Annotated in this window: 52 protein-coding genes and 3 pseudogenes; 27 read left to right on the top strand and 28 right to left on the bottom strand. The window is 63.4% G+C overall.

Annotation, left to right across the window (positions count from 1 at the left end; translation table 11 throughout):
- Positions 1 to 150 precede the first annotated feature (150 nt).
- The 6 genes from ACO59D_RS01745 to ACO59D_RS01770 all read left to right on the top strand — a co-directional run bounded on the left by ACO59D_RS01745 (position 151) and on the right by ACO59D_RS01770 (position 4,471).
- Complete coding sequence (locus ACO59D_RS01745) at positions 151 to 570, top strand: hypothetical protein (RefSeq protein WP_485125509.1); 420 nt, start codon at positions 151 to 153, stop codon at positions 568 to 570.
- Positions 560 to 817: a hypothetical protein gene (locus ACO59D_RS01750; protein ID WP_130811158.1), complete on the top strand. Its 258-nt coding sequence runs from the start codon at positions 560 to 562 to the stop codon at positions 815 to 817. Before ACO59D_RS01745 ends, ACO59D_RS01750 begins: the two co-directional genes overlap by 11 nt.
- 13 nt (positions 818 to 830) lie before the next feature.
- Entirely contained in the window at positions 831 to 1,790 is a 960-nt protein-coding gene (locus tag ACO59D_RS01755; protein ID WP_485125510.1) for a hypothetical protein, read from the top strand.
- Positions 1,727 to 2,689, top strand: coding sequence for a hypothetical protein (locus tag ACO59D_RS01760; protein WP_485125511.1), 963 nt, complete (start codon positions 1,727 to 1,729; stop codon positions 2,687 to 2,689). Before ACO59D_RS01755 ends, ACO59D_RS01760 begins: the two co-directional genes overlap by 64 nt.
- Positions 2,690 to 2,755: 66 nt before the next feature.
- Positions 2,756 to 3,571: a WG repeat-containing protein gene (locus ACO59D_RS01765; protein WP_485125512.1), complete on the top strand. Its 816-nt coding sequence runs from the start codon at positions 2,756 to 2,758 to the stop codon at positions 3,569 to 3,571.
- Positions 3,572 to 3,598: 27 nt separating this feature from the next.
- Positions 3,599 to 4,471, top strand: coding sequence for a WG repeat-containing protein (locus ACO59D_RS01770; RefSeq protein WP_485125513.1), 873 nt, complete (start codon positions 3,599 to 3,601; stop codon positions 4,469 to 4,471).
- Between the two features lie 54 nt (positions 4,472 to 4,525).
- Here ACO59D_RS01770 and ACO59D_RS01775 read toward each other — a convergent pair whose 3' ends face one another.
- Both ACO59D_RS01775 and ACO59D_RS01780 read right to left on the bottom strand, forming a co-directional pair.
- Positions 4,526 to 4,966 (bottom strand): transposase, encoded by a 441-nt coding sequence (locus ACO59D_RS01775; RefSeq protein ID WP_485125514.1) that lies wholly within the window; start codon positions 4,964 to 4,966, stop codon positions 4,526 to 4,528.
- Positions 4,900 to 5,262 (bottom strand): IS110 family transposase, encoded by a 363-nt coding sequence (locus tag ACO59D_RS01780; RefSeq protein ID WP_485125515.1) that lies wholly within the window; start codon positions 5,260 to 5,262, stop codon positions 4,900 to 4,902. Before ACO59D_RS01780 ends, ACO59D_RS01775 begins: the two co-directional genes overlap by 67 nt.
- Positions 5,263 to 5,322: 60 nt before the next feature.
- Between ACO59D_RS01780 and ACO59D_RS01785 the strand changes: the two genes are divergently transcribed.
- The 3 genes and pseudogenes from ACO59D_RS01785 to ACO59D_RS01795 all read left to right on the top strand — a co-directional run.
- Complete coding sequence (locus ACO59D_RS01785; RefSeq protein ID WP_485125516.1) at positions 5,323 to 6,195, top strand: WG repeat-containing protein; 873 nt, start codon at positions 5,323 to 5,325, stop codon at positions 6,193 to 6,195.
- A gap of 24 nt (positions 6,196 to 6,219) precedes the next feature.
- Entirely contained in the window at positions 6,220 to 7,092 is an 873-nt protein-coding gene (locus ACO59D_RS01790) for a WG repeat-containing protein (protein WP_485125517.1), read from the top strand.
- 24 nt (positions 7,093 to 7,116) lie between these two features.
- Positions 7,117 to 7,425: pseudogene (locus tag ACO59D_RS01795) on the top strand (WG repeat-containing protein); the annotation flags it as partial.
- A 488-nt stretch (positions 7,426 to 7,913) separates the two neighbouring features.
- Here ACO59D_RS01795 and ACO59D_RS01800 read toward each other — a convergent pair.
- A complete protein-coding gene (locus ACO59D_RS01800; RefSeq protein WP_485125562.1) occupies positions 7,914 to 9,200 on the bottom strand; it encodes a hypothetical protein in 1,287 nt (428 codons plus the stop codon).
- 972 nt (positions 9,201 to 10,172) lie between these two features.
- Here ACO59D_RS01800 and ACO59D_RS01805 point away from each other — a divergent pair.
- A complete protein-coding gene (locus ACO59D_RS01805; protein ID WP_485125518.1) occupies positions 10,173 to 10,364 on the top strand; it encodes a hypothetical protein in 192 nt (63 codons plus the stop codon).
- 347 nt (positions 10,365 to 10,711) lie between these two features.
- On the opposite strand, the gene ACO59D_RS01810 is transcribed toward ACO59D_RS01805, so the two are convergent.
- The 8 genes from ACO59D_RS01810 to ACO59D_RS01845 all read right to left on the bottom strand — a co-directional run bounded on the left by ACO59D_RS01810 (position 10,712) and on the right by ACO59D_RS01845 (position 17,684).
- Entirely contained in the window at positions 10,712 to 10,846 is a 135-nt protein-coding gene (locus tag ACO59D_RS01810) for a hypothetical protein (protein ID WP_485125519.1), read from the bottom strand.
- Between the two features lie 172 nt (positions 10,847 to 11,018).
- Entirely contained in the window at positions 11,019 to 11,813 is a 795-nt protein-coding gene (trpA, locus tag ACO59D_RS01815) for a tryptophan synthase subunit alpha (RefSeq protein ID WP_485125520.1), read from the bottom strand.
- A complete protein-coding gene (gene trpB / locus ACO59D_RS01820; RefSeq protein WP_485125521.1) occupies positions 11,806 to 13,005 on the bottom strand; it encodes a tryptophan synthase subunit beta in 1,200 nt (399 codons plus the stop codon). Before trpB ends, trpA begins: the two co-directional genes overlap by 8 nt.
- A gap of 31 nt (positions 13,006 to 13,036) precedes the next feature.
- Positions 13,037 to 13,645 carry a phosphoribosylanthranilate isomerase gene (locus ACO59D_RS01825; RefSeq protein WP_485125522.1) on the bottom strand — a complete coding sequence of 203 codons (609 nt, stop codon included), beginning with the start codon at positions 13,643 to 13,645 and terminating at the stop codon, positions 13,037 to 13,039.
- On the bottom strand, positions 13,642 to 14,496 hold the full coding sequence (gene trpC / locus ACO59D_RS01830; RefSeq protein ID WP_485125523.1) for an indole-3-glycerol phosphate synthase TrpC: 855 nt from the start codon (positions 14,494 to 14,496) through the stop codon (positions 13,642 to 13,644). The genes ACO59D_RS01825 and trpC overlap by 4 nt, the downstream gene beginning before the upstream one ends.
- Positions 14,496 to 15,545 (bottom strand): anthranilate phosphoribosyltransferase, encoded by a 1,050-nt coding sequence (gene trpD / locus ACO59D_RS01835; protein ID WP_485125524.1) that lies wholly within the window; start codon positions 15,543 to 15,545, stop codon positions 14,496 to 14,498. The genes trpC and trpD overlap by 1 nt, the downstream gene beginning before the upstream one ends.
- Complete coding sequence (locus ACO59D_RS01840; RefSeq protein ID WP_485125525.1) at positions 15,532 to 16,179, bottom strand: anthranilate synthase component II; 648 nt, start codon at positions 16,177 to 16,179, stop codon at positions 15,532 to 15,534. The genes trpD and ACO59D_RS01840 overlap by 14 nt, the downstream gene beginning before the upstream one ends.
- Positions 16,179 to 17,684: an anthranilate synthase component I family protein gene (locus ACO59D_RS01845; RefSeq protein ID WP_485125526.1), complete on the bottom strand. Its 1,506-nt coding sequence runs from the start codon at positions 17,682 to 17,684 to the stop codon at positions 16,179 to 16,181. The genes ACO59D_RS01840 and ACO59D_RS01845 overlap by 1 nt, the downstream gene beginning before the upstream one ends.
- Before the next feature lie 1,124 nt (positions 17,685 to 18,808).
- On the opposite strand from ACO59D_RS01845, the gene ACO59D_RS01850 reads away from it, so the two are divergent.
- From ACO59D_RS01850 to ACO59D_RS01860, 3 genes are all read left to right on the top strand, one after another.
- Complete coding sequence (locus ACO59D_RS01850) at positions 18,809 to 19,555, top strand: oxidoreductase (RefSeq protein WP_485125527.1); 747 nt, start codon at positions 18,809 to 18,811, stop codon at positions 19,553 to 19,555.
- Between the two features lie 95 nt (positions 19,556 to 19,650).
- Positions 19,651 to 19,917 (top strand): flavodoxin family protein, encoded by a 267-nt coding sequence (locus ACO59D_RS01855; RefSeq protein WP_130811172.1) that lies wholly within the window; start codon positions 19,651 to 19,653, stop codon positions 19,915 to 19,917.
- Positions 19,918 to 20,080: 163 nt separating this feature from the next.
- Positions 20,081 to 21,184, top strand: a complete 1,104-nt coding sequence (locus tag ACO59D_RS01860) for an AAA family ATPase (RefSeq protein ID WP_485125528.1) — start codon at positions 20,081 to 20,083, stop codon at positions 21,182 to 21,184.
- Positions 21,185 to 21,319: 135 nt separating this feature from the next.
- On the opposite strand, the gene ACO59D_RS01865 is transcribed toward ACO59D_RS01860, so the two are convergent.
- Positions 21,320 to 21,508, bottom strand: coding sequence for a hypothetical protein (locus ACO59D_RS01865; RefSeq protein ID WP_485125529.1), 189 nt, complete (start codon positions 21,506 to 21,508; stop codon positions 21,320 to 21,322).
- Positions 21,509 to 21,613: 105 nt separating this feature from the next.
- On the opposite strand from ACO59D_RS01865, the gene ACO59D_RS01870 reads away from it, so the two are divergent.
- The gene (locus tag ACO59D_RS01870) at positions 21,614 to 21,781 is read left to right on the top strand and encodes a DUF188 domain-containing protein (RefSeq protein WP_485125530.1); all 168 of its coding nucleotides are present in this window, start codon (positions 21,614 to 21,616) and stop codon (positions 21,779 to 21,781) included.
- A 347-nt stretch (positions 21,782 to 22,128) separates the two neighbouring features.
- On the opposite strand, the gene ACO59D_RS01875 is transcribed toward ACO59D_RS01870, so the two are convergent.
- On the bottom strand, positions 22,129 to 23,016 hold the full coding sequence (locus ACO59D_RS01875) for an acyl-CoA thioester hydrolase/BAAT C-terminal domain-containing protein (RefSeq protein ID WP_485125531.1): 888 nt from the start codon (positions 23,014 to 23,016) through the stop codon (positions 22,129 to 22,131).
- A 757-nt stretch (positions 23,017 to 23,773) separates the two neighbouring features.
- On the bottom strand, positions 23,774 to 23,944 hold the full coding sequence (locus ACO59D_RS01880) for a hypothetical protein (protein WP_485125532.1): 171 nt from the start codon (positions 23,942 to 23,944) through the stop codon (positions 23,774 to 23,776).
- Positions 23,945 to 24,093: 149 nt separating this feature from the next.
- On the opposite strand from ACO59D_RS01880, the pseudogene ACO59D_RS01885 reads away from it, so the two are divergent.
- The 5 genes and pseudogenes from ACO59D_RS01885 to ACO59D_RS01905 all read left to right on the top strand — a co-directional run.
- Positions 24,094 to 24,780 (top strand): annotated as a pseudogene (locus ACO59D_RS01885) (aldo/keto reductase); the annotation flags it as partial.
- A gap of 53 nt (positions 24,781 to 24,833) precedes the next feature.
- Positions 24,834 to 24,974: pseudogene (locus ACO59D_RS01890) on the top strand (aldo/keto reductase); the annotation flags it as partial.
- Complete coding sequence (locus ACO59D_RS01895; RefSeq protein ID WP_485125563.1) at positions 24,975 to 25,109, top strand: hypothetical protein; 135 nt, start codon at positions 24,975 to 24,977, stop codon at positions 25,107 to 25,109. It abuts the pseudogene before it with no gap.
- A 175-nt stretch (positions 25,110 to 25,284) separates the two neighbouring features.
- Complete coding sequence (locus ACO59D_RS01900) at positions 25,285 to 26,715, top strand: ATP-binding protein (protein ID WP_485125533.1); 1,431 nt, start codon at positions 25,285 to 25,287, stop codon at positions 26,713 to 26,715.
- A gap of 43 nt (positions 26,716 to 26,758) precedes the next feature.
- Positions 26,759 to 27,271, top strand: coding sequence for a YaiI/YqxD family protein (locus ACO59D_RS01905; protein ID WP_485125534.1), 513 nt, complete (start codon positions 26,759 to 26,761; stop codon positions 27,269 to 27,271).
- 12 nt (positions 27,272 to 27,283) lie between these two features.
- Here ACO59D_RS01905 and ACO59D_RS01910 read toward each other — a convergent pair whose 3' ends face one another.
- Positions 27,284 to 27,835, bottom strand: a complete 552-nt coding sequence (locus ACO59D_RS01910; protein WP_485125535.1) for a TetR/AcrR family transcriptional regulator — start codon at positions 27,833 to 27,835, stop codon at positions 27,284 to 27,286.
- A gap of 123 nt (positions 27,836 to 27,958) precedes the next feature.
- Between ACO59D_RS01910 and ACO59D_RS01915 the strand changes: the two genes are divergently transcribed.
- The 3 genes from ACO59D_RS01915 to ACO59D_RS01925 all read left to right on the top strand — a co-directional run bounded on the left by ACO59D_RS01915 (position 27,959) and on the right by ACO59D_RS01925 (position 29,817).
- Positions 27,959 to 28,711 (top strand): DAPG hydrolase family protein, encoded by a 753-nt coding sequence (locus ACO59D_RS01915; RefSeq protein ID WP_485125536.1) that lies wholly within the window; start codon positions 27,959 to 27,961, stop codon positions 28,709 to 28,711.
- 94 nt (positions 28,712 to 28,805) lie between these two features.
- Complete coding sequence (locus ACO59D_RS01920; protein ID WP_130811179.1) at positions 28,806 to 29,255, top strand: MarR family transcriptional regulator; 450 nt, start codon at positions 28,806 to 28,808, stop codon at positions 29,253 to 29,255.
- Between the two features lies 1 nt (position 29,256).
- On the top strand, positions 29,257 to 29,817 hold the full coding sequence (locus ACO59D_RS01925; RefSeq protein ID WP_485125537.1) for a cyclase family protein: 561 nt from the start codon (positions 29,257 to 29,259) through the stop codon (positions 29,815 to 29,817).
- A gap of 6 nt (positions 29,818 to 29,823) precedes the next feature.
- Here the strand turns inward: ACO59D_RS01925 and ACO59D_RS01930 are convergent, their stop codons facing one another.
- The 3 genes from ACO59D_RS01930 to ACO59D_RS01940 are packed head-to-tail and all read right to left on the bottom strand — an operon-like array spanning position 29,824 to position 31,591.
- Positions 29,824 to 30,030, bottom strand: coding sequence for a hypothetical protein (locus ACO59D_RS01930; RefSeq protein WP_485125538.1), 207 nt, complete (start codon positions 30,028 to 30,030; stop codon positions 29,824 to 29,826).
- A gap of 59 nt (positions 30,031 to 30,089) precedes the next feature.
- Entirely contained in the window at positions 30,090 to 30,770 is a 681-nt protein-coding gene (locus ACO59D_RS01935; RefSeq protein ID WP_485125539.1) for a DNA-3-methyladenine glycosylase family protein, read from the bottom strand.
- A complete protein-coding gene (locus tag ACO59D_RS01940) occupies positions 30,767 to 31,591 on the bottom strand; it encodes a methylated-DNA--[protein]-cysteine S-methyltransferase (RefSeq protein WP_485125540.1) in 825 nt (274 codons plus the stop codon). The genes ACO59D_RS01935 and ACO59D_RS01940 overlap by 4 nt, the downstream gene beginning before the upstream one ends.
- A gap of 1,456 nt (positions 31,592 to 33,047) precedes the next feature.
- On the opposite strand from ACO59D_RS01940, the gene ACO59D_RS01945 reads away from it, so the two are divergent.
- Both ACO59D_RS01945 and ACO59D_RS01950 read left to right on the top strand, forming a co-directional pair.
- Entirely contained in the window at positions 33,048 to 35,183 is a 2,136-nt protein-coding gene (locus ACO59D_RS01945) for a Cna B-type domain-containing protein (RefSeq protein ID WP_485125541.1), read from the top strand.
- A gap of 102 nt (positions 35,184 to 35,285) precedes the next feature.
- Entirely contained in the window at positions 35,286 to 36,281 is a 996-nt protein-coding gene (locus ACO59D_RS01950) for an SGNH/GDSL hydrolase family protein (protein ID WP_485125542.1), read from the top strand.
- Positions 36,282 to 36,311: 30 nt separating this feature from the next.
- Here ACO59D_RS01950 and map read toward each other — a convergent pair whose 3' ends face one another.
- Entirely contained in the window at positions 36,312 to 37,196 is an 885-nt protein-coding gene (map, locus tag ACO59D_RS01955; RefSeq protein ID WP_485125543.1) for a type I methionyl aminopeptidase, read from the bottom strand.
- A 261-nt stretch (positions 37,197 to 37,457) separates the two neighbouring features.
- Between map and ACO59D_RS01960 the strand changes: the two genes are divergently transcribed.
- Entirely contained in the window at positions 37,458 to 37,757 is a 300-nt protein-coding gene (locus tag ACO59D_RS01960) for a YhbY family RNA-binding protein (RefSeq protein ID WP_130811185.1), read from the top strand.
- 7 nt (positions 37,758 to 37,764) lie between these two features.
- On the opposite strand, the gene ACO59D_RS01965 is transcribed toward ACO59D_RS01960, so the two are convergent.
- Both ACO59D_RS01965 and ACO59D_RS01970 read right to left on the bottom strand, forming a co-directional pair.
- The gene (locus tag ACO59D_RS01965; protein ID WP_485125544.1) at positions 37,765 to 38,592 is read right to left on the bottom strand and encodes a fructosamine kinase family protein; all 828 of its coding nucleotides are present in this window, start codon (positions 38,590 to 38,592) and stop codon (positions 37,765 to 37,767) included.
- A 10-nt stretch (positions 38,593 to 38,602) separates the two neighbouring features.
- Positions 38,603 to 38,863 (bottom strand): RpiB/LacA/LacB family sugar-phosphate isomerase, encoded by a 261-nt coding sequence (locus tag ACO59D_RS01970; RefSeq protein ID WP_485125545.1) that lies wholly within the window; start codon positions 38,861 to 38,863, stop codon positions 38,603 to 38,605.
- Between the two features lie 788 nt (positions 38,864 to 39,651).
- Here ACO59D_RS01970 and ACO59D_RS01975 point away from each other — a divergent pair.
- On the top strand, positions 39,652 to 40,770 hold the full coding sequence (locus ACO59D_RS01975) for a glycosyltransferase (protein WP_485125546.1): 1,119 nt from the start codon (positions 39,652 to 39,654) through the stop codon (positions 40,768 to 40,770).
- A 123-nt stretch (positions 40,771 to 40,893) separates the two neighbouring features.
- Here ACO59D_RS01975 and ACO59D_RS01980 read toward each other — a convergent pair whose 3' ends face one another.
- The 6 genes from ACO59D_RS01980 to ACO59D_RS02005 all read right to left on the bottom strand — a co-directional run bounded on the left by ACO59D_RS01980 (position 40,894) and on the right by ACO59D_RS02005 (position 46,857).
- Complete coding sequence (locus ACO59D_RS01980; protein ID WP_485125547.1) at positions 40,894 to 41,490, bottom strand: hypothetical protein; 597 nt, start codon at positions 41,488 to 41,490, stop codon at positions 40,894 to 40,896.
- Positions 41,491 to 41,537: 47 nt separating this feature from the next.
- Positions 41,538 to 42,668, bottom strand: coding sequence for a DUF1648 domain-containing protein (locus tag ACO59D_RS01985; RefSeq protein ID WP_485125548.1), 1,131 nt, complete (start codon positions 42,666 to 42,668; stop codon positions 41,538 to 41,540).
- Positions 42,665 to 43,087, bottom strand: a complete 423-nt coding sequence (locus ACO59D_RS01990; RefSeq protein ID WP_485125549.1) for a GntR family transcriptional regulator — start codon at positions 43,085 to 43,087, stop codon at positions 42,665 to 42,667. Before ACO59D_RS01990 ends, ACO59D_RS01985 begins: the two co-directional genes overlap by 4 nt.
- Before the next feature lie 69 nt (positions 43,088 to 43,156).
- A complete protein-coding gene (locus tag ACO59D_RS01995) occupies positions 43,157 to 44,773 on the bottom strand; it encodes a hypothetical protein (protein ID WP_485125550.1) in 1,617 nt (538 codons plus the stop codon).
- A complete protein-coding gene (locus ACO59D_RS02000) occupies positions 44,766 to 45,521 on the bottom strand; it encodes an ABC transporter ATP-binding protein (RefSeq protein ID WP_130811191.1) in 756 nt (251 codons plus the stop codon). The genes ACO59D_RS01995 and ACO59D_RS02000 overlap by 8 nt, the downstream gene beginning before the upstream one ends.
- A gap of 79 nt (positions 45,522 to 45,600) precedes the next feature.
- Positions 45,601 to 46,857 carry an ATP-binding protein gene (locus ACO59D_RS02005; protein ID WP_485125551.1) on the bottom strand — a complete coding sequence of 419 codons (1,257 nt, stop codon included), beginning with the start codon at positions 46,855 to 46,857 and terminating at the stop codon, positions 45,601 to 45,603.
- Between the two features lie 454 nt (positions 46,858 to 47,311).
- Between ACO59D_RS02005 and ACO59D_RS02010 the strand changes: the two genes are divergently transcribed.
- Positions 47,312 to 47,743, top strand: coding sequence for an HIT family protein (locus tag ACO59D_RS02010; protein WP_485125552.1), 432 nt, complete (start codon positions 47,312 to 47,314; stop codon positions 47,741 to 47,743).
- Here the strand turns inward: ACO59D_RS02010 and ACO59D_RS02015 are convergent.
- A partial coding sequence (locus ACO59D_RS02015; RefSeq protein WP_485125553.1) for a hypothetical protein occupies positions 47,720 to 47,937 on the bottom strand: 218 nt, incomplete at its 5' end. The genes ACO59D_RS02010 and ACO59D_RS02015 overlap by 24 nt on opposite strands.

Consider the following 47,937-nt stretch of genomic DNA (forward strand, 5'->3'; position numbering starts at 1 on the left):
CGCGCTGGACCCCGTGCCGTCGGGCCGGTCTCGGCGATCGGCGACGCGAAGAGGACTATAGTGTACGTGACGCACGCGGGCGGCGCCGATCGGGCCTGCCCGCGAGACGGCGAGAGCATAGGGGCAACGTACCCGAGAAGGGGAGGTCTGGTGAACGTTGACGACTACAGGAGGGCTCGCCTCGCGCTCGAGGATCGTCTCGACCAGAACCGCAAGAGCCGCGAGCGTGCCGAGCAGGGAAACGAGGCCCTGGAGATGATCGGCCGCGACATGCGCGCGTGGTCAGACGAGTTCGCCTACCTGACGCGCGGGATTCCCGACATGGATGCCAATGTGGCTGAGCTGCAGGATGGCGTGAACCAGTCCATGCTCGACATAGCCTACGGCTGTGACGAGCGGCTGCAGGAGCTCGATGCCGAGAGGCGCTCCATCGAGAACGACATGGAGTCGGTCGATGACGAGTTTGCCCGCTGGGCACGCAACGATCGGGAGGCGAACGGCGCCCGCAGCGCCCCCGATGTAGGACGGTGGGGCAACCCGATGCAGGGAGGCAGCCGATATGGCAGGTGACGGCGAGAGGCTCTCGAACGAGGACCTTGCCAGGTCGTATACGGACAGCATCACCACAGACTTCGAGGCCGAAGAGGTCGGAGGCGTCGACGGCGACAACACGAGCGCCGCCGCAGGTGCCAAGAGCACGGCAGACGCCATACGCTCGCTCATGGCAAATGCGGCGACCGAGGTGAACCTGGACGCAGCGGCAATCAGCAGCGTCGCTGGCGACTTTGCCGCCTGGGACGAGCTCATGTCCCGCTGAGAAGGAGGGGCGCATGGGGGCAATCATCAGACCAGCCGAACTCATCTCGATGCTCGACAGGAAGTCGACCATGATGGACAGGGCCGGCGAAGAGTGCTCGGAGCGTCGACAGGCGGTGAGCGAGTTTTGCAACGACACCTACCTCACGGCCGAGGCGTGGGACGCAGCACGCAGTCGGCTCAGCAACTACAGCGTGCTCTACGCGGGCATCACAGAGGCCCTCGAGAGGGTCAAGTCGGCAGACGACACGGTCAGGGACGCGCTCTCGTCCAACTTTGGAGCCGTCGCCGAGGTCAACGAGGACGAGTACGTACGGAAGAGGGACGAAGCCCAGAACATGCTCGACAGGATCGCAGAGCTGGAGTGCACGCCCTACGGCAACGACCCTGGCTTCAGCGCCGGGCTCTCGCTCATGCGCTACTGGTGCGACCGGGCTCGCATCGCCGCCCAAGACATGCTCGACAGGATCGCGGACTACCTGGGCACCACCAACGGGATCTACGAGGGCGCCGGCTCCTGCTCCGACATGCTCGCCACGCTGGCCAGGGGCACAGCCTCCCTATCAGGATCCGAGTTCAGCAAGAGCGGCGTCGGTTGGCCCAGCGCGGCGGACGCGAGCTGGATCGGCGAGCTCAAGGACATGCTTGGGAGCAGCGTCAAGTCCCTCGAGGACCTGTACAGCAATGGCGAGCTCGATGACGGGACGCTCGAGGGAATCTTCGACAGGCCCGTCGAGCTGTGGACCGACGGGGAGGCGACCGCCGTCGCGGAGCTCTACCGGAGGGCGGGCAGCCAGGCCGTCGAAGGCGACTCCACGCTGCTCGAGCGGTTCCTCGACGACGGCTATTGGTCATGCGAGGGGATAGCCATATCGGCTATTCGAACTACCAGAGCCCCAGCGAGGTCTATATGGTCCGATACTCCATGCGGGACGGCCTCGCGGGGTTCCTCTCCGCCTATGCCGTCGCGATGACATCGGCGGCCTTTCAGGCCAACTCCCCGCTGGGCGACACGGAGAGGCTCCTCGCGAGCACCGCGGCGGGCCTCCTTGCCAGCGGAAGGACGTACACGCGTACCAAGGGCTTCGACTCGTACACCACTGCGGAAGCCGCCCTCAAGGAGCTGGGCCCGAACATCAAGGTGAGCCACAACAGGTCCGAGACCGTCCAAGACGGCAAGGGCGAGGAGCACGCATACACCTACACGGAGGTCACATACGGAGGGCAAGTGGACGTCTCGGCCGACGGAGGGGACGGCCACTACTCCTACGGCGGCTTCGTCGCAATGACCGCGACGACGGACGTCAACGCCGCGTTCTCCGAGATGCGCGACATCGTCGCGGGCAGGAACTACAAGAACGAGTACCAAGCCGCCGGGGAGGGCCTTATTGAAGCCGCCGGCGACGCGGTCACTGACAAGGTCCTCGACGGCATTCCCGTCCTCGGCACCGCGAGGAGCCTGGTCGCCGGCACCGTCGAAAGCTACAGAGAGCAAAGTGCCGCCAACCACTCGATAGGCACCGTCTTCGAGCTCGATCGGGCGGACACGGAAGCCCATTACAGCTTCTACGAGTACGGCACGCTCGTCTCGGACGCAAGCGGGGACGGCGCATACGTCGTGGCCCCCGGGTTTGCCAACGATGAGGATCGTCAGAAATTCACCAATGCCTACAGCCAGTATCGCTACGACAACACCAATGGCGGTGCCACCTATGACAGCTACCTCGACTGGGCAGAATCAGAGCCAGAGGGTGGGGCAAAGTCCACCTCCGGCAATGCTTGGTCATATGAGGAGGCTGGGCATGTCACAAATTACCAGGTTGCCAGTAATCCTGATGATCTTGCGTGGGCACATCCGTGTCCATCGGACTAGAGAGGGGGCTGCGTGAGAAGACTGAGGGAAATGCAAAGGGCAACCTGCATTGCAGTTGCGCTTTGTGTGGCAGCAGCGACCGTCGTTATCTGTAGCTGCGGCGCGGGACCCGCGGACACCTCCGACGGGAAGTGGCGCGTCATAAACTCCAGCGGCGACTGGGTAGGCACGGCCCGCTTCTCCGACGCCGACGAGTACGGCTTCGCCTCCAACGGCCTGGCCGCGGTGCAGGATGCCGGGACGGAGCTGTGGGGATACGTCGACGAGTCGGGGAGGTGGGTCATCGGCCCGACGTTCCGGAAGGCCCGCGAGTTCGCCCGAAATGGGCTGGCGGCGGCGCAGGACGCAGAGACCGGCAGATGGGGCTTCATCGACGAGTCGGGCAACTGGGCCATAGAGCCGAAATACTCGAACGCCTGGATGTTCTACGACAACGGCACGGGTGACGCCCTGGACGAGTCGGGCCACGACATCGTCTGGCTGGACGGGGAGGGCAACGAGCTGGAGGGAGGGGGGAGCCCGCGCCCCCAGGCGAGGGAGGACCCGACAACCGGGCTCTGGGGCATCATCGCGCGTGACGGCACGTGGGCGCTCGAGCCCGCCTTCGCCGACCTCGCCACCGACGGCCACTCCGACTACCTCCTCGCCCGGCCGCAGGGCTCCGACCTCTGCGGCGTCGTCGACGCGGGCGGCGGGTGGGTCGTCGAGCCCGCCTACGCCGACCTGGTGGTCGCCTTCGACGCCGACCCGCTTGCGGCGAAGGACCCCGAGACGGGCCTCTGGGGCTACGTCGGCTGGGACGGCGGCTGGGTGGTGCGGCCCTCCTTCGCCGAGGCGACGCGCATGGGCGACGACGGGCGCGCTCTGGCCAGGGCGGCCTAGCTTGGGCCACGACGGGAGGATCGCACGATGGGGACAGGCGGCATCACGAGGAGGGGGTTCGCCTCCCTCGCGGCGGGCTTGCTCGCCGCCTGCCTCTGCGGCTGCGAGGCCGGCGGGGACCCGTCCGGCGCCTCGGAACAGGGGGCGCGGTGGCGCGTCATAGGCTCCAGCGGCGACTGGGTGGGCGCGGCCCGCTTCTCGGACGCCGACGGGTACGGCTTCGCGGCCAACGGACTTGCGGCCGTCGAGGACGAGGAGACTGGCCTGTGGGGCTTCGTCGACGAGACGGGATCCTGGGCCGTCCAGCCGACGTTCCTCAGGGCCCGCAAGTTCGCCCCCAACGGACTGGCGGCGGCGCAGGACGCAGAGACCGGCAGATGGGGCTTCGTCGACGAGTCAGGATCCTGGACCATAGATCCCCAATACGCCGACGCCTGGTCGTTCTACGACAACGGCACGACGCAGGTACAGGACGAGTCGAGCCTCGACATCGTCTGGCTGGACGAGGAGGGCAAGGTCGCCGTGGGTGCAACCTCCGTGCGCCCGTGGGCCAAGAGGGACGACGGGACAGGGTTGTACGGCATCGCGGCGGCCGACGGGGCCTGGCTGTGCGAGCCTGCCTTCTCCTACCTGCAGACCGACCGCCACTCCGACTACCTCCTCGCCCGGCCGCAGGGCTCCGACCTCTGCGGCGTCGTCGACGCGGGCGGCGGGTGGGTCGTCGAGCCCGCCTACGCAGACCTGGTGGTCGCCTTCGACGCCGGCGTCCTGGCCGCCAAGGACGCCGACACGGGGCTCTGGGGCTACGTCGGCTGGGACGGCGGCTGGGTGGTGCAGCCGGCCTTCGCCGAGGCGACGCGGATGGGCGACGACGGGTACGCGCTGGCGAGGATGCCCTAGCAGGGGACGAGACGAGGGAGACCAGCTATATGAAGTCAAGACCTAGTGACTGATTTATCCAACCGATTCGCACTCGTTTTCCATCGCACCTTGAGAACCGGATATCGGATGCTTCGACGGGTCCCCGCCCGGCCTCGCCGGGTCGTACGGGACCCCATCCCGCATAACCGCGAAGGCCATGTGGCAGAGCCTTCGCGCCACGGCGGTCACGGCCACCCTGCGGCACTTGCCCTTGGCGCGCCTCCTCTCGTAGGACGCGCCCGGGGACGGGTCGCACCGCCGGACCCCGCTGGCCGCGAGCCACAGTGCCCTGCGCAGGTAGGGCGAGCCGCGCTTTGTGATGGGCCCGCCGCCGGACTCGCCGGACTGGCTCGCCGAGGAGGCGAGCCCGGCGTAGCTCACGAGCGCGGAGGCACTGTGGAACCGGGCTATGTCGCCGACCTCGGCGACGATCTGGGCCCCGGTGGTGTAGGACACGCCTGGTATGGTGAGCACGGGGGCTCGGCGCGGTCGCTCTTGACCTCGTCGAACCCCCTGAGCCTGCGCGCGGCGCGCATCTGCACCGGGTCGATCACCGCGACCCGGTAGCCCCTGGAGACCAGGAACGCGTAGAGGGCCATCCGGCAGTGGCCCGTGGCCCCCATGCCCACGAGGACGTCCGACGGCCCGTCGGCCACCTCATCCAGCCAATCCGCGGAAAAGCCCGGGTGGGGCGGGACGCCACTCTCCCCCGCGGGGTCGCATCGCGCCCCAGGAACCATGCCGGCGTCCCTGCCCGACAGAGTCTGCATTGCACCGAAGCATCCGATATCCGGCTCTCCGATGCAACGACTTAAAGATAGGAGGATCGCATGAGGGGACCGGGCGGCATCACGAGGAGGGGGTTCGCATCCCTCGCGGCGGGCGCGCTCGCCTTCTGCCTCCTCCCGCTCGGGGGTTGCGACTCAGACCCATCGGAGGGGCCCAGCGAGGAGTGGCACGTCATAGGCTCCAACGGCGAATGGGTGGGCACGGCCCGCTTCTCCGACGCCGACGAGCACGGCTTCGCCTCCAACGGCCTGGCCGCGGTGCAGGACGCCGGGACGGGCCTGTGGGGCTTCGTCGACGAGGCGGGGAGGTGGGTCCTCCAGCCGACGTTCCTCAAGGCCCGCGAGTTCGCCTCCAACGGCCTGGCGGCGGTACAGGACGCCGAGACGGGCCTGTGGGGATTCGCCGACGAGACGGGCTCCTGGGCCATAGAGCCCCGATACGCGGACGCCTGGTTGTACTACGACAACGGCACGACGCAGGTTCTGGACGAGTCGGGCCACGACATCGTCTGGCTGGACGGGGAGGGCAGCGTTGTCGAAGACACCACCGCCGTGCGCCGGTGGGCCAGGAGGGACGACGGGACAGGGTTGTACGGCATCGCGGCGGCCGGTGGGGCCTGGCTGTGCGAGCCTGCCTTCTCCTACCTGCAGACCGACCGCCACTCCGACTACCTCCTCGCCCGGCCGCAGGGCTCGGGGCTCTGCGGCGTCGTCGACGCAGACGGCGGGTGGGTCGTCGAGCCCGCCTACGCCGACCTGGTGGTCGCCTTCGACGCCGGCGTCCTGGCGGCCGAGGACCCCGAGACGGGCCTCTGGGGCTACGTCGGCTGGGACGGCGGCTGGGTGGTGCAGCCGGCCTTCTCCGACGCGACGCGCATGGGCGACGACGGGCGCGCGCTGGCAAGGCCAGCCTAGCTTGGGCAACGACGGGAGGATCGCATGAGGGGGACAGGCGGCATCACGAGGAGGGGGTTCGCATCCCTCGCGGCGGGCGCGATCGCCTTCTGCCTCTGCGGCTGCGAGGCCGGCGGGGACCCGTCCGGCGCCTCGGGGCGGAAGGCGCAGTGGTTCATCATAGACAGCCAGGGCGAGCCCGTCGGCACGGTGCACTTCTCCGACGCCGACGGGTACGGCTTCGCCTCCAACGGGCTTGCGGCCGTCGAGGACGAGGGGACGGGCCTGTGGGGCTTCGTCGACGAGACGGGATCCTGGGCCGTCAGGCCCGCGTTCCGCGAGGCCCGCGAGTTCGCCCCCAACGGCCTCGCCCCCGCGCAGGACGACGGGACGGGCCTGTGGGGCTACGTCGACGAGACGGGCTCCTGGGCCATAGAGCCCCAATACTCAGATGCGTTCCCGTTCTACGACAACGGAACGGCCAGCGGCTGGGACACGGCGGGCAACATCATCTGGCTGGACGGGGACGGCAACGAGCTTGAGGGGGCAAGGAGCCCGCGCCTCCAGGCCGCCATGGACCCGGAGACCCGTCTTTGCGGCATCATGGCAATGGACGGCACATGGGCGCTCGGTCCGACCTTTTCCGACCTCGTCACCGACCACCACTCCGACCTCCTCCTCGCCCGGCCGCAGGGCTCCGACCTCTGCGGCGTCGTCGACGCGGGCGGCGGGTGGGTCGTCGAGCCCGCCTACGCAGACCTGGTGGTCGCCTTCGACGCCGGCGTCCTGGCCGCCAAGGACGCCGACACGGGGCTCTGGGGCTACGTCGGCTGGGACGGCGGCTGGGTGGTGCAGCCGGCCTTCGCCGAGGCGACGCGGATGGGCGACGACGGGCGCGCGCTGGCCAGGGCGGCCTAGCTTGGGCCACGACGGGGGGATCGCATGAGGGGGACAGGCGGCATCACGAGGAGGGGGTTCGCATCCCTCGCGGCGGGCGCGCTCGCCGCCTGCCTCCTCCCGCTCGGGGGATGCGGCGCGAGCCCGGCGGGGGACCCCGGCGACGCATGGCGCGTCATAGGCTCCAACGGCGAATGGGTGGGCACGGCCCGATTCTCCGACGCCGACGGGTACGGCTTCGCCTCCAACGGGCTGGCCGCGGTGCAGGACGCCGAGACGGGCCTGTGGGGCTTCGCCGACGAGACGGGCTCCTGGGCCATCGGGCCGTGGTACTCGGACGCCTGGTCCTTCTACGACAACGGCACGACGCAGGTTCTGGACGAGTCGGGCCACGACATCGTCTGGCTGGACGGGGAGGGCAGCGTTGTCGAAGACACCACCGCCGTGCGCCGGTGGGCCAGGAGGGACGACGGGACAGGGTTGTACGGCATCGCGGCGGCCGGTGGGGCCTGGCTGTGCGAGCCTGCCTTCTCCTACCTGCAGACCGACCGCCACTCCGACTACCTCCTCGCCCGGCCGCAGGGCTCGGGGCTCTGCGGCATCGTCGACGCGGGCGGCGGGTGGGTGGTCGGGCCCGCCTTCGCCGACCTGGTGGTCGCCTTCGATGCCGGCGTCCTGGCCGCCAAGGACGCCGACACGGGACTCTGGGGCTATACTGCCTCCCGTTTCTTGGACAACGAGAAATGGGAGGCAGTTCACGTGGGCCGTCCGCTCCTTCTGGGAGCCGCGGCGGCTAGGACCGCATGCCCCAACGTCCCTCGCGCAAGTCGCGTCCCTACTCCCTACCTCCGAAGGAGACGGAGGCGCAGGCCCGCGGCGAGAGCGACGGCTCCTGCCGCCGCAGTTGCGAGGACGGCCGCCACTGGCGTCGACCGGTCCCCGGTCTGCGGGAGGGGGAGCGCCTCTGCCGCAGCCGGCTCTGCCTTGGCGGGCTCGGCCTTGGCTGCCCTTGCCGCAGCCGGCCCGGTCTTTGCGGGGCTGGATGACTCGGCCTCCTGCACCGAGGCCTCGGCGGGCGCCGTGGTCGTGCCGCCGAACGTGTTCTCGTCGACCGTCTGTGGGTCACCCGCGGCCCTGATCTCTACGTGGGAGCCGCCCGATTCCCTGGTGCTGGAGGAGAGCGAACTCACGGGGGACATCGCTATGGTCATGCCGTAGAACTCGCCATCGTCGATCGCCCTCCCCCGGACGCCGGCGGGCGTGACCGTCGCCGGCATGCCGACGCTCACAACCCCGGGGAGGGAGGGGTTGCGGGAGTACGCGGTGATTGCGGGGTCCCCGTCGGCGACCACGTCCGAGTTAGTGATGGTGACGCTCGGGCTGCTGGTGACGTAGCTGTTCCCGTAGGCGCCGATGCCGCGGTTCCACCCTGGCGCCGCTCCCTCGGAGGACGCCGTGACGGTGGAGTTGTCGATGGTGACGCTTGCCTCCGTCCCGTCCACGGTGTCGGAGTATATGCCGTACGTCCCCGCCTTCTTGCCCTCCTCGCCGGACGCGGGCGCGATGACGGTCTTGGCGTCGACCGTCGAGCCCTCGATGGCGACGGAGCCGTCGGCTGCCTCGATGGCTCCGGACTGGGCGTAGTTGTCCGTCGCGTTCTGGGTGGCGCTGACGGTGGTGTCCTTGATGCTCAGGTCCCCATTCACGGTCTTGATCGCCCCGACCGCGTGGTCGTTGTCCGCCGTTGCGTCCAGCGAGCCGGGCCCCGTAACGGTGAGGTCGCCGTCGGCGACCGCGATGGCGGGGGTGTCGTTGTTCGGGTTGCCGTCCTTGGAGGCCGCGGCGACGGTGTTCTTCCCGGTCGTCGTGATGGTGAGGTCGCCGAGGGCGCCGATCTTTCCCCCGTCGTAGTCGACGAGGGACATGCCGTCCTTGCCGTCCCACGACCAGGTGCCGCCCCTCGAGCCGGATCCGCTGGCGGCTGTGGTGTACTCGGTGTCCTGCACGCTCACCGACGTCGCGGCGTAGGCCGAGGCCGGGAGCGCGGCGCCGAGCGAGAGCGCGGCCGCGAGGCCCGTCGCAACGACCCTGCGCGCATGCGTATGTGCCTGAATGTCGCTTTTCATCATAGAGCACTCCTAGATTGATGGAACAGTGGCAACGCATATTCACTATACACCCTCCCGCCCATGAAACCTGCATTCCTGCGACAAGCGACGGCATGCAAGTTTCATGGGTTGATTTTCAACCTGCAAGTTTCATGGCTCAATTACAGACTTCATACGAACGGTTCCGGAAGACAGCCGTACACGTTCGGATGGGTGGCAGGGCCTGTGGTGCGGGGGCCGGAGAGGCCGGCCTGCATGCATGCCGCAGGAAGAGGCTGACATTGCATGTCCGGAAGATCCAGGAAGAGGGGGAGGGAGCCCGGGGCAAGGGCAACCGGCCATGCCCGTCGCCCATGCTGCTCGGGGCCTTCGGGCCCGGTGCTCGGGCGCTCCTCGACGCATCCCATATAGGGCCCATCGGCCCCGACAGCATCGTCCTCGAGCCTGAGCGCCTCGAGGGCCTGCACGGGAAGGAGGGGAGGCCAGCGCTGAGGCAGCCCTCCGGAGAACAGCATGGACCGCCATCCGGAGCCGTTCGGATGAGTGCCGGAAGCACCCCGGAGGGCCCTTGAGTCATGCGCCCCCGGAACCCGTCCGCACGCCGCGCCACGGAATCTGCACACCGTTCCGGCAGGAAGGAGGCCATGTGCGGCCGTCCGCAGCCGTTCGGCTGGCTGCAGGAATCCGGCCTTGCCCCTAGGGTGTGCGGATGACAGGTGAAATCAACCGTCTTGGAAGAATGCAGCTGACATCCTGCGAGATATTTTGCAGGGAACTATTGGAACATTGGCTCGCTATTTTTCTACGCTCTTCTCCACACGCAGGACCGAGGCCTGGCAAAGCATCGACGAGCCACAAGAAGGAAGGGGCATACTGTGGGCAGCAGCATCTGCGACTCTGTCTCCAAGGCCATGATGCACGGGCGCACCGAAGCTCCTGATTCCCCTCATAAACGAGGCATTCGGCCGACGCCACGAGACAGATGCCCCCATCGTGCAGTTCAACGAGGGGCACGAAGGATCGCTCGGCACCAACATATCCGATTCCGTCTTCCGCATCGAGGATGTGACCTATCACCTGGAGTGCCAGAGCACGCACGACGCTAGCATGGTCGTGAGGATGATCGAATACGATCTCAGCACCGCCCTGCAGGACGCTCCGGAAAAGGCACGCCGCAGCGCATGAAGTTTCCCTCACCCTGCGTGCTGCTCCTCCGCCACACTGTCAAGATGCCTGGCTATCTGGACATGGAGGCAGAGCTGCCAGATAAAGTTTCCTTCCACTGTCGGGCAAGAATCTTCAAGGCACAGCTCGTGAGCGAGGACGAAATATTCTGCAGGCGCCTCCTCATCCTTCTCCCCTTCTATCTCATGCGCCATGAGAGGGGGCTCCCCACCATGGATACCGATTCAGAGACTGCAACAGCCCTCATAGAAAAGTGTGACGGGATGCGCATGCATCTTGCCGACCTCACGCTCCTGCGGGGGGACACGCTCCTCCACCAGCAGCTCATCGAGCTTATGATCAGGGTGTCAGACCATCTGCTTGCAGCCAACGAGCCGCTCAACAGGAAAGCGAGGCCAGCCGTGGGGGGAGAGGTCCTCGAGCTTCTGAACGACAGAATCGAGCGCAGGCATGAAGGAGGCGTCCAGGGGGGAATCAAGCAAGGAGCCAAGCGAATAGAAAGCGGCCCGGCAGAACAGATGGCCGCGAACGCGAATGCCACCTTGGAGAAGGGTGCCATCCAGCAGCGAGTGGACAGCGCATTATTCATCAGAGGCGCCCTGGAGATGCACTCTCCAGGGCGTCCGCCTATTGCATGGCTTGTCGTTGGCTCATTCAGGCGCTGTGCACCGCGTCTGCCATGGACCTCACGTACTCGGCCACATACGGCACGGCACCCTCCCCGTGCTCTGCCACAAGCCGCACGATGGCGGAGCCGACGATCGCACCGTCCGAGAGCCCTGCCATCTTGGCAGCCTGCCCGGGCGTGGAGATGCCGAATCCCACCGCCACCGGCACGTCGGTCCCCTCCCTCACGAGCTCCACCATGGCCCCGATGCCGGTCGCGATCTCCGAGCGCACGCCCGTGACGCCGAGCGAGCTCACGCAGTAGACGAAGCCCCTCGCCTCGCGGGCAATCATGCGGACCCTGCCATGCGAGGTGGGGGCGATGAGGCTCACGAGCTCGAGCCCCTCCTTTGCCAAGGGTTCTGAGAACTCCTCCCTCTCCTCGAAGGGAACGTCCGGCAGGATGGCGCCCTGGACGCCTGCCTCAGCCGCCCTGGCAGCGAAGCGCCCGGTCCCATAGCCGAAGACGACGTTCGCGTAGGTCATGAACACGAGCGGCACCGCGAGCCCACGGCCACGCACCTCCTTCACCATCCCGAAGGCCCTGTCCGCCGTGACGCCGCCCGCAAGCGCCCTGATGTTCGCCTCCTGGATGACGGGGCCCTCTGCCGTGGGGTCCGAGAACGGGATGCCGAGCTCGATCAGGTCCGCTCCTGCCTCCTGCATCGCGAGAAGGGCATCCCCGGTGAAGGAAAGCGTCGGGTCCCCGCAGGTGATGAAGGGGATGAAGGCCTTCCTGCGCGAGCCGTCCTGGGCCGTGAAGGCGTCTTGCATCCTAGTCATGGAGGTCCTCCCCCCTATAGCGTGCGATGGCAGCGACATCCTTGTCGCCGCGTCCTGACAGGGTGACGATGACGGACTCGTCCCTCCCCATCGTCGGCACGAGCTTCATCGCGTAGGCCACCGCGTGGGCGCTCTCGATGGCGGGGATGATGCCCTCCGTGCGCGACAGGCACTCGAGGGCGCCCACCGCCTCGTCGTCCGTGATGCCCACGTACTCGGCACGTCCCGCATCGTGGAGCCAGGCATGCTCGGGGCCGACGCCCGGATAGTCGAGGCCGGCGCTGATCGAATGGACAGGAGCGATCTGGCCGTGCTCGTCCTGGCAGAAGTAGGACTTCATGCCGTGGAGGATGCCGACGCGCCCGGTCTCGATCGTGGCGGCCGTCTCCCTCGTGTGGATGCCGCGCCCTGCCGCCTCGCAGCCGATGAGGCGCACGCCCTCGTCGCCGATGAAGTGGTAGAAGCTGCCCATGGCGTTCGAGCCGCCGCCGACGCAGGCGATGACCGCAGAGGGGAGCCTGCCCTCCTTCTCGAGGATCTGGGCACGCGCCTCGCGGCCGATCACGGCCTGGAAGTCGCGGACGATCGTCGGGAACGGGTGCGGGCCCATCGTGGAGCCGATGAGGTAGTGCGTGTCGCCGACCCTGCTCGCCCACTCGCGCATGGCCTCGGAGACGGCGTCCTTGAGGGTGCCGGTGCCGGACGAGACGCCCCTGACCTCGGCGCCGAGGAGGCGCATGCGGTAGACGTTCAGGGCCTGGCGCCCCATGTCATGCACGCCCATGTAGACGACGCACCCCATGCCGAGGAGGGCGGCGACGGTCGCCGTGGCGACGCCGTGCTGGCCGGCCCCCGTCTCGGCGATGAGGCGGGCCTTGCCCATGTGCTTGGCAAGGAGTGCCTGGCCGAGCGCGTTGTTGATCTTGTGGGCACCCGTGTGGTTCAGGTCCTCGCGCTTGAGGTAGACCTTGGCACCGCCGAGGTCCTCTGTCATGTTCTTCGCGAAGTAGAGAAGCGACGGCCTGTTCGCATAGTTGTCGAGCAGGTCCTTCATTTCGGCATTGAATTTCGGATCGTCCTTGTAGCGCGTATAGGCATCCTCGAGCTCGATCACGGCGTTCATGAGGGTCTCAGGGATGTACTGCCCCCCATGCTCGCCGAAGCGCCCACGCGATTGCTGAGAATTAGGCATGCGCTCTTTCCTCGATTCCTGTAGTTCGTATCTACGCTGCACTGCGTACGGCAGCAACTGCCGCACGCATCTTTGCCGGGTCCTTCACACCGTCTGTCTCGATGCCGGAGCTCATGTCCACGGCCCAGGGATGGAGCAGCTCCACAGCCGCAGCCACGTTTGTGGGACCCAGACCCCCTGCAAGCACATAGGGCCTGCCGACATCTGCGAGAAGCGTCCAGTCGAACGTCTTCCCGCTCCCCGCGCCGGAATCGAGCAGGACCCTGTCTGCCGCGCTCTTCTTGGCAGCCGCCAGGTCCTCTGCGCCCCCTACCTTGAAGGCCTGCCAGATGGGGACATCCACGAGCCCCCTGAGCTCTTGGATATAGGCCTCATCCTCGTGCCCATGGAGCTGTACGGCTGAAAGGGAGCTCTTCGCCAGACGGGCGATGGTCTCCTTTGGCTCGTCCACGAAGACCCCGACGGCCTGGATGCCACGATCGAGCCCGGAGGCGAGCTCTGCCGCCCTCTCGGGGCTTACGTTCCTCTTCGAGCGGGGGCAGTCGACGACGAAGCCGCAGAAGTCGGGACGTGCGGCATTCACGGCAGCTATGTCCTCTGGTCTGAACATCCCGCAGAGCTTGGTCTTGGTAGCGCTCAAGCTTGCCTCCCCCTTCCGTCCAGCTCATGAAGCGCTGCTCCCCTATCGTCCTTCCGCATGAGCGCCTCGCCGACAAGCACGGCGTCGACGCCGCCCTGACGAAGGCGCGCGACATCTTCCGCCGTCCTGACGCCGCTCTCCGAGACGAAGATGCGCTCGGGTCCGACCAAGGGGCGAAGCGCGAGGCTCCGTCCGAAGTCGACCGCAAAGGTCCTGAGGTCGCGGTTGTTGGCGCCAACGGCACGGGCCCCTGCGGCCAGGGCGCGTGGCACCTCCTTAGGCTCATAGGCCTCGACGAGCGCCGACATGCCAAGCTGGTGCGCGAGCGCCACGAACGAGGCCAGCTCCTCGTCCGAGAGGATCGAGCAGATCAGAAGCACGGCCGAGGCGCCCAGCTCCTTTGCCCGGAAGATCATGTACTCGTCGACGACGAAATCCTTCCTGAGCACCGGGATGCTCACAGCCTCTGCGATAGCTGCAAGGTACTCGTCCCTGCCGAGGAACCAATACGGCTCCGTGAGGCAGCTGATCGCAGCTGCGCCTGCTTCCTCGTACTGGCCAGCGATTGCGACAGGGTCGAAGTCTGCCGCAATGAGGCCCTTCGAGGGAGAGGCACGCTTGACCTCGCAGACGAGGGACGTGCCCGGGCGCCTAAGCGCCTGCTCGAAGGGGAAGGTGAACTTGCCATCACGAGCCAGCTCTGCCGCTGCACGTACACGGGCACCTGCCTCAGCATCTTCGAGCGGACGTGCCTCCTTTTCCTCGGCGACGCGCTGCCTCGTGCGTGCAGCGATTGCCTCGAGCACATTGCCTTCGGGACGAGGCAGCGGCGTGGGAACTTCACGCTCCATCAGCGGTTGCTCTCCTCGATGAAGGCATCGAGCGTGGCAAGTGCAGCACCCGAATCGATCGTCTTCTCCGCAAGCCTCACGCCGTCGGCAATGCTGTCTGCGAGTTCTGCCACGTAGAGGGCAGCACCGGCATTGAGGACAGCGGCGTCGCGCTTGGGCCCACGGTCTTCTCCCGCAAGGATGGAGCGGACCGTTGCTGCATTCTCCTCCGGCGTGCCGCCGAGGAGGTCTTCCTTCTGACAGCGGGTGAAGCCATAGTCTTCCGGCTTGATCTCGAACGTGCGATAGTAGCCGTCCTTGAACTCGCAGACCATAGTCGGAGCGGAGAGCGAGACCTCGTCCATGCGGTCCTCGCCGTAGACGACAAGGGCACGCCTCACGCCGAGGTTCGAGAGCACCTTTGCGATGGGCTCGACGAGGTATCCGTCATAGACTCCGAGCAGGAAGAACGCCGGCCTTGCCGGGTTCGTGAGCGGCCCCAGGATATTGAAGACGGTCCTGATGCCGAGCTCCTTCCTGATGGGGCCGACATGGCGCATCGCTGCGTGGTAGCGCTGTGCGAAGAGGAAGCTCATACCGCAGGAGGCAAGCTCTTCCCTGACCTTGTCCGGATCCTGGTCAAGGTTCACACCGAGTGCCTCGAGGCAGTCGGCCGTGCCGCACTTCGAGCTTGCGGCACGGTTGCCGTGCTTCGTCACCTTGGCGCCGGCACCGGCACAGATGAGTGCTGCCGTCGTCGAGATGTTGAACGTGTTCGAGCGGTCGCCGCCCGTGCCGACGATCTCGAGCGTCTCGGTGCCCTCATGCTCGACCGGCGTCGCGAGCTCGCGCATCGCAGCTGCGCAGCCCGAGATCTCGTCGATCGTCTCTGCCTTCGTAGACTTCGTCGAGAGCGCAGCGAGGAATGCCGCATTCTGGGTCGGTGTCGTCTCGCCGCCCATGATCTCGCGCATTGTCGCATAGGCCTCGTCGTACGTGAGGTCTTCCTTGCTGACGATCTTCTCGATGGCTTCCTTGATCATGGTCTTGATCCTTTCATCCTGCTGCATCCTGCAGCCACTCTGTGCTCCTCAGATTCCAAAGGACGTCTTGGGCCCTCCCCTCCCGCCATCGCCTGGCTATCTTTAGGAAATTCTCAGCCATGGCAGGGCCTTCTGGGGTCATGACGGACTCGGGGTGGAACTGGACACCGAAGGTCGGATGCTCGGTGTGCTGGACGGCCATGACCTGCCCGTCATCTGCCCTCGCCACGACCTTCAGGCAGGTGGGCAATGCCTTCTCGTCTGCCGCGAGCGAGTGGTAGCGGGCGACCATGGTGGGAGACTCGATGCCCGAGAAGAGGGGGCAGGAGCTTTCGAGCGTGGTGAGCGATGCCTTGCCGTGCATGGGCTCGGGCGCATAGGTGACGACGCCGCCGAAGGCCTCGACGATGGCCTGGTGCCCCAGGCAGACGCCCAGGATGGGGACCTCGCCCGAGAAGGCACGCACCGCATCTTCCAGGATGCCCGCATCCTTCGGACGTCCCGGTCCCGGCGAGAGGATGAGGGCACCAAGGTCGAGCGCACCCAGCTCCTCTACCGTAATCTCGTCGTTCCTGAACACCTTGATATCGGAATCGAGCGCTCCGAAGAGCTGGTAGAGGTTGTAGGAGAACGAATCGTAGGAATCGATGAGGACAAGCATCAGGCAACCCCTCCCTCGGATGCCTCGAGCGCGACGACGACGGCACGCGCCTTGTTCCGGCACTCCTCGAACTCGCGCTCGGGCACGCTGTCTGCGACGATGCCGGCACCGGACTGGACGCAGACCTCGCCGTCCTTCTTGTAGGCAAGGCGGATGCCGATGCAGGTGTCGAGGTTCCCGGCAAAGTCGAGGTATCCGATGGCGCCGCCGTAGATGCCGCGCTTCCTGCCCTCGAGCTCGCGGATGATCTGGCAGGCACGGATCTTCGGCGCTCCCGAGAGCGTGCCCGCAGGAAGGATCGCATCGACGGCATCCACCGCGTCATGGCCCTCCGCGATCCGGGCGCTCACCGTCGAGCCGATGTGCATCACGTGGGAGAGGCGCAGGACCCTGTGGGACTCGTCCACATGGACGCTGCCCAGCTCAGCGATCTTTCCGAGGTCGTTCCTGCCGAGGTCGACGAGCATGTCGTGCTCGGCGAGCTCCTTCTCGTCTGCCAGGAGCCCCTCCTCGAGTGCCCTGTCCTCCTCCGGCGTCCTGCCGCGGGGGCGGGTGCCCGCCAGGGGATAGGTGAAGAGCCTGCCGTCCGTGAGCCTTGCGAGCGTCTCGGGGCTCGCGCCCGCGAGCTCGAGCGTGTCGCTCGCGAGGTAGAACATGTAGGGGCTCGGGTTCTCCGCGCGCAGGAGCCTGTACGTATCGAAGAGGCTGCCCTCCGCCTCGGCGCAGACAGGGTCCGAGAGCACGACCTGGAAGATGTCCCCCTCGTGGATGTGGCGCTTGGCCTTCCTGACCATCTCGCAGTAGCGCTCCTTGGTAAAGCGCGGCTCGAGAGGGCTTGCGAGCTTCAGCGGCTCGAACGTGGCCTCCTTGCCGTGGCGCAGGACCTCCCCCATGCGCGCGATCGTCCGCCCTGCTGCCGCATAGGCCTCTTCCAGCTTCCCCTCCGAGCCGTCCTGCGGAACCTCGACGCCTGCGATGAGGACGACGCGGCTCCTGTAGGAGTCGAAGGCGATGACGGAGTCGAAGAGCATGAGGTCCATGTCCGGGAAGTCCGCATGCTCGGCCTCGCCGCCCCTGAGCACCGGCTCCGCGTACTTCAGGTAGTCATAGGAGAAGTAGCCGACGAGGCCGCCCGCGAAGGGCGGCATGCCCTCGAGCTGCGGGCTCCTGTGGGCGGCCAGCACCTCGCGCAGGAACGCGCCGGGATGGTCGACCGTCTTTTCTGCGACGCCGCCCTTCCCTTCCTCCGTGCCGCACCGCACATGCAGCACCCCGTCGAGGCAGGTGATCTCCATCGTGGGGTCGAGCCCCAGGAACGAATAGCGGCCGCCCCTCTCGTCCGGCTCCGCGCTCTCGAGCAGGAAGACATGATGGCTTGCCCGCTTAAGCCTTCTTACCGCCTGGATGGTCGTGAGGCCATCCGAGAGCATCTCGCGGCAGACCGGCACGCGGCGGTAGCCGCCCGTCTCTGCAACCTCGCGCACGTCCGCAAGCGTTGGGCGCATGTCCCGCCTCCCTTCCCCGGAGACGGGAAAATGGGCCCGTCCCCGACTTCTTCTGCACAGCAGTTGAGTCAAGGACGGGCCCAGGCATGGGCTCGCGGTGCCACCTTGATTCACAGGCTCCCGCCCGTGCGCTTGGGGGCGCCATCACGCCCCTGGCAGCTGACGCGTGCCTGACGTCGCATACTACTGGGGAGCGGATGCCCCCTTTCGGTGCGCCCTCGGCGGCCCAATCAACGTCCCGCATTCCGGCCCGGATCCCAGCATCCCGGACTCTCTGTGCGTGCGCTGGCGCCTACCTTCCGCCTCGATGGTTTGGGTGTTGCTATTCGATTGGCGCACACTGTAGCGCGCCGGACCCTGGAATGCACGCATGCCGACCGAACAGTTCATCGCAAGGAAACAATCTCGAGGTACCGGTTGATTAGCGACTTCATGGGGCTGTATCAGAAGATACCGCCCCGCATGAGGCGGAGTCAGAGACGGCTCCGCCCCTTTTTTGATTAGGCATCGAGCCACATGAGTCACTGGGCTGAGCCAACCACGGGCATCTGCCATTCAATATATAAATATCTGATAGGATAGGGACATCCGGATGAAGGGGCCTTCCCATGCCAGGCCCGAAGTTCGACCGCTTCCAGCGGGACCAGCCGACGCTGCCCCCCACCCGCTCGGAGCCCTGGCCCCCGAGAACTCGCCCCCGCGCGTCATGGACATGGTCGTCCACCCCTTGACAGGCAGATGCCCACCGCCCCCATCCCAGCGGGGGGTACCCCGCCTACGACCCCGAGATGATGCCCAAGGCGGCCCCTATCGCCTACGCGAAGGGGACCTGCTCCTCGAGGGTGTACATCCGTCCTCCTACGTTTGGACGCATCGTCGGCAACGTCCTCTGCCGCAAACGGAAGGACCTCCGAGATGCTCGAGCAATCATCCCCGGAATCCATGCGTGCGGGGACAACGGGGCTCGCAAGGTCAGAGCAGATGCTCCCCATGCGCCAAATTCCCAACCCAAGGTCCCCTGCCAAGATTCCGAAGTTGCATAAGGTGCGGCTGTTGTGCGTGCAGCCGGCAATCACCTCGACAGACAGGCTGTCCGCATTCGCCTGAGGCCTGACGATTGGTCCGTGCCACTCTATGATGCTCATCCCCGTTCAACGCCGCATTTCGTGCTTTCTCGATTTGGCCTGAGAACAGACATGCCTACTTTTCTCGATGTGCCAAGGTCTTTCGATTTGACATTTGCGCACTACGAGGCATTTGCCAGAGATCCACTGGTAGGGCTCATCATCAGCGAGCACGGTTTTATGGATTCGGCCGGCAGCCTACATACTGCGGGCAGCACTAGTCACGAGTTCTCAACAGATGAGATCTCGTACATAACAGATGAAATCTCGTTAAAGGATGGGTTTGCCGCCGCGGCACAGCACGTGGGGCGCACTGGCGACGATGGCGTGGAACTCTACTCCAGCCATGGATATCTGCTCGGCCAGCTCTCCTTGCTGCTCACCAACGTTCAATCCGACGAATGCGGGTCGAGGAGCATCCAGAACCGGACACGTTTCCTGGTAGAGATGCTGCAAAAGACGTGCCTTGCCGTGGGGGAGGGCCTCCCCATCTCGGTTCGACTGGGTGGCAGCAACTGCGCCTTGGGCGGGAGCACCATTGCAGGCGCGGCTCAAGCTGCACATTTCTTGAAGCGCGAGGGCGTTGACCTGGTAGACCTCGCGGACGGAACGAACGTCTATATGTGTCGGGGCCACCGCGAACCCGGCTGGTCCTCTGACATGTCCACAGCGGTGCGGCAAGCCATTCACACGCCGCCATGCTTGCTGGCGGCGTTCGCACGACCAGCCAGGCAAAGCAACTGCTGAAGGACAGGGACGGGCCTCATCGGCGCTGGCCGGGCAATGCTCGCAGGCCCCTGCTGGAGACAGGTGGGACGATGGAAGCGGCAAGGGGGCGCGCAATGTCAGAGAAGACGCTGATGGTGGGCACGAGTCCGCGGCTGCATGGCAGCCCCAACATCCTTGCGAGGGCATTTGCCGATGAAGCCCGTCAGGTGGATCATGAGGTGGAGCTCGTGCCTCTCAACGCCCATCCGAAAGTCATTCTGGACCGTACGAACTGCCCGTATGCGGTGGAATGCCGCTTCCGCGACGCATGGTCTGCTCACAACTGCGAGGCAACAGCGTCCGAGGCACCCGAGCATGCGATTGGCAACCTGCGCGGCTAGCTCAAGGCGTTCAATAAGGCCCGGTTGAATGGCATTGTCTTTGCAGGAGGCACCGCGTCAGACGACACCGCGAAGGGACATCTCGCAGTTGATGAGGCGTGTACGCTTGGTGAGCGCGCTTGGGCACCTTGCCCGCAGTGGCGAACAAGGCGAAAGGTCACATATGGCTACTCCGAATCCCTTCACGCCGGAGTTCGGCAGCGTCCCTCTGGTAATGGCAGGACGCCAGAACATCCGAAGAGAATTCCTCGAGGCCTTCGAGCAGGGACGCGGCAACCCCAACCTGTCCAGCATTCTCGTCGGACCCCGAGGATCCGGGAAGACCGCCCTCCTCTCTTACCTTGCCAATGAGGCATCCAGCCAAGGCTGGATGGGCGTCAACGCTGTGGCAATGCCGGGAATGCTGGAAGACATCTACCAGCAGACGTGTCTCGCCTGCGAAAGAGCCTTTGGCAACAAGGCCAAAGGAATATCTCGGCTTACGGGGATAGGCGTAGGACCTGTGAGTGCAAGCTGGAGTGCGGCACCTGTCCAGGAACAGAACTGGCGGACACGTATGGAGGAGCTCATAGAGGAGCTCCAGAACGCTGACCTTGGCCTTCTCATTACAGTCGACGAGGCTGTGGCATCTTTGGACGAGATGGTCAGCCTTGCCGCCATTTACCAGCTCTTTGTACGCGAGCAGAAGCGGGTCTCCCTGGTGATGGCAGGCCTTCCCCACAATATCAGTGGGCTTCTCAACGATAGGAGCGTCTCATTCTTACGCAGGGCTCAGCGTCACATGCTGGGCACGATAGCGGATGCCGATGTGCGAAACGCCTTCAGCGAGACCGCCGCCATCGGAGGTCGCAAAGCTACCAAGGGTGCGCTTGACGCTTGCGTGCAAGCAATCGGTGGATACCCCTATATGCTGCAGCTAGTTGGGTTTAGAAGCTGGCAGGCCTCGGAGCTGCACAATGAAATCAGTCTTGCTGATGCCCGGCAGGGGATTCGCGACGCGCGGGAGGACTTCACACGGAGAATCCTAGCCCCAACGTATAGAGAGCTCTCTGACATAGACCTTCGCTTTGTTGAGGCAATGCTTGCAGACAGCAGGGAGAGTCGCATCGCCGACATCGCCGGACGCATGGGCGTCGAGAGCCGCTATGCCTCCAAGTACCGCAGCCGCCTCCTGGCGGCAGGCGTGATAGAGCAGGTATCACGTGGCGTTGTGCACTTTGCCTTGCCTGGCTTCAGAGAGTTCGCGACGCAAGAGCTGGGCGCATAAGGTCGCAGACGTACCCTGGCTTAGCATTGGGCCAAGGGTGTCACCGCCGCCATCGTGGGCTACGACAAGCCGAGTCGTGTGGGTGACGCGGTGCGTGCCCTCACCGTTAAACTGACACCGAGGGACGTCAACTTCCTAGATGAGCGCTGCCAGCCCCACGAACGCGTTGGCCCAAGGGCGCTCCCCTGCAAGAATCCCCTGAAAGACACGGACCACACACAGCTGAGCCTTGAGCTCTTCAGCGCCGCAACACCTATCCCCGCAGGCCAGAGCGGAGAGGAACACTCCCCCGATGCCGGATTGACTCCAGGTCTGTGTCGCCATCGTCACGTGATGCTGCGCCCTGAGCTGAAAACCGCCTTGCAGTAATGCTGTCCTTGCACACAAGAAAAGACGAGGGGCCCCGAGCACCCAGACCGCAGCTTCTGGGTGAGCACGCCGCAGGCAGGCATCGGCGCAGACTCGGCGGACTTCCCGATTGTCTCGTCACTCACGTCCAACGACGTGGCGATTACCCAGGACATCGGCCTAGCGGGCATCGTGCTAGGCCGAGCCGCCCGCGCCATCGGCGTGCGCGGACACGCGTACAACCCCTGACCATGGACTCATGATGTTCATCCGCCACGAGGAGAAGAGGGTCAGACGTTCCGAGGGCAGGGCCAAAGGGCCGGCAGCATTCACCGGCGAGGACCGCGGGCGCTTCTCGCGCAACCTGCGACAGCTGGTGCAAGAGGCCAGACGCGCAGACGACGGCGAGCAGAGCAGCCCATCCAGGTGGTGCTTGGCATCAGGGGAAGGGCAATCTGCGCCCTGCTCGAGATATTCAGCCCACACCATTGGATGCAATTGTGCAGCCTCAAACACCTGCCCAATGGGATGGCGGTCCTTCCCTTCCAGGACGTATCGATGACATGCGTAGCACACCTTGCGCAGCAGGGGGTTGATTACCAGCACTCCCCCACAAATCGCAGCGCATCCACGAGCGACTTCTGGGCCGAGGCCCAGCACTCGTCGGGGTGCCTTCGCTCCATCTTGAACAATCGCTTCGAACGCAGTTGCACGGGCACTAGAAGGTGGCTGGCATACCGGTAGCGAATGCACTCGTGCGGATAGGCAAAGCCCGCCGCGTCCAGACGTGCCATCATGGCGTCACACGACTTTGCCGAGGGCCACATGGAATCGTCCTCCGGCGTCTGCAGCAGGATGGGACCCTGGATTTTCTCCACCGGGATGAAGGCCTCCGCAGGTGCCTGGTCCTTATGCCTATAGCACGACTGCACGCTCATACTGCCAAGACGGAGACTGTCGCACACGACACGCCCCATATGTAGGTCAAGGGGCACCCAGGGGATGTCCTCCTCGCGAAATGAGAATGCAGAACCGGGGTACGTCTTCCCCTGGCTCATGCCCTGGGTGCAGGCATCACCTGGGCTCACGGCAATAACGCAGCTGACAAGCCCTGGAAGATAGACCCCCGAAAGCAATGCGAGAAGGCTGCCCATGGAGATGCCCCATACGCCCACCTTTTGGTAGCCAAGCGCGTTGAGCCTCGTGGCCGCGCGCTCCACAAACTCCAGCGGCACATGGCTGATTGCCCGGGGCAGTTCGGGCAGGTTCCAATACGCAAGCGCCATACTCGCGAGACCCGCGCTTGCAAACTTGTCAGCCATCGCTTTCACGAAGTAGTAGGAGCCGTCACTGCCGCCCACGAAGATAAGTGCCTTCCCGGGATGCCTGCTCTCGTGCGGCTCATAAAATGTTGCCTCAAAGCCATCGGCATTCACATGCATTACCGCACTCGGCCCACGCTTGGGCTCCCACTGCGCCTTCATGGTGGAATTCGTCTCTCCCCAACCCTCTAAGACATTTATAGTTAACTTATTCTAACTAATTGACCGCAATGACAGCCTGGAAAGAAGGGGCTGCCCCTCGCAACACACGACATCTTCTCGAAGGCAAGATGCGGCGACACGGATGCCTTCTTGGATCATCTCAGGCATATGGGCTGCCAGGAGGTGCGGTTCATCGACACAAACGAGATGGGCGGCCAGATGAAGGCCTTTCTGGACCGCACGAACCGCCTGTACACGGCGGACTGCCGCTTCCGCGACGTCTACCTGCTCGTAGCTGCAGAGGCGACGGCACCCGAGACCCCCCGAGCATGCCATCGACGGGCTTCGCGGATGGCTCAAGGTGCTCAATGGGGCCCGGCTGGGGAGAAACGCGTAAAGCCCCTGACACGTTAAAGCCCGAACTGCGGGTGCCGGAATCTGCGCTTCGGGTCTCCGGCACTCCACTCAACGTCGAAGACTGTGACCATGCGGACACCCTCATCAACGATGTAGTGCAGCGTGAACGGAGTATCCGACACGTGTAAGTGACGGCATGGAAACGGAGGGTGAGCAGCCGGGTAGTCTGGACTGTAGTCAGACCCCACAAACGGATAAGCCCCTAGCAGCTGAAACGCCTCGACCATCCTGGCCAGCGTACGCTCTAAAAGAATGTTCTCGTCCAGAAAGGTCTCCGCATAATCCGTAAGGAGAACTTTAGAAGGCTCGCGGTCAAGTCCCTGTGAACGTTTGGAAGCCATCACTTCCAACCCCTCTCCGCGCGTATGCGCGAAATGGCATCCGCAGCGGGAATCGTCTTGCCATCAAGAACATCCTGATAACCACGCATGAGGCCGTCGTAAACGGCTAGTTCCCTCTGACGAACCTCGTCCCTGAGAGACATGGCTCGGTCAAATGCCTCGGCGTTCATCACCACGACGGCTGCCTTGCCATTACGCGTGAGGGAGAGTCAAATAGACTTTGAGATACGTCCTATGCATATCAAAGTTATAGAAAGAGGCATTTCACATAGCAGACACCCGACCGTAGACTGGACACAGGCAAAGTGAGAGGAGCCCCATGGAGTACACGAACCTCGGCCAGACGGGCATCAGGATCAGCCGCATCTGCATCGGCGGCATGAGCTTTGGCAAGGTGTTTCCCGACTTCCACCAGTGGGTGATCGACCAGCCCGCAACGCAGGCGGTCATAAAGGAGGCGATCGAGAGGGGCGTCAACTTCTTCGATACCGCCAACGTATACGCACACGGCACCAGCGAGGAGTTCATCGGCCAGTCGCTCAAGAACCTGGGCGTCAGGCGCGAGGACGTCGTGCTGGCCAGCAAGGTCTACTTCAACGAGGGTTGCCTTTCTCGCGCGGCAATCGAGCGCGAGATCAAGGGTACGCTCAAGCGTCTTGGCGCCGACTACCTGGACCTCTACATCATCCACCGCTTCGATTACGACACGCCGATCGAGGAGACCACGGAGGCGCTCGACGGCCTGGTGAAAGCCGGCAAGGTCCGCGCGCTGGGCGCCAGCGCCATGTACGCGTACCAGTTCCACAACATGCAGGTCGTCGCGGACCAAAACGGCTGGACCCGCTTCAGCAGCATGCAGTGCCACTACAACCTGCTCTACCGTGAGGACGAGCGCGAGATGATTCCTGTCTGCCGCCAGTACGGCGTCAGCATCACGCCGTACAGCCCGCTTGCCTCCGGCCACCTGACGCGCCCGACCTGGGACTCCGACTCCAAGCGCTCCACCACCGACGGCACGATGAGAAACAAGTACGACCACGACCTCCACGCCAGATTGACATGCCGGTCATCGAGCGCGTGCACGAGCTGGCGGAGCGCCTGGGCGTGCCCATGGCGGACATCGCCCTGGCCTGGCACTGGGCCAAGGGCGTGGCCGCACCCATCGTGGGCTGCAGCAGGCCGAGCCGCGTGGATGACGCCGTGCGCGCGCTTGACGTCAAGCTGACGCCGGAGGACGTGGACTACCTGAACGAGCTGTACCAGCCCCACGAGCTCGTGGGGCCCAAGGCGCGCCCCGGCGAGAAGCCCCTGGCGGGGACCGACCGCGTGCGGTAGCGGACGCGCGACATTGTTGGGGCCATGCGGCCCCAGGCGGAGCTTGAACCGCCTGGGGCCGTTCTTCTCGCTAGGTGAACTCCTATCAAATGCAAATTACGTACTACATAGTACGGTACGATATAGTACGGTACTATGTAGTACGTAGGAAATCATCTTGTAGATTGGGGGCGCTATGTTCGTCGCACGCGAGAGGGAACTCGACGCGCTCGAGCGCATGTACCACAAGGACAGCTTCCAGATGGCGGTCATCTATGGCAGGCGCCGCGTGGGCAAGACGTCGCTCATCGACGAGTTCGCCAAGGACAAGCCCACGCTCTTCTTTACCGCGCAGCAGAAGACCACGCAGCAGAACCTCGAGCTGTTCAGCGCTGCCGCGTACGCGTTCCTTCACATGCCAGAGACGCTTCCGGCCTTTGGAACGTGGCATGACGCGATCTCCTTTGTTGCGCAGAGGGCTGCCAGCTGGGAGGCGTCGGACCCCTTTGTGTTCGTCTTCGACGAGTTTCCCTATGCCGCAACGGCAGACCCCTCACTCCCCTCAGCCCTGCAAATCGCAATAGACCATGGGTTCCTGCAGACAAACGCAAAGATTGTCCTCTGCGGGAGCAACGAGGGCTTCATGGAGACTGAGGTGCTAGGCAGCAAGAGCCCCCTCTTCGGCCGTAGGACCATGCAGATCAGGCTGCAGCCATTTGACTACCTGGACGCGGCGCGCATGCTACCGGGCGCAAGTTCCGAGGAACTCGTCGCCTACTATGCCACCTTTGGTGGAACCCCCTACTACCTTGCGCAGATCGAGCCAGGCAGGGGGTATGCGGCCAACGTACACGACCTGTGCTTCGATCGGCTTGGCATGCTGTACGAGGAGCCCCTCATGCTCTTGCGCGAGGAGCTGCAGGAGCCCGCGCTCTACAATTCCACGCTCGACGCAATCGGGTCAGGAGCCACCACCGCCTCGCGCATAGCGCAGCAAGCCGGCATAAACCAGAACTCCATCGGCAGGTACCTCAGAATCCTGAGTGACCTCGGCATCATCGAGAAGGCCGTTCCGCTGGGTGGCGGAACGTCCTCAAGGGACGCTCGCTGGCACATCAGGGATCCCTTCTTCGCATACTGGTACCGCTTTGTCAGCAGGTACCTCGGCAGCATCGAGGAGGGCGCTGGAGAGATCGTCTCAAGGTACGCAATCCAAGGCCAAGCCTTCGACACCTATGTGGGAAAGCAGTTCGAGAAGGTCTGCCTCCAGTGGACGATGCGCCAAAACGCGGCTGGCGAGCTACCCTTTGCTGCCCTGGAGTTTGGACAGTGGTGGGGCACGGACCCCACGGCGCACGAACAGGCAGACATCGACGTGGTGGCAACCAACGCCATCGAGCACGAGCTCCTGGTGGGCGAATGCAAGTGGCGGAACTCGTTCAACGAGAGCGACGCCATCAAGACCCTCGATCACCGCTCAACGCTGCTGCGGGGATTCAACCGGACGCACCTCGTGCTCTTCTCGAAGCGAAGCGTCAGTCCAGCAACGCAGCAAAAGGCATCTGAGCGAGATGACCTCCGTCTCGTAAGCGCAAGCGACCTGTACGCCGAACTCGAATCCAACTAGCACCGAGCAAGCCCAGGGGAGAAGAACGGATCTTGGAGGCCCGATGACCGTACTCTACATCGATGCGGACGCCTGCCCCGTAACTCGCGAGGCGCTGGCCGTGGCTCGCGACGAGGGCATCTCCTGCGTGATCGCGGGCAACTCCACGCAGAACCTAGAACGGTCCATCCGTGCGACGGACCGGCGCGAGCCGCGCGACCCCGAGCACCCGGACCGCGGCTTCTGGGTTAGCACGCTGCAGGTAGGAGTGGATGCGGACTCCGCCGACTTCGCCATCGTCCAGCGCCTGGCACCAGACGACGTGGTGGTGACGCAGGACATCGGCCTGGCGGACATCGTACTGGGGCGCGGGGCGCGGGCCATCGGTGTGCGCGGGCGCGTGTACAACCCGCTGATCATCGACTCCATGATGTTTATCCGTCACGAGGAGAAGAATGTCCGCCGCGCCGGCGGCCGCACCAAGGGGCCGGCGGCGTTCACCAGCGAGGACCGCTCGCGCTTCTCGCACAACCTGCGCCAGCTGGTACGGGAGGCACGGGACGCCAGTCAGGGCTGACGTCCCCCGCGATCAGGCGGGAAGGCAGCCCCGCAGCATCCCGTGCAGCGCGCGGTGCAGTTGCGGGGACAGATCCTCCGCTGGCATGGCGTCACGGTGCTCGTACCAAAACGAGCACCCGCCGACAAGAGCTTGGAATGCCATCTCCAGAGCAATGCCCCTCTCCCAGCCCTCGCGGTCGGTAACCCAAGGCCCGAGGTAGGACATGACAACGTCCTGCAGGCTCTCCACGAATCCCGGGTCGGTACGGACCAGCAGGTAAATGTGCTCGCCACACTCCACGTACAGGCGCGCGAAGCTCTCGATGGTCGCCCCCTCCGGCATGCTCTTGCGGGGCAGCGCCGCAAGCTCCGCAGCGACCCGAGCGACGAGCTCGTTCGCCAGCTCGGCCCGCAGCACATACACGTCATCGAAGTGCAGGTAGAACGTCGATCTGCTGCACCCGGCAAGCGAGGCAATCTCCTTCACCCCGATCTGGCCGATGGGACGCTCCGCATACAGCTGCCAGAACGCATCCGCCAGCTTGCGTCTGGTTCTGGCAACCACCTCCGGTCTCCTGTTCATGACAACCCCCTACTCTGGACAGATGGGTTGGATGTGTCGCTTGTTCGGCACCTCGCGAATGCCCTAGGCTTGCATCATAAGACACGGCGTCGTGCGTTCTACCACCTATTCCTTGGAGATATCATGCAGGAGCCACCCACTACAAGACCCACATCCGACAATGCGGAGCACCACGAGGACGCCCTGCCGGAGATCCCCGCGGACATCGCCGCCGCGCTGGACGAGCAGAGCATCACCCTGACGCCCTTCTCACAACGGAACGACATCCTGCTGGACCCGCGCCTGCAAGGCGAGGCCGGCTACCGCTTCTTTGACGACGGCGTGGCGCTGGTGTCCATGTACTGCCCCATGCCGGGCGTCACGCGCGAGATGGTGGGCTGGTGGTTCTGGTGGCACCCGCAGGCGAACGCGCGCTACCAGGCCTGGTACCCGGGGGCTCACAAGTCCATCGGGTACGCGCGATGCGATGCGGGCTACTTTGCCGCACCGGAGCAGCCACCGTTTCGCGACAATGACCAGTACCCGGTGGAGACCATCGGCGGTCGGACGGCGAACCTGGTCATACACTTCCGTTCGCCCAAGGAGATGGGCTTCTCGCCCGAGGCCATGCGCCGGGCCGGCGTGGGAACCGTCGTGTGCGGGCGCGTCGGCCTGCGCCACCTGTTCACCCACACCGAGATGGCCCACGTCTTCCTGCGGGAGGAGGACGGGCTCATGCTCGTCAGCCGCTTCTGGATGGGGCAGGACATCCGCTGTGAGTCGCTGCGCAGGGCCGTCATCACCGACGAGCTGGCGCGCGGCGTGGCAGAGCACTGCTGCGTGGAGTACCGCAACCTGGCTCGGATCCTGCCATGGATATACCGGGAGTTTCACTAGACGGCCGTAGGCTCTTCTCTTTTCTTGTTTCCATGGATACAAGTCTGTGCTATGCTCATCTTGTTTCCTAGGAATCAAGTAAACGAGGTGTCGCATGGAGGACGTGCTCAACCAGCTGGCCGAGTACATGGAGCGGCAGGAGGTACTGTCGCGCCTGACCGAGTCCGAGGGGCTGCACGGCTACAGCTACTCGGAGATCCACACTATTAGGGCCATTGGCGACCTGCCGGAACCCAACGTGAGCTCCATTGCGGAGCGCATGGGCATGACGCGTGGGGCGATCAGCAAGATTGCCAAGCGCCTGCAGGCGGACGGTCTCGCGGAGTCCTACCGGTTGGAGGGTAACCGCCAGAAGGTGCTGTACCGACTGACAGACGCAGGGCGCGTGCTGTACGACGAGCACGAGCGCAGGCACGCCCTGTGGCTGGAGCGTGACCGCAGGTTCGTGGGCGGTCGCAACGCTGCCGAAGTGTCCGCCGTCCAGCGGTTCCTGGCCGACTACAACGACTACCTCAAACGGAAGATCGAAGAGCTTGGAGGATGACATGAACCTGCATGACCTAACGCTGCGGATAACCCCAAAGATGGTGCGCGACGCGCAGGGAAACGAGAAGAAGGCCCTGGTTGGGCACCTGGGCACGCACTTCGACGTGATGGACAAGGAATTCCCACTCGAGTACTGCGGCCGCCCCGGCGTCGCTTTCGACGTGAGCACCGTCGCCGACCGCGAGATCGGCGTGGACGACGTCGACCTCTCGCGGGTGGAGAAGGGCATGTTCGTGGCGTTCCGCACCGGCTTCATCGAGGAGGAGGGCTACGGTTCGCGTCGCTACTTCACCGAGCACCCGCAGCTTTCCGTCGAGCTGATCGAGCGGCTGATGGACCTGCACGTGAGCATGGTGGGCGTCGACTTTGCCGGCGTGCGCCGTGGCCGCGAGCACACCCCCATGGACCAGCGCCTGGCCGACCAGGGAATCTTCGTAGTGGAGAACCTCTACAATCTACAGGAACTGGTGCGTACCGAGAGTCCGGCGGCCGTCTACACGTTCCCCATGAACTACGAGGGAATGACGGGGCTCCCCTGCCGCGTGGTGGCGGACGTCTAGCGCCAGCTACCAGCACTCCCCCACAAACCGCAGCGCGTCCGCGAGCGACTTCCGGCCCGAGGCCCAGCACTCGTCGGGATGCCTTCGCTCCATCCTGAACAGCCGCTTCGAGCGCAGCCGCAGGGGCACCAGGAGGTGGCTGGCATACCGGTAGCGAATGCACTCGTGCGGCTCATAAAATGTTGCCTCAAAGCCATCGGCATCCACATGCATTACCGCACTCGGCCCACGCTTGACGAGCCTGCCCTACCGGCAGGTAAGGAGTAGGCGCATCAACCCCGATTCTTCTTGTGCTTGGCCTTTGCCTTTGCCTTTGGCACGTAGTCGTGATCGTAGCCAGGGACATCCATGTGTGAGACGGCCCATAGGTACAGGCTGGCCACGCTCCCATAGGGGGAGTAGCGCCTGCGGTAGCGCTCGAACATCTGCCTTGTCACCCTGCGGTGGTGGTACACCATGCGCATACCGCGTTGGATGGCAAGGTCGCCATACGAGAGGATGTCAGGACGGCCGAGGTTGAACAGCAGAAGCATCTCCGCCGTCCACTCGCCTATGCCTGGAAGCGAGCTCAGGGCCTCGATGGCTTCCTCGTCAGGCATGTGCTCTACTGCATCCAAGTCGAACTCGCCGGACGACACGCGACTGGCGACGCCCTTCACGTACTCGGCCTTCTTGAACGTGGTGCCGCACGACTGCAGCTCCTCCACAGTCGCGGCATTCACGGCCTCGGGTGTGACCTCTCCGAGCCGCTGCTGCAACCTCGCCCACACGGTAGCCTGTGCGGCATTGGAAACCTGCTGTCCGATGATGTGATGAACGATGCCCGAGAACAGGCTTCCCTCGTCCATCTGGCGGTACACGTGCCCCACCGCATCCATGGCAGCGGCGAGCTTCTTGTCGCGCGACCTGAGGCAGTCGACCTCCGCGTCCCCGTACTCGAAGTAACGCGTCATGAGCCGCTTCCCTTCAGTCGCTCTGGGTGACACAGCTTGCAGGAGCGGAACCCCGCTGATTCGGCATCCCCGGCTGTGGGGAAGTAGCGACAGTTCTTCTGCATGGGAACCTTTGCCCGGCAGTCGGGACAGCAGTAGACCCCCGTGGATGTCACGCCCACGAAGAAGACGCCTGCAAAAGAGCTGTCACGCGCCTCCTGCACCAAGTGCATCTGGTCGGGAGTCAGGTCTTCGAACCTGTACTGCTGCCCCCGACCCACAAGGGCAGCGTTCGGGACGCCCTCGAGTGCCGTGCCCTTGTGGGGAACCTTGAATTCGGGCTTGAGCGCATTCTCGTGCTCAAGCAGGGCAACCTTCCGCGCAATCCCACCGGCAAAGCCCGTCAGGCTGCCGTTCGCTGCAACCACACGGTGGCAGGGCACTATCACGCACAGCGGATTGTGACCTACGGCACTGCCCACTGCACGCGGGGACTGATGCCGGCCCGTCTTGGATTCCAGTCGCTTGGCAATGGCACCGTACGCCATGGTCTCCCCATAGGGAATATCGAGGAGGACCTCGCGCACAAGCAGCTGGAACTCCGTACCGCGCGCTGTCAGCGGAAGGTCACGGGGATTGGGCTTCTCGCCAGCGAAGTAACGATCAAGCCACGACTCCGCCTGCCGGAGCACGGGAAGATCCTCACGACGCTCCAAGGTCTTGTCAGCAAGTCCATGGCCGAAGTGGCGGTCGTTATCAAACCAGCAACCGGTTATTCCCTCGCCGTCACTCGTAACGGTGAGCGTTCCTACGACGGGGGTGTGATACTCGCAGAAGTACATGACTCTCCTATCGTTTTTGCCGAATCGTATATTGCCCTCCAAGCAATCGGTGTTTGGGCACCCTTCCGTTCACGAAAGCTATCGCTTTCGAAGGGTGGCGCCTCTCGATCTGACAGGCTTGGCAACTGTTGCACTGCTCGGCGTCATGCTCGGGCACGATGCACCCTTCGATACCAAAGTCGTTCCGCGGCGGCTTCATGCAGCTACTAGCCCGTTCGGGCAGCCGCGTGACGCCCACGCGAGATGGAATGGGGCTCTATCGCATGGCGCGGGGGGTCCTCCAGAGCTGCGACCAGATCTACGCGGACTTTTCCCAAAGGCCCGAAAGCAGCTACCGTGTACATGTGGGCGTGCCTCCCATCCGTTCGACCGTGCTTTTCCCAAAGCTACTCTCCGAAGGAGAACGTACGTAACCGTCGGGGACCTGCGCGACGTCCCTCTCATACTCCAGATCAGATGACGGCCTCGCCCGACAGAGTCACTGCTGCCCTTGAGAAGGGTAACGATGGCTCCCTGGTCACGATTCCGTTTCACCCGAAGAGCACGGGCGCCTTCGTGCTCGTATGGCCAAGGGCTGGCTATGCAAACCGCAACGTCCGGGCCTGAATCGAGCTTGTGAGAGGGGCATTTGCAGGCCAGGCTCCAAGCTAGGTGGCCCGCTCGGTCGTGGCGAGCAGCAGATTGCCACATCTCGTAAGCCGCGACTATCTCGCCGTAGTAGGTGATGTGCATGTCACGGTTGGAGCCGAAATCCGTACCATAGAGGTCCTCGGGATGGGAGCGCTTCAAAAGGCCCGCAGGCAGAGCATCACGATCCTGCAGTTGACGATGCGCAACGCAGCATTCCAGCGTAATTGATGCCTCGGATATGGCGGGCACCGAGACAATCTGTAGAGCCACCGCATGCAGCCCCAGCTCCCTGATCTTGTCGGCGTCTCTCCCAGACACGCTGCCCGCACGCCCCAGAATCGTGCGGCCGAAGCCCTCTTCGAGGATGCCAATGGCAGACTCGCCCATCCTGTCCAGCAGGCGTGCGAGAGAAGCGACCCTTGCACACAAACGTAATGAACACGGGCTTTGCCCATTCGACACCCAGCATGCCCCACGAGATGGTCGTGGCGTTCACACGGCCGCCCGCAGCCATAGCGAGAAGCGCACTCCTGTTCACCGCTGGCAGAACCCCGTCGGCACGCGCCAGCACGTCAATGCTCTGTCCCATATGTTGCCCCGCCTCTCGAGTCTTGCTTCTCCGGAGATTATGCCACTCCAGCGCGACGACAAGCCAATTCGAAAGCCCAACTGCCATCGGCACGCGCGGGCGATGGCTGATGTCGTGTCACATAATAAGGTCATTTCTGTCTTTCACTGACTCGCCCTGACCACAAGATTGCCAGTGCACGACATAATGGATATGCAGTACAGTATGGTGTCACTATCCAGGGGAAATGAGGAACACATGAAGTTGCGGGGACTCCTCTGCATCGCAATCACGGCACTCCTTGCTGCCTGTATGGGTATCCAGGTGAGCAGTACGACTGCCTTCGCAGAGCAAGAAGAGAATGGCAGCACTTCTTTCACGGAACCAAGTGCGAACGAGGTGACCTCCCCAAGCCCGGCCAACGGAAGCCCCGTGTACGTCAACGGCTCAACGGGTGATGACGCAAACCCAGGCACCGCGGAGTTGCCGGTCAAGACCTTTGCCAAGGCCAAGGCGCTCATGGAGGCCAACGACGCAGACACCATCTATGTGACGGGTGCCATCGCGCTCTTCGGCACCTCCGAGACGTGGGACCTCGGCGGCAAGACCCTCGAGCGCGAGGCCACCTACACAGGGGAACTCGTCCACGTGGATCGCGGGGCCACGCTGACGCTCGAAAACATCGTCATTGACGGCAGCAGTGGAAGCGGTTCCACGGGGAAGGCCACGGCAACCGATGGGAGTGGCGGCTCGCTTGTCGGCGCCTTCAATGGCAGCACGGTGACTGTGGGGAATGGCGCCATCCTGCAGAACAATAGCATCCAGAGCAATGGCCACTGGTATCCCGAGGGCGGCGGGGCCGTCTTCGCCAACGGAAGCATCGTGAACATCGAAGGTGGCACCATACGCAACAACTCAGCCGTGCACGGCGGCGGCATTTATGGCATCTACGATTCGACCATCAATATGTCGAGCGGCACCATCGAAGGCAACCGCGCAATCGAAGGCAACAGCGCCACCTTGGGAGATGAATACGGCGGAAGTGGCGGCGGCATCTGCGCGGCCAACGGTTCCGACGTCAACTTCTCCGGCGGGACCATCACGAACAACTCCGCCTTCGAGCGCGGCGGCGGAATCTCGATGGGCACCTACTACGCTTCGGAGAAGGACAGCCCCGTGCTCACCATGACGGGTGGCACCATCTCGAACAACACCGCGGGCGGCGGCGGTGGCGGCATCTTCGTGCAGGCGGGCTACAGTGCGGAGGGCAACGACGGAACGCCCACCTACAGCATCGCCCACATCACGGCCGGCGACATCACTGGCAACTCCGTGACGGCCACCGGCAACGGCAGCGCGATGTTCGGCGGCGGAGGCATCTATGTCAACGGCTACTCCAGCGCCTACAGCGCCTTCCACAACGGCGAGCTCTACCTTTCCAACGTAGAGGTCTCCGGCAACTCGGCGAGCACTGCGGGCGGCGGATACGCGGCCTGCCCCGTGTCCGTGACCGAGATCAGCCTGACCAACGGCGCGGCGTTCTACGGCAACACCACCGACGAGGGCAACGCACGCGAGATCTACATCCTGGCAGCGACCTACCTGGGCACGCACAGTGGCAACCCTCCCTATGAGATCTCACCCTCCATGCTCGGCGGAGGCACGTACAAATGGGTGTACGACGACGGCACCGAGGTCCCGCTCGACCAGCTCAAGGGCGTCCTGAGCGCCATAGACAACCAGAGCCTGTCCCTCAGCAACGACTTGGGCACCGGCAGCCCCAATGTGCAGAAGGCGCTCACCCTGTCGAGGGTGCACATCACCGGCAACACGTCCGTCACGCGCGGCGGCGGCATTGGGTCCAACGGCAGCGTGTTTATCGGCAAGCATGTCGACACGACGGAAATTCCCGTCACCAAGGCCTGGGAAGACGAGAACGACAAGGACGGCCTGCGCCCCAAGTCCATCGGGGTAAACCTCTACCGTGACGGGGAGTATGTGGGCTACCAGACCGTGACCCCCGACAGCGACGGCGTGTGGACGGCAACGTTCGCGAACCTCCCCAAGGACGATGCCGAGGGCCACGAGTACTCCTACACGGTCGAGGAGCGTGCAGTCGACAGCTACACGTCCAAGATCGCAGGCGATGCCACGGGCTTCACCATCACCAACACGAGGGAGACGGTGCCTCAAGAGCCGCCCAGCGAGAACCCGACCACGCCGGAGGTGCCAACTACGCCACAGGCTCCCAAGGGCGAAACGCCCGCCTCTCCAAAAATCCCGGACACCAGTGACGCCTCTATGGATGTGACGGGGTTGCTGGTCATAGCTGCCATAGGCTGTGCCCTACTCTGTGTGGCAGCCATCGTGCGCCAAAGGAACAGTAGAAAGTAGGTAGGATTTTGGGGCTGGGGACAAACCGTAGCGTTTGCCCCCAGCTCACGCGTGCCGCCCATCCAAATGACTATCATCGATGCATTCTGGAGAGGAGGCCGCATGGGACGCAGGGCTAGCGTCATTCTGACAGTTGCAGCACTTGTCTTGGCACTTGCCGGATGTGCGTCAGGCCTGGGCGGCTCGTCTTCCTCGCCAGATGGCGGAAATGAGGGCTGGCGCTTCTACCCAGGCCCCAGCGAGAATGACGACCGCGTGATTGTCTGTTGGGGAGATAGCCTGACCCAGGGTGTGGGCGCAGACGATGCGCTCGTCTCGCTTGCGGACGGGGAGCCGTACGACACGAGCTACCAGTCCTACCCGCAGGTCCTTTCTCAGCTCACGGGGCTGGACACCTACAACTTTGGCGTCGCAGGGGCAACGTCTGAGGAGATTGCCATCATGCAAGGCGCCCTTTCGCCCAAAGGTGCCGAGGAGCCAGGCGCCGCAGAGGATAGCGAGGGTGAGACGGCCAACGACGATGACAAGGAGACCATAAGCCACATTGATCCCATGGTCATCGAGCAGGGCCAAGAGCACGCAGGTGACATTCTCATCCTCGAGATTGGCAGCAACGGCGGCTGGGATGGGGACTACCAGACCCTCATTGACCAGTACAAAGCAATGATCGACTATTCGGGCTGCGAGGACTATCTCATCCTAGGAGACACCGATGACCCTGGCACCTCCGTGGGCGATACCAACCAGGAGCCCTTCACCGAGGACTACGCCCCCAAGGAGACCGACTGGGAGGCTGCCCTGCGTGAGTCCTTTGGCGACCACTTCATCAACATGCGCGTTTTTCTCATCAAGCATGGCCTGCAGATCTCGGGCCTCGAGCCAACCGAGCAGGACTTCGAGGACGCACAGCGCGGCTGCATATCGCAGCAGCTGCGCTCCGACTGGACCCACCTTAACGCGCGCGGATACTTTGCCGAGGCGGTCGCGGTCTACATGCGGGGCATTCGCCTGGGCTACTGGAACGAAGGCGAGGGCAGCATAGAGGTGCCGGAGGTTCAGCGTGAGTGCCCTGCAAGCACGGAACAAAGCACTCCCTGAGAAAGCCCCCGGCACCATTCCCGGCACGTTCTACCAGGACAGAAGCTCGTAGCCACCCTCGGTAACCACGAGCTGAACCTCCCACTGAGCAGAGTCGGAGCCGTCGGCCGTACGCACAATCCAGCCGTTGCCCCTGTCCGTCCTGATGCCCGGCTTGCCCGCGTTGACCATAGGCTCGATGGTGAAGCACATGCCCGGAACAAGGACGGGGCCAGTGTCTTCCTCGGAGACAAAGCTCACGAAGGGATCCTCGTGGAACTCGCGGCCAATGCCATGGCCGCCGTACTCCTCCACCACGCTGAAGCCGGCATCGCGACACACCTTGTTCACGGCCGCACCCACGTCGCCAAGGTGACCCCAGGACCTGACCGCATCAAGACCCGCGTTCACAGCGTTGTGGCACACCTCGACCAGGCGCTCGCGCTGCTCGCTCACCTCGCCGATGCAGTACATGCGACTGGAGTCCGAGAAGTACCCGCCCTTGATTGTGGACATGTCGACATTGATGATGTCGCCATCCTTAAGGATGTCTTTCTCGTTGGGAAAGCCGTGGCAGACGACGTCGTTGACGGACGTGCACACGCTGTAGGGATAGCCCTCAAAGTTGAGGTCCGCCGAGACGGCATCGTGGACGCCGAGGTACTCCTCGACCCAGCGATTGATATCCATGGTCGACGTACCTGCGCAGATGCGTTCACCCACGTAGTCGAGAACACCCATGTTCACGGCTGCCGAAGCCTTGATGCCTTCGATGTCTGCGGCAGTCTTGAGCAGCGAGCGGGGCAAGACCTCCTCGCCTTCCAGGTACAGGCTTTCCATGCGCTCGTCGGACGGGCCGTGGCACTTCTTGTACTTCTTGCCGCTCCCGCACCAACAGGGGTCGTTGCGTCCGGGAACGGGCAGGTTGTCAAACATGGCGATTCTCCCATCGGATTGAACTTTGATAGCGCTTTCACGACTGATAACGCTTTCACGATACCCCCACAGGGGGCAGGCTTGATGTCACGCTGACAAGTTAGACCAATCTAATAGAGGCGGGCGTGGGACACTCCGCTTGCGCCAACGTGCATGCTTCAAGGGGAAACGCCCCGCAATGGCACGTCGGCCTCCCTACGTGGTAACCTCCCATAGCGTTAATACCAGCGAGAAGCTCTGCGCTTCCACACAGGAGGAACCATGGAACTCACCGGTCGTCAGATTCGCCAGCTCCGCAGCATGGCCAACCGACTCGATGCGACCATCGGCGTTGGCAAGGCCGGCATCACGGATGCCGTCGTGCACCAGGCCAACTCCGCGCTCGAGGCAAACGAGCTTATCAAGTGCTCGGTTCAGGGCACCTCTGGCATGGACACCCGCGAGGCCGCCATCGCGCTCGCGCGCCCCACCCATGCCGAGGTCGTCCAGGTGATTGGCCACAAGTTCGTGCTTTACCGCACCTCTCAGCGCGAGGACATCGAACATATCCAGCTGGTGTAAGGCAGCCTCACGCGTAGCGGCGAGCGATGGAAAGCGCAAGCCCCACGTAGCTCTCGCCAAAAAGCACGCAGTGCAGAAGCGCCGGCACCAGCTGGTGGATGCCAACGCGCTCGCGCCAGCCATCGGCCAACGGCGACACCTCGTTATATGCGGCGAGAAGGTCGTCCAGGTAGGCACAGCCAAAGAGTTGGAGCATGGCGAGGTCGGTCTCGGCGTGGCCGCCTGACGCCATGGGATCAATGAGTGCGGCGCCCGTGGCCGCAGCGCGCGAGTCGTCAGCCGCCCAGAGCAGGTTTCCAGCCCAAAGGTCGCCGTGGATGCGCGAGCACGCGTGTCCCTCACTGCGGACGAGCTCCGGCTCCGGCGAGTCAAAGTCGCCAGCCGCCATGCGGTCCGCCACATGGGTGAGAAGCCGTACCTCCGATGCATCTACCAGCCCATCATTGCAAATCGTACGCACATGGGGCATTACGCGCCACTCGGCGCAAGCGGCTCCCCAACCCATATCGCCGACCGTCCCAGAGGGAACCACGGGCGTGCGCGAGCGGCCAATAGCGTAGCCTCTTCCGTTCCAGGCAGGCGGAGGACAGCCGTACCAGGCAGCACCTGCCGCATGCGTGCGAGCGAGCGCTGCACCAGCAAGGCGCGCCTTCTCCCGCGTGGGCACGCCCTCCTCAATACGCTCCTCAATCAGGCGATGGGCGTCGGCGTGCACAACATGCGAGCACACAAGGCCGCCGTCCCTCTCGGCCTCGCCAAGCCAGCGCAGCCCAGCTGCCTCACCGATAAGGTCTACCTGCGGATTGTTGTCTCTCTTCTCAAAAGTGTCGGGCATCGAAGCCTGCTTACCGCTCGCTCTCGATGGCAGAGATCTTCGCTATGCGGCACACGTGGCGCTCGTCTCCGCTGAACGGCATGTCGAGGAACGCGTCCACGATCTTGAGCACAAGATCAGGGCCGGTCACGCGTGCGCCCATCGTGAGGATGTTGGCGTCGTTGTGCTGGTGCGTGGCCTCGGCCGAGAAGCAATCACCGCACAGCGCTGCGCGGATGCCCCTGAACTTGTTGGCAGCGATCCCACCATGGTCACAGCCCAAAGCAATCATTTCTTATCCTTCCCTCGGTATTGAGGCCTGCTGGGCACAAGATGCCGGCGCAGGCAACACTCATGGTACGACTGGGAGACACGCGGTGCCGACCGAAAAATGTGACATCACGGTAACGCCTACGACATCTCTGGCGGTGCCCACAAGCCTGGGCTGGGCGATAAGTCGCAGAGACGGACGCTGAGTTGGAACCAACCCCTCGCTGAGATGGTCTAACAATCCGACCAAGACAGGCCTGCGCAACAACGCGAGCTGAAATTGCACACAGAATTGAGGATAAGTAGGTTATGTTCTATCTTTGGGGCTCTTCGATACGACGAGAAGCAATCTTTCGCAGCGAGTCGACAAGAAAACCCCAGATGGCAATGGGGCCACGCTCCATCAAATCCCGTCGAGCGTGGCCCAACGGATTCCAAGGTCAAAACATAACCTACTTATCCTCAATTCTGTGTGTAGTTTTGTCTTATCTTGTTGCACGGATGCCCCCAATCGCCGAATCCGGGACTTGGGCTCGATAGCCGCAGTCGCACATGTGGTTGCGGCAACACCTGCACTGCAAAGCAACCCCGGCCGCATGGTAACCTAAGCACCGGGGTTGTACCTTAAACCGGCTCCCTAGCCCGGAACCCATGACTTCGGGCAATGCAAAGTGCGCATGATTTGTTGCGGACCCTCATTTTATTTGGCTTCAAGTTGGCGGCTGCCATACTGGTGGTAGCCTAAAGTTCTTGTTTTATGTATTGTCTCGTCCTAAGCGAATCAAGCTGCTAGCGTGTTTGGAGAAGCGAATGCAAGACGATGCAAGCTCCCTGGTTTCTGTTATAGTTCCCATCTACAACGCCGGCAAGTTCCTGCGCCAATGCCTGGACAGCATCTGCGGGCAAACGCACAAGGAGCTCGAGATCATCCTCATAGACGATGGCTGCACGGATAACTCGCCCGCCATAATTGATGAATATGCAGCACGTGATCCTCGCGTGAAGGCGATTCACAAGGAAAACGGTGGCTATGGAGCAGGCTGCAACCGAGGCATCGACATCGCTACCGGCAAATGGATATCGATTATCGAGCCAGATGACTACATTGACGCCGAGATGTATCAGAACATGCTCGACTTTGCATCCAAATCCTCAAGCCAGATTGACATCATCAAGTGCCCCTGGACGGAAGTGTGCAACTGGGACGATCCCACAAAGACCGAGACGCGTCCCTGCCTGCTTGCCTCAAGGCTCGCGTCCCGCAACAAGCCCTTTACCCTCTCCGATGAGCCAATGCTCATCACCATGCACCCCTCAATCTGGTCTGCGCTGTATCGTCGAGACTTCCTAAACGAAAAGGGAATCCGCTTCATCGAGTACCCAGGGGCTGGCTGGGCGGACAACCCATTCCTCGTCGAAACGATGTGCCAAGCTTCGTCAATCCTGTACCTCAACAACTGCTACTACAACTATCGCGTTGACCTGCCTGGCAGCACCCACAACCACAAGACGCCGGAGCTGGTGACGCGACCCTTTGACCGCTGGGTCACGATGCTCGAAGTCATTAAGCGGCTTGGGATTACCGACGAGCGCATTCTCGCGGCCCACTATCAGAAAGGGTTCTCATACGCCTTTGGCGCCGAAATCGACGATGGCAAGGACAACCCGCTGGTCATTGAGAACGAGAAGCGCATCTTCAGCATGATGGACCCCGCCATCGTCGAGCGCATGTGCGAGGTACCAATCGGGCGCATTCGCCGCTATTGCGAGCTTATGGGCAGGCCAATGCCGCGCCATACGCAACTCAACAGGGGGGCGTACCTGCTTGGCAGCGCCATGTATACGGTACACTCCTTCGGCATCGGCAGGACTGCCGTGCTCACCATGCGTCACTGCTATATCACAGCGAGAGACAAGATCTCGACTTAGAGTTCCTCCCGCAGGGCGAGCGCATGCGAATAGCCGCCCGTACACGAGAGCGACAGCTTGGCGAGAACGTCAGACTAGCGACCGACAGCCCGGCTCCTGGGCGGCACCGCGCATCGCCGTTCCCTACAGGCTTGTCAACCACGCATGCCGACCGTCGTGGCAACACTCCACAGCGTCCACGAGCCACGTTCCTGAGAGGTCGGGATCACGCAGGGTGAACCGCAGACGCTCGGTGTGAGGTCCCTCGGGAAAGTCCATGTGGCGTGCCCATCCGGTGTCGTTGGCAAAGGGGAACGACATCTCGAGGTGCACAAGCTTAGCACTCCTCTGCGAGAACGTGAGCGTACAACCCCAGCCGAGAAACGAGTAGATCGATGGGTACTGCCAAGCGCAGCTGCGCTGACGGCTCATCTGCCTGGGCGTCACGTGCGGACCCACGAGGGTACAGTGACGCTCGAGGTAGGCGGAGAAGAGGTCGTCCGTATCCGGCATGCGCTCGCCACGCCGATGCCTCTCCCCAAGCCACTCCTCGTAGCGCCTGCCAAAGGAAAGGTAGCTCTCGTTCTCCTCGCGCGCAATCTGCCTGAGGAGGGGAAGCAACTGGTCACAGACCACTCGCGCGTTGCCCGCGAAGCGCTCAGGCGTGTCTGGCGAGACAACGAGCCTCGGCTCTACCGTCGGCTTGTTCAGCCAGCGCGTGACATCATCGGAAAATCCCATCTTGCTACCTCCACCGTCTCGGGAGCGATGCCCTCGTAAGATACCGCCTACCCCACCAGGATAAACACGGCCACGACGAACGCCACGGTGAGGACGACGAAGCCAACGACAATCGCCCAGGCGGCCGGTCGTGCGAAGTTCAGAGTCCAGCCAAAGCCGAAGCGCTTGGGCAAAAAGACGCTCGCGTCCTCCTGGTTGACGTAAAGCACACCGAGCTTCCAGTGCTCATCGTCATCCGACAGGAGCTCGCCGCCGTCCCGCATCCTCCTGAACACACGCGAGCCCGCCTGACCGTAGGTGACCGAGAGTACCACGCCACCTATGGCAAGGGGGACGCAGAGCATCATGATGCCGAGCCCTGCCTGACCAAGCCCGATGAATCCCGCTGATGAAAGCAGGAACAGAAGGCCGGTCCCCCCGCTCACGAGCACGCCCATGACAAGGAGGAGCACGCTTTGCGCATGGGCAAAGAGCCCGTATGCGAGCGCGGACGTGGCAGGCGCACCGGGGTCTACCGGATGCTTCGAGCGTAGGATCGTCCAATGGGCAAAGACGAAGCACGCCACCGTGAACGTCTCGATGGCAACGGGAAACCCGATGGCGCTACCAAGCGTCTTCGGTACGTAGCTGTTGACGTTCCCCATGAAGTCGGCATGCATCGGCAACTGCTCGGGCATGCCGGGATAGAGCACGAGTCCCAGGCAGACCGTCCCCAGGACGACGGGGGCGTAGACGAGATCCCATGCGAGAGGAATCGCACCCGGCAAATCCTCCTCGGCAACGCTGGCGACCGCCTGACGGCCCCTCACCCCCCAACCCTCGGAGCGCTTGAGCGCGCTCACCCTGCGGCGGTTGCGCAGCATGAACACGAACGACATGACCACAGGGACGAGCAGGGCGGCACACATAAGCGCCGTACCAATCCCTTCCTGGCCAGAGACCATCAGCATGCCAGCCGCCAGGGAGGCGACGGTCGCCACCGCCGTCAGGACGAGCATCACCATGGCATAGTGCCTCTTGAGGGCGACAAGACGCGGGTCGTGCTGAACGGAGGCGGGCACCGTCACGGCAAAGCACTCGCTGCGACGCATGAGGTACGGAGTAAAGGCGAGCAGCAAGCCAACGGTAAGCGTCAACGATGCCAGCATGCCAATCGTGGTGGCAGCAATCACAGTCATGCCCCCTCAGACGAAGAGCCTGCGGCCGAATCCGCAAACACGCGCCTGGCCTGGGTGCGCGCGGCCTCCAGGAACGTCTCCTCGGTTCCACCCTGGGCGCAGTGCTCCAGGGCAAGCTGGCGGAGGCCTGTCGCAAGCCGCTCCGCATTTGCCGCCACGCGCTCGGGTGTCGCAACCTGCCCAAAATCTGCCACTATCGCCCCCGAGCGGCCGCGCATGAGGAGATACCCCTCGTCCCGCAGCACGGCGTACGCCTTGTTCACGGTATGGAGGTTCACGCCGAGGTCGCACGCGAGCGTGCGCACGCTGGGGAGCCGGTCTGCGGGAAGGAGCTCCTCCCGTGCGATGGCCGCCACGATCTGGTCGCGAATCTGCTGGTAGACGGGTGTCTGATCCGTCTGGTCAATATGGAGGATCATGTCATCCCCTTCTCCGCGCATGTCTCTCTGCCATAGGCTGAATATACCATCGGGCCTCGCACCCGCCCTTCACCGTTCCTGGAGCGAGGTGTGCAGGGCAGACTTTCCAAGAAGCGCGGACGCCACAAGGACTGCCAGGGCGACGGCTAGGCCCGCCACGGAGCCCAAGCCACTCGCAAGCAGTGACGCCACAGCCCCAGCCATCGTCGCGAGGAAGCCCACGCCGACGCAGATGCCAACGTTCACCGAGCGCTTGACCGGCTCGTATTCGCTCATCCAGTCGTAGTTGGGACGCCGCGCGTCCAGGAGGGCACCCAGGCACGAGGACAGGGCCCCCATCGCCAGCGGGGCGATGACGCACGGGATGGCGTCGAGCGGTGTCCTCGCGACCCCCACGGCGACGATCGTCCCGGAAATCACGGAAGCAGGTCCCGTGACGAGCAGGCTCAGTGCCAGCTTGGCACCGACTATCGTGGAGGAGGGCACCGGCGCGGTCTGCGCGATCCAACGCGCACTCCCCTCGAGCGAGGTCGACGAGGCGGCAGGCGACGTCATCACCATGCAGAGCCCCAGGGCCCAGAGAAGCACCTCCGCCATCAGGGTGGTGACCGTGTCTCGATCTGCCCCCGGAATGTTCATCGCAGACGCGATGGCATCGGGTCCGATCGCGGCTGTCGCGATAGCGATGACAAGGGCGAGAATGGGACCGGGTGCGGTGTTCATGAGGTATATCGGAGTCCCAAACCACAGCCTGAACTCCTTGCGGACCAGCGCGACCAGGGGGCTTCGAGGGGCGCCCGCCCTCGTGGGCGCACTCCCCGCCCTACGCAGGCCCCCGGCACAGAGCAAGGAGTTCATGGGTACCAGAAAGCGCGAAAGCACCGCGACCACGGCAACGCCGGACGCCGTCGAGACGCCCGCGTACAGCGCAAGCGCGGGCATGCTCCCCCCTATCGCGTCCGCCGCCCATGCGGAGGGTGGCCACAGCGCCGACACGGCCCCTCTCATCTGCCCGCCCATCACGGCAAGGGCATCGAGGCCCCCTTGGCCGGACGTGCCCGTGCCTCCCGTTGCGAGCATGACCCCCACCACGAGCGCGACCGTGGCAAGCACGCCGACGATGCCGAGTGCGCGGTCGGCGAAGGGCGTGCGTGACGCCGCCCAGGCCACGCAGAACGAGACGACAAGGGCGAGTGCCAAAGGGATTGCCGGAGCCAGCAGCAGAACCAAAACGGAGACGATGACGCCTGCGGGCGTAACACCAATCGCGAGCAGGTAGGAAGCCATGAGCGGTGCACCGAGGACCAAGGAGCACACAAGCCCCATGCCATAGAGCGGGGCGACACGCGAGACGACCACGGCCCACAGGGGCGCGGGCATCGAGACGACGAGGTCGAAGTCCTCGAACCTGAACAGGAGCCCGTTCGCCTTGACGAACGTGGAGAACACGCAGCCCACGCCCGCCGTCGTAACGGCGAGGCAGGGCAGCGCCTCCACAGCACCGAGCGCAACAAGCGTCTTCCCGACCATCCACATATACCCTACGGCATACGCGACGAGCAGGCTAATGCCCACGGCGGCGAGCACGACCCTCCTCCGTGCCTTGGGATCGCGCTCGTTCATCAGACGGCCCACACCGAACGCGCCGAGCGCCTGGACCCTGAGCAGGGGCGCGAGGCTAGCCATTGCGCGCCTCCCTCGCAAGTTCGAGGAACACCTGCTCGAGGCTCTCGTCCCCTCGGACCTCCTCGGTCGTCCCCGCGCGGACGATGCCGCCCCGGCGGATGATCGCGACCCTGTCGCAGAGCCTCTCCACGGTGTCGAGCACGTGGCTCGAGAGGAAGATGGCGCTGCCGCGCGACGTGAGCTCGTGCATCATGGCGCGCAGCTCGTATGCCGCCTCGGGGTCGAGCCCGACGAAGGGCTCGTCGAGCACGAGCAGCCGTGGCTCGTGAAGGAAGGCTCCGATCAAAACGAGCTTCTGCCTCATGCCGTGCGAATACGCGGAGACCATCTCGCCAAGCCTGTCTTCCATCCCCAAGCGCTTGGCGAAGCCGTCTATGCGCCGTACCCGCTCATCGGAACCAACGCAAAACAGGTCCGCCACGTAGTCGAGGTATTGCATGCCGGTGAGAAAGCCATAGACGTCCGGGTTGTCGGGCACGTAGGCGCACACCCGCTTGCAGGCGACGGGATCCGTGCGGACCGATTTCCCGCAGATCCGGATGTCGCCCTCATCGAAGGAGAGGGCACCCACGATGGAGCGGATGAGCGTCGTCTTGCCCGCGCCGTTGTGCCCCACAAAGCCGAAGATGCTTCCCGGGAGGACCGAGAGCGCTACATCTTCCACGACCCTCTTTTTCCCGTAACTCTTGGAGTAGCCCTCGACGGCGAGAATCGGGCTGATCGGCTGGCGCATGCTGCCTGCGACCATTGCATGGCCTCCTCTGGAGTTGTCCCCGCCGGACGGCCTGATTCTATCATATCTATACTAGTATAGATAGAACAAAAACCTAGAAGTCAAGGCTATTCGCATCGAGCAGGAAGTCGTAGACGTTCATCGTCAGCACCCCATGCTCGTCATAGTGAGGCTCAAACCCCTCCTTGGTGATGATGGCCTTTTTGAACCCATCATCGATCCTGAGGAGAGACCGCTCCTCCTGCTCGCGCTTCCCCGGAGTGGGCATGGCAAGGACGGACTGAACGTAGTAGCGCTTGCTCCCCTTGTCGCATACGAAGTCAACCTCAAGCTGGGTACGGCACACCTTACCATCCTTGCCCCTGACGCCCGTGGGCACAACTCCGACATCAACACCAAGGCCTCGACCCCTCAGCTCGTTGTAGATGACGTTCTCCATGATATGGGAGCCCTCCATCTGTCGGAAGTTCATGCGCGCGTTGCGCAGCCCCAGGTCCGAGAAGTAGAGTTTGAATGGGGTGCCGATATACCTCCGGCCCTTCAGATCGTAGCGCTTCGCACGACTCACAAGAAACGCGTCCTCTAAATGCGATAGGTAGCGATCAACGGTCTCGGGGGCAATCGTCGTGTCCTTTTCGCTCCTGAAAGTCGCCGAAATCTTGGAGGGATTCACGAGCGATCCGATTGCCGAGGACAGTACGTCTATAAGCTCCTCAAGGTTTCCCGTGTCGCGAATGCCATTGCGCTCGACAATATCGCGGATGTAGAGTTCATCATAGAGAGAGGACAGATAATCGACCTTCTCTTGGGTCATCTTCTTGGAAAGCACCGCAGGAAGCCCGCCATACGTGGCGTATTCGGCGTAGCCGTCGCGTTTGTCGCCACCGTATGCACTCATGAATTCCGAGAAGCTCAATGGTGCCATCGCTATCTCCTGGCCGCGTCCCCTAAACTCGGTCACCACGTCCTTGGACAGCAGCCGCGCGTTGCTACCCGTCACGTATACGTCGACGTCGGGCATGGCAATGAGGTCTATAAGAACCTCAGGGAAGCTGTCAAGCAGCTGCACCTCATCCAGAAGCACGTAGCGTCTCCCGCTTGTCTTGCCGAGTTCCTCCATCACATAGGAATAGAAGATCTCGGGGTTTCGATATCTTCTGTTGCTGAACCGATCGAATGCCATCTCGATGATGTTGGTCTTGGGGATACCCAGCTTGACCAGGTAATCCTTGAACAGGTTGAACACTAGGAACGACTTGCCACATCGCCTGATGCCTGTAACGACCTTGACCTGATCCGACCCCATTCCAGAGATGAGCCCCTGCATGTAGCTGGGACGATGTATGATCATGGCAACTCCATCTGAAATTCATGGGCACTGTTGCATAAATTTCAGATAGATGTTTTAGACAGCGTGAGGCGTGGACGCAATATATATCTGAAATTTTTGCACATAGCCTCATGAATTTCAGATTGAAGTCAGAGGCCCCTTGTAAGTCTACAGTGCACATGGGCACGGTGTAGGGCAGCCGTATCGTGCATCAAGCAAGAAGGTCTTCGATAAACCAACCGTTCGCGAAACAGGCGTACCTGCACGAACCACGTCTCATGAACTCAGCGTTCAAGCTGTGGCACCAGTCAAGGGCCACCTCAGATGACCATAGCCGTTCAAGCCCCCAAGCAATCGGAGGAGGCGCAGACCACATCATTCGCAGTCCGATGCTTGGCGATGCTAAAGTTCTGTTGTCCCCCGCTCGACCAACCTATCGAGACGCCTGTCACGTCCAATTTCCGTCCCCCCTTCTATGAGGGTCACCAGGTGCCGACCATATTTTGTAAAAGAGTTAGATACTGGCTTCGTTGTGCTGGGCGACAACCAACATTTTGAGGAGTGCACCATCTTCCTCTGCAAGGAGCACACGGCAGAACTGGTTCAGCTGCCCCGGTCGTACAAGCTGAGGTCCTTAGAGGAAATGTCGATTGTTGCGGAGGCCGTGTCAAAGGCCTTTGAAGCAGAGAAGATGAACGACGAGCTGCTGGGCAACGGAGACACAGATCTGCACTGGCATCTGTTTCCCAGAAAAGCCGGTGACCTTGGCAACTATGGGAGCAATGGCAGGGGACCCGTGTGGTGGTATCCGATGGAAAAGATGTATAGCGACGACAAGCGCCCATCAGATGCAGCATTAAGAAAAATGAAGGGAAGGCTACTCTCAGAGCTGGAAGCTCTTTTGTGATATGAGTCCCGAGTGGTGAATCCTCACTGTGCCGGTACAGCGACAAAGCATGAGGCAACGGGCTCGCGCACGCCTTTTGATGATGCCTGCAAAAATGCTGTCGGAAGGGACATGCAGCGCAATTTCGTCACGGTCGCCCACAAAGCATGAGGCAACGGGCTCGCGCACGCCTTTTGATGATGCCTGCAAAAATG

The organism is Tractidigestivibacter sp., from assembly GCF_057241865.1.

Coding starts and splice junctions, on each gene's coding strand:
- ACO59D_RS01915 (WP_485125536.1), top strand. CDS start 27,959: ATGCAGGAGCCACCCACTACAAGACCCACATCCGACAATGCGGAGCAC.
- ACO59D_RS01950 (WP_485125542.1), top strand. CDS start 35,286: ATGGGACGCAGGGCTAGCGTCATTCTGACAGTTGCAGCACTTGTCTTG.
- ACO59D_RS01995 (WP_485125550.1), bottom strand. CDS start 44,773: ATGGCTAGCCTCGCGCCCCTGCTCAGGGTCCAGGCGCTCGGCGCGTTC.
- ACO59D_RS01960 (WP_130811185.1), top strand. CDS start 37,458: ATGGAACTCACCGGTCGTCAGATTCGCCAGCTCCGCAGCATGGCCAAC.
- ACO59D_RS01780 (WP_485125515.1), bottom strand. CDS start 5,262: ATGCAGACTCTGTCGGGCAGGGACGCCGGCATGGTTCCTGGGGCGCGA.
- ACO59D_RS02005 (WP_485125551.1), bottom strand. CDS start 46,857: ATGATCATACATCGTCCCAGCTACATGCAGGGGCTCATCTCTGGAATG.
- ACO59D_RS01755 (WP_485125510.1), top strand. CDS start 831: ATGGGGGCAATCATCAGACCAGCCGAACTCATCTCGATGCTCGACAGG.
- ACO59D_RS01990 (WP_485125549.1), bottom strand. CDS start 43,087: ATGATCCTCCATATTGACCAGACGGATCAGACACCCGTCTACCAGCAG.
- ACO59D_RS01900 (WP_485125533.1), top strand. CDS start 25,285: ATGTTCGTCGCACGCGAGAGGGAACTCGACGCGCTCGAGCGCATGTAC.
- trpA (WP_485125520.1), bottom strand. CDS start 11,813: ATGACTAGGATGCAAGACGCCTTCACGGCCCAGGACGGCTCGCGCAGG.
- ACO59D_RS01935 (WP_485125539.1), bottom strand. CDS start 30,770: ATGACGCGTTACTTCGAGTACGGGGACGCGGAGGTCGACTGCCTCAGG.
- ACO59D_RS01920 (WP_130811179.1), top strand. CDS start 28,806: ATGGAGGACGTGCTCAACCAGCTGGCCGAGTACATGGAGCGGCAGGAG.
- ACO59D_RS01860 (WP_485125528.1), top strand. CDS start 20,081: ATGGCTACTCCGAATCCCTTCACGCCGGAGTTCGGCAGCGTCCCTCTG.
- ACO59D_RS01925 (WP_485125537.1), top strand. CDS start 29,257: ATGAACCTGCATGACCTAACGCTGCGGATAACCCCAAAGATGGTGCGC.
- ACO59D_RS01840 (WP_485125525.1), bottom strand. CDS start 16,179: ATGCTTGTCCTCATCGATTCCTACGATTCGTTCTCCTACAACCTCTAC.
- ACO59D_RS01905 (WP_485125534.1), top strand. CDS start 26,759: ATGACCGTACTCTACATCGATGCGGACGCCTGCCCCGTAACTCGCGAG.
- ACO59D_RS01865 (WP_485125529.1), bottom strand. CDS start 21,508: ATGGCGACACAGACCTGGAGTCAATCCGGCATCGGGGGAGTGTTCCTC.
- trpB (WP_485125521.1), bottom strand. CDS start 13,005: ATGCCTAATTCTCAGCAATCGCGTGGGCGCTTCGGCGAGCATGGGGGG.
- ACO59D_RS01985 (WP_485125548.1), bottom strand. CDS start 42,668: ATGACTGTGATTGCTGCCACCACGATTGGCATGCTGGCATCGTTGACG.
- ACO59D_RS01940 (WP_485125540.1), bottom strand. CDS start 31,591: ATGTACTTCTGCGAGTATCACACCCCCGTCGTAGGAACGCTCACCGTT.
- ACO59D_RS01880 (WP_485125532.1), bottom strand. CDS start 23,944: ATGAACGCCGAGGCATTTGACCGAGCCATGTCTCTCAGGGACGAGGTT.
- ACO59D_RS01980 (WP_485125547.1), bottom strand. CDS start 41,490: ATGGGATTTTCCGATGATGTCACGCGCTGGCTGAACAAGCCGACGGTA.
- ACO59D_RS01930 (WP_485125538.1), bottom strand. CDS start 30,030: ATGCATGTGGATGCCGATGGCTTTGAGGCAACATTTTATGAGCCGCAC.
- trpC (WP_485125523.1), bottom strand. CDS start 14,496: ATGGAGCGTGAAGTTCCCACGCCGCTGCCTCGTCCCGAAGGCAATGTG.
- ACO59D_RS01760 (WP_485125511.1), top strand. CDS start 1,727: ATGGTCCGATACTCCATGCGGGACGGCCTCGCGGGGTTCCTCTCCGCC.
- ACO59D_RS01875 (WP_485125531.1), bottom strand. CDS start 23,016: ATGAAGGCGCAGTGGGAGCCCAAGCGTGGGCCGAGTGCGGTAATGCAT.
- ACO59D_RS01800 (WP_485125562.1), bottom strand. CDS start 9,200: ATGATGAAAAGCGACATTCAGGCACATACGCATGCGCGCAGGGTCGTT.
- ACO59D_RS01845 (WP_485125526.1), bottom strand. CDS start 17,684: ATGCGCCCAACGCTTGCGGACGTGCGCGAGGTTGCAGAGACGGGCGGC.
- ACO59D_RS01975 (WP_485125546.1), top strand. CDS start 39,652: ATGCAAGACGATGCAAGCTCCCTGGTTTCTGTTATAGTTCCCATCTAC.
- ACO59D_RS02000 (WP_130811191.1), bottom strand. CDS start 45,521: ATGGTCGCAGGCAGCATGCGCCAGCCGATCAGCCCGATTCTCGCCGTC.
- ACO59D_RS01945 (WP_485125541.1), top strand. CDS start 33,048: ATGAAGTTGCGGGGACTCCTCTGCATCGCAATCACGGCACTCCTTGCT.
- map (WP_485125543.1), bottom strand. CDS start 37,196: ATGTTTGACAACCTGCCCGTTCCCGGACGCAACGACCCCTGTTGGTGC.
- ACO59D_RS01855 (WP_130811172.1), top strand. CDS start 19,651: ATGTCAGAGAAGACGCTGATGGTGGGCACGAGTCCGCGGCTGCATGGC.
- ACO59D_RS01910 (WP_485125535.1), bottom strand. CDS start 27,835: ATGAACAGGAGACCGGAGGTGGTTGCCAGAACCAGACGCAAGCTGGCG.
- ACO59D_RS01770 (WP_485125513.1), top strand. CDS start 3,599: ATGGGGACAGGCGGCATCACGAGGAGGGGGTTCGCCTCCCTCGCGGCG.
- ACO59D_RS02010 (WP_485125552.1), top strand. CDS start 47,312: ATGAGGGTCACCAGGTGCCGACCATATTTTGTAAAAGAGTTAGATACT.
- ACO59D_RS01750 (WP_130811158.1), top strand. CDS start 560: ATGGCAGGTGACGGCGAGAGGCTCTCGAACGAGGACCTTGCCAGGTCG.
- ACO59D_RS01785 (WP_485125516.1), top strand. CDS start 5,323: ATGAGGGGACCGGGCGGCATCACGAGGAGGGGGTTCGCATCCCTCGCG.
- trpD (WP_485125524.1), bottom strand. CDS start 15,545: ATGCAGCAGGATGAAAGGATCAAGACCATGATCAAGGAAGCCATCGAG.
- ACO59D_RS01970 (WP_485125545.1), bottom strand. CDS start 38,863: ATGATTGCTTTGGGCTGTGACCATGGTGGGATCGCTGCCAACAAGTTC.
- ACO59D_RS01790 (WP_485125517.1), top strand. CDS start 6,220: ATGAGGGGGACAGGCGGCATCACGAGGAGGGGGTTCGCATCCCTCGCG.
- ACO59D_RS01965 (WP_485125544.1), bottom strand. CDS start 38,592: ATGCCCGACACTTTTGAGAAGAGAGACAACAATCCGCAGGTAGACCTT.